Genomic DNA, 57277 nt, shown 5'->3' with positions numbered 1-57277 from the left:
ATGGCTGCTATCACGTCATTCCTGGCCGAGTTGGACGAAGCAGTTGCGAGAGGAAATCCCGAGAGTTGTCTGCGGGCGCTCTGGCATGCGGCGGACATCCTGATCGCCGGCACGTATTCCGAGGAGCAGATCTGGACGTTCGGTGAGGTCATCGGTCGTCTCGCGCAGGAGATTGAAACGAGCGCGCGGGCGAAGCTCGCAGGAAAGCTCGCATGCAGCTCAAACGCGCCCTATGCGTTGACCCGGCAGATGGCAAGCGACGACTGCATCGATGTCGCATGGCCGGTTCTCAGTCAGTCGGAGCGCCTTGACACCGAGACATTGATTGCGTGTGCCAAGAACAAGAGCCAGCAACATTTGCTTGCAATCTCCAAGCGACAAACGGTCCCCGAAGCGGTCACCGATGTCCTGGTGGTGCGGGGATCTCCCGAGGTCGTAACCTCGGTCGCTTCAAATGCCGGGGCGAACCTCTCCAAATCCGGATTTCTGCACCTGGTGCGGCGGTCGGAAGGGGATTCGATCCTCGCTGAATCGGTAGGACTTCGAAAGGATATTCCTCGACATCTCTTCCACCAGTTGATCGCCAAAGCCTCCGAAGAGGTGCGGCAAAAGCTGAAGAGGGAACGTCCGGATATCGAACATCAGGTCCATCGCGTCGTCGTCGATGTCACCGGGGCCATTCACGCCAGGTTTGGCCCGGCGTCGAAGGATTACTTCACGGCGAAACGCACGGTGGCCAAACTGCACGAGAGAGGCGAATTGACGGAAGACAAGGTCTTCGAACTTGCTCACTCTCTCAAGTTCAACGAGACCACCGTTGCCCTGTCGTTGCTCTGTGGGCTTCCAATAGACGTCGCGGAACGGGCATTGATCGAGAAGGATCGTGAGCCGGTGTTGATCCTGGCCAAGTCTCTCGATTTCTCATGGCCCACCACGATGGCGCTGCTGTTCCTGGGCGCGGCCAACTACCGGATAACCGTTGGCGAGCTGGATCAATTGAAGATCGATTTCCACCGGTTGAATGTCAAAGCGTGCCGGGAGGTCGTCACCATCTACCGAACGCGAAAGGAAGAGGTTTTCGGCGGCTCCTTTCAACAGCCTCGACGCATGATCTAGGACCGCAATCCCGACCTCAGACATCCGTGGATGTGGGGGCGGCTCACGCAATGGTGAGCGTGCCGATGTGCCGTTCGCGCAGCTGTGATTTTCCACTGCGTGTCTTTTCCCAAGCGCATACCTAGCTAATCCTTGTCAAAAAAATTCGCAGGAAACGCTTTCAACAGAGCAGCCGATTCTAGCCAGCGCGAACGCTCCGCACGAAAACAACAACCGTTCGGAGTACGATTATGATTGGATTCAGGACTTCCATTATTGCAGCGATGATGTCGATTGGCGCGATAAGCTCTGCAAGTGCCCAGTGCCCGACGTGGGCGACTCAAAATCCAGCTTCGTTTCAGGCGCAATATCCCAATAGGGATATATTGAACGACTGCGAGTTAACGCCAGCAGGCAGAATGGGCCTCGAACTCCCTGGCGGCGCGGCTCCCTGGTATGGGGCCAACAGGACTTATGGGGCAATGCCTGGCGTTGCTCAACACCACAGCTTTCAGCACCGATCGCGGTGAGTAGTGGCCGTTCTTTTCGGGACGGTTGCGTTGCAGGCCCAGAAATCGGGAGACAAGTCGATGACATCACGAACCGACGAGGCCGCGCAGTCCAGGCTTATGGCGGACATCCCGTACGATCAGCAGACGAAGATCACCATCGAGCGCAGAGGCCAAATTGTACTGATTGGCATCAATCGACCCTACATCGACAACCGGCTGGATCCGGATGCGACAGAAAGCTTGGCGAGAGCATACTACGAGTACGATCGGGATCCCTCGCTCCGTGCGGCGGTTCTGTTCGGCTATGGCGACCGCTTCTCCAGAGGTGTCGATGTCGATGCCTACAAGGCATTCGCTCAGTCTGGAAAAAAGATGATGGATGGGCCCGGCTTCATCGACCCTCTAGGGCGGACCAGGCCAGCGCTCACGAAGCCTCTGGTTGTCGCGGTGCATGGCGACACCTGGAATATGGCGCACGAGCTTTTCCTTGTAGCGGACATACGCGTAGCGTCGGAAGACACGGAGTTCGGTCAGGATGAGAACACGCACGGCCGTTTTCCCGGAGGCGGTGCAACGGTTCGTTTCCCCAGAGAAGCCGGATGGGGAAATGCCATGCGGTTCATTCTAACAGGCGATCATTGGGGTGCGAAGGAAGCCCTCCGGATGGGAACGGTTCAGGAAGTGGCCCCAAATCGAAATGCGGCTCTCGCGAAGGCTGTCGAGATCGCCAACAAAATCGCCGCATGCGGCCCTCTCGGCATTAAGACGTCCCTGGCCTCCTCCCATATGGCGCTCGAAGACTCTCAGACGGCGCTCGCTAAGCTCGGCGTCCAATATAGTGCGCTGCTCACGACCAGGGATTTCCAGGAAGGCCGTGATGCCGAGGCACAAAAGCGTCCACCCGTTTACGAGGGACGGTGACAACAAGCTCGCGAACGGTCGTGTTGCGTTCGCGTATCGCCAGCGTATTTCGTTCTACCAAGTCTCGCCGAAGGGCAGGCGCTCTTCGACTGTTTGGCGACGTGCCACGCCTCATTGGGATGGCGGCGGGCTGGATAAAGAAATCGTTGGGTGCATCGGGACGGCGAGCGCGCGTCCATTGGAGGTCAATCACCGCGTCGATCAGGACATAGGCGACGTGGACCCCTTTTGGCCCCAGATTCCCTGCGATCGACTCGGCACGATTACGGTGACAGTTTCATGAGCCATCGAACCCGCGAAAGCGGCCGGAGTCATTGAGTGCACTGTCACCGTAATCTCAGAATTGGTTGTTTCGCTGGTTGACGAAAGGGCGAAGCGGAAAGGGCGGGGCCAAGCGTCGCACGGTCCACTTCAGAGGGCTAAGCGGAATAGCGCCATAGAGCCGCCGAGGGCAGCCTTTGACCCATCTCGACCATCCCCCGGCGAATGCCGGTTGGGCAACGGGCTCGCTAAATTGCCGCACAGACCGCTGCAAGGTGCTAACCTCACCAGCCAATAGCGTGGCCCGTACAGGGGGGACGCATGCGACGGCGGGAGTTCATCGAATATCTCGGCGTTTTTGGCGCTGCAGCAGGATCGACATTGTTTGGTCAAGGCTCAAGAGCGCAGCCCGCGCGAAAACGTCCGCTCATCGCATGGGCAGGAGCTGCACCTCCGGAGGTGACGTTGCCCCAATTCATGGTGGACTTGGCGTTCGGCAATTTCGTTAAGGGGCTCTCGGAGTTCGGCTACGAGCAACGCCGTAACATCGATATCATTCGGCGAACGGACATCTTCCGGGACCGGGTACCATCGATTGAGGAGATGGTGGCTCTGCTCAAACCCGATATCATCGCTGTGCCAGCAACACTGGAAGCCGTCGCTGCCCGAAAGGCAACATCGACAATACCGATTGTCTGTCCCCGCTTGCCGATGCGGTCCATCTCGGCTTGATTGCCAGCGAAGCTCGCCCAGGAGGAAATGTAACGGGCATTGAGGCCTACATCGCGGGTTTGCCGACCAAGCAAATTGAACTCGCGCGAGAAATCGTGCCGAAGGCAAGGCGCGTCGGACTGCTCATCAACATGAACGATCCCAAGGGTCCGCCTCAAGTCGGGGATTTGAGGGCAGCTTGTGGGGCTTTGAGCCTCAGCGTGGTCGAAGCCGATGCCAGTACGGCGCAGGACATTCCGAATGCGCTCGCTGCGCTGGCGAACGAAGGGGTCGATGTCACCGTTGTCCTTCAGACGAACCTGCTGCTCAACATGAGCGAGCAGATCGGTGCTATCGCCCTTGAAAAGCTGCTGCCGACCGTCTTCGGATATCGCGAGCACGTTGTCCACGGCGGCCTTGTGAGCTATGGCGTTGACTTGCGCTGGTGCTATCGTCGCGCCGGCTATTTCGTGGACAAGATCCTTAGGGGGGCACACCCGGGCGATCTTCCCATCGAATTTCCAAGCAAGCTTTGGTTGGCAGTCAACCTCAAAACGGCAAAGGCTCTCGACGTGGCTGTACCGCCAGGGCTCCTCGCCCGCACCGACGAAGTGATCGAGTGAGGACGGCTTACTTCTACTGATGGCCCCAATGCGAAGTGCAAGCGAACGGCGAAGTGGTCCGCTTATCGGGGCGGACCGGAAGTGACCGGCCGACTTCCCAAGCGCCGTTTTTGACCCGTTGCGGACATTGCGTCGCACGGTTAGGGCGGGCTGCCAGCCCTTTTCTCGCTCGGCTCCCGGTTGAAAAATGCTAGGCTGTATGCCTCAGTCGGGCGCTTCAAACGAGTAACTCAATGAGGCGGCGCGAGTTCATCACGCTCGTCGGCGTTGCCGCGGTTATGGGCCCGAGCCCGGCGCGGGCGGAGCAGACGAGAAAGCTACCCATCATCGGATTCTTGGGCCCGGCCTGGTCGGCCCAGGATTTCGAGGATCGGTTGCGCGAACTCGGTTGGATCGCGGGGCGGACCGTTGCGATCGAGTATCGCTCTGCGGAGGGACATACCGAACGCTCCAAGGAAATTGCGACGGAGTTTGTCCGGCTCAAGGTGAATGTCATCGTCACGGTGGGGGGATCTCCGACTCTCGCGGTAAAACGCGCGACATCGCTCATCCCAATTGTCTCCATTTCTGGCGACCCTGTTGGCAGCGACCTCGTCGCAAGTTTGGCCCGACCGGACGGCAATGCGACCGGCCTGGCGCTCAACCCCATCAGTCTTGCCGGCAAGCGCCTCGAGCTGTTGCGCGAGGTTGTCCCAGGTTTCCGCCGCTTGTCCGTTATGGTCAATGCCAATAGCCCCGGTTTCAAAAACAGGATGGATGAGGTGCAAGCGGCGGCCTCCGCCCTCGGCCTCGAGGCGACGATATTGGAAATCCGGCGCGCAGAGGACGTTGCATCGGCTTTCGAGGCCCTCAGGGACCGTGCGGACGCACTCTATGCCGTCGGCGTCCCACTCACCTTCGCCATTGCGACCCGAGCGCTGACCGCGCGAATTCCAACGATGTTTGAATACCGAGAGTTCGTCGAGGCGGGCGGGCTGATGTCCTACGGCGTGGACGCAACCCACCTATGGCGGCTTGCCGCGACCTTTGTCGACAGGATTTTGCGCGGGGCGAAGCCCGCCGACTTGCCAGTCCAACAGCCGACCAAGTTCGACCTCGTCATCAATCTGAAGACCGCCAGGGCACTCGGTCTGAAAGTACCGGAGTCATTCCTGTTACGCGCCGACGAGGTGGTTGAATGAGCGCGGCTGCCGGGCAGCCAGCAAGGGACCGCGGCCCAGGAACTGGCTGGAACGTATGTCGGCCCGAGCTGCATGGTTTGAGACGAGAGCAAATATCGCTGCATTGGACAATAGGCCGAGATTTCGCGAGAGCGGCACGGCGGGCCTCCAGCTCTTATTTTGCGTTTGCGAATACATCCGCTGCGTAGATGAGCTTGCCACCCACGACCGTCAGCAGAGACGCCGTGGCGCCAATTTGCTCGACGGGGACGGACATGAAATCCCGGTCGAGAATCGCGAAGTCGGCGAGCTTGCCGTTTTCGAGCGTGCCGCGCCGCGTCTCGTCGAAGCTGAACCAGGCGCTTCCCACGGTGTAGAGGCGCAAGGCCTCTTCGCGGCTGGGTGTTTCGTCCGGGCCGCGCGTCGAGTGTCCACCGACGGTCTTGCCGTCGAGCATCCATTGCAGCGCCACGAACGGATTGTAGGATGCGACCCGATGCGCATCCGTGCCGGCCCCGACATGGACGCCCGTGCGCAATGCCGTGACGATGGGCGGCATCTGGCGCGCGGCTTCGCCGGCCTGCGCCACGATACGGTCGCCTCCGAGGTACATCGCGTCCTGCATGGTCCAGCCCACACCAAGGGCCTTCATCCGCGCCAGCGTTTCGGGCGAGGTGTTGTCGAGATGGGCGATGGACCAGCGCAGCGGCGCGATCGGCGTCTCCTTGTTGACCTCTTCATAGAGGTCGAGGAGCTGATGGACGGATTTGTCTTCCTGCCAATGGATGGTGACCGTCAGCCCTTGTTTTGCCGCCCAGCGAATGATCTCGAGGAACTTTTCCTTGGTGGCCGCGTCGGGCGCGTTGTTGTTGTACATGGCGCCGGTGATCCGCTCGCCGATTCCGTTGAATCGCAGCATGTCGTCGCCGAATCCCATCGGCAGGAACGGCGTGAGAGTCTTGTACTCCTCGAACTCAGCGCCGACATTCTGGGCGAACAGGCTGAAGGCGACCCGCACCGAAAGTGATTTTTCACGCCAGAGCTTCTGCAAGGCGGCGTAGTGGCTGGGATAAATGCTGAAGCCGCCGGGATCCACGATCCCGGTAATTCCGAGACGATTGAGCTCCGTGAAGAACTGCCGGGTTCCGGCGACATTCTCTTCGAAATTGGGCCTCGGCAGGCGATCGAACAGCGCGGAGATACTGACGATGGAGCCGTTGAACCAGCCCGTGGTTTCGCCCGATGTGGCACGCTCGGCCGTGATCCCGGCCGGCAACTGATCCGCGGAGATCCCGAGGGCTTGCTGCGCCTTCGGCGTCATCAGCAGCGCCGAATAGAACAGCTGGATGTAGGCCGGATTGTCGGGCACGGCCGACATCACCTCGGCGAGCGTCGGCCGCCGCTTCTCCGCAAATTGCAAGTCGCTCCAGCCACCGGCCACGATGATCCAGGACGCCGGGCGCGCTTTGGCCGCCTGGCGCAAGCGTTCCATGGCTTCGCCAATGGTCTTTGCGCCGATCCAGTTGACCTCGGTGGCGTAGGTGAGGCCGGCGCGCACGGCGTGAATATGGGAATCGATCAATCCCGGAATGATCGTGCGTCCGCCGGCGTCGACGCGGCGCGTCGCGGGCCCGATCAGGCCTTCCATGGCATCGTTGCCGCCAACTGCAACGATCTTGCCGTCGCGGACGGCGAGCGCCTGCGCGATCGTCGATGCAGGATCCAGCGTCACGATCTTTGCGTTCGTGACAATGAGGTCGGCCGTTTGTGCGTAAGCCGAAGTGGCCCAGCACGAGATCACCAAAATCGCCAGAAGCTTGCGCATGTTCAGTCCCGGAATGAGAGAGGCAGGAATGAGAGAGGCAGGAACGGCGCCACACATCCGCCGCTGGATGCGCTCGCGGGCATCGCGTGTCGCAACGGGGAGTGTCGCGATCTTGATCATGTCTGGCTCCAACAAAATCAGCCGGTCCACCGGAAAATTCGGTCAAGGCCCAAATCATTGATTTCGCAGCCCGCCTTCGCCCGTCGGGCTTCGGCGCGGCAGCCTTCGCCGCTTCGCTTGCCATTTGCGGCACCGGTTTGCCTAGCCGAAGCTCGCGAAGCGTGTCGGGACCAATCAAAAGCGAGTCGCTTAACCCATTGATTTATCGTGGCCTGCCAAAAATTCGCGAGTCGAGAAACCCAAGAATCATGAGTCGATTTTCACCAAAAGCCAAAACTCGTGAGTCGATAGGGGAAGCGCGCTCGATATTGAGTTCTGAGTTCGCGTTGCCCGCTAAATGTCGTAGGTCGAAGTCTCGTCAAAGGCAGCCTAGCGGGTCGCGACTCGTGAACTAGGCCGCGAATTCTGACAAAAGCTCGAGCCAACCACCTAGTCCTTGATGGATGGAACTCCGCCTGAACCAGGGGCTCGGCTCTTGATCCTAGCCACAACTCCGGCGGCGAACTCACTCTTGCTGCTCAGCCCTCTCAAGGCTGAAACAGGGGATCGATTCCCCTAGGGAGCGCCAGCAAGTGTTTTTCAGTCACTTACATCAACAAATAGCGGCGCTAGCGGCATTCGATAGCGGCAATTCGCGGGGCCGCCACGCTCGCCGGGCGAGTGCTTCGTGAAGTTGAATTTGGTTGGATATGGAAATCGACGAAAACCTGATCCGCCGCGACCTGACGTCGGCGCAACGGGCGAAGCTGATCTCCAAGCGAAAGGCGGCTTGACGGCCTTATGGACAGTTTCGCTAAGGACACGGCGGCAAAATCTGGCAAGTCCGAGCGATCGATTGAGCGCGACGTAACCCGCGCCAAAGCGCTAGGCTCCGACCTTGATCGCGTGGCCGGGACGTCGCTGGAGAAGGAGCGCTTAACTGGACGCGCGGGCGTGCTGCAGACCACAGTAGCGCTTGTTCCAGATTTAACCTTCCGCGACGACATCAAGCTTAATCCGCGTCTTCGATTGCACCCGAGCTGCGGAGCGCTAACCTCTCTGCACCGGACATTGCCCCGTCCGGGTTCACCATGGCGAGGTCGTCGCGCCAAGATACTCGGCGCGGCGGCTTCGTTTATCTACCGCAACGGTATGAGCTTCATTTGGCGAATAAGCCCGACGATGACCGGTTCGATCTCGTTGAGATGCGACGACAGATCACGAACTTACGCTCGCAACACTCTGACAATCTTCTCGTCACATCGCGATTGAACCGCTTCTTCGTGAAGATTGCATTTTTATCTGAGCCGAAGGATGCAGCACACGCGCAGCACCTGCGGTCCGAATTCGCGCGGACGCTGCAAGGTATTGAAACGATCGTCACCCGGAGGCCATCTGCGAAGCGATCTGGTATCGTTAAGCGGCCCAAGTAATGCTAACGCGGGTGCGCTCTTGCGCTCGCCGGGTCCGGGGCCGATGGTCGATGGAGTCGCGAAGTCGTCCTCGTTTCGCGTATCGAAGCCGCATCGCCGCGTTGGCGTTGATGCACCGCATTCCGAGCTTCGCAACATCGCCGGATTTCGTCGGGGAAGGTGGTCTACTCGCTTACGGTGCGTCGAGACGGCGTCTTTTTATTCGATCAGCTTACCACGTCAAAGGAATCCTTGAGGGTGCACGAGCCAGCGACTTGCCCGTCGAACAGCCGACACGGGTCGAGTTATGGATCAACGTTAGAACTGCAAAAGCGCTCAAGCTCGTAGTTCCGACGACACTACTCGCACAAGCTGACCAAATAATTGAGTAGACGCAAAGACGTCTATTGGCACGAGCCCGACCAGTCGCGTTGGTCTGGCAAATTCCGTTCACGCGAGTAGACCGGAAGTCACCGGCTCAAAGGTGGACCGGTGCGTACGACCCGGACCTTGGCACGGGACCTCTGTCCTGGGCTTTTCATTAGGACCACGGCGGCTCTTCGCTCGCCCCGATTGCCTCGTGGTGGATTGTGAAGCCCGCCGAACGTCAGCAACACAGTTCTTACAGAGGCAGGATCGAAACCAATATCCTTGGCGTTTGGTGGATGTGCCTCGCTGCCCTTCAATCGGAGCGTCAAGTGCAACTGCTCGCAAAGGTGCCGAACCACGAGATTGACCTGATCGTCAGTCATGATCTGCTTTTCCCGCTACCATCTTGCGGCCCAACTGGTAGCACATCTGATAGCCCTACACGCAACGACCCCGCCTCGCGAGTCGCGTGGTAGGGCCGCCTGCCGTCCGGACTTGGGCTGGATGAGTCGAGCCGGCCAACTCAATTTATTCCCGGTCAAAGTGAAGAGGTGACTGCGCAAAAGGAGCACTCCGTTGGGTATCCTAATGTGACAGATCGATTGTCCTAATTCGGACAGCTCCAGGCGGCTGGCCGCACGCTAAGGGTTCACTCGGGAGGGTCATTCCCCTTCGGCTCTTGTAAAAACTTTGGCGGATGAACTGACCCCTGAGCTGCGACCATCGATCTATCGGGCCTAGTGCGCGACCTCGGAGGTAAGCCGCTTCCCGACATCAGTAGTCACATCGTGACACGGTAACGAAGTCTCAACCCTACCTGGCTCGACCCTCATTTGTGTTTTGAGTTTCCTCGTTTGTATGCTTGAGCATCGCTTTGAGTTCTTCTTCGAGCGATCGCGGCGAAATTCCGAGTGAACCGAATCCCGGCCGGCTGCCCGAGACCATCGTGTCGATCTGCATAAGCTCAACCTGATTGCGCGTGAGCGGCGGGTGCGGCAGGATCTCAGCGAGGCCGGCGGCGGCATTCCAGAAAGCAAAGGGTACTCGCACCAGCATTGGCCGCAATCCGGCGGTGCGCGCAATGGTCCGCAACAGGTCGCCGTATGAGTAAACGCGCGGGCCGGCCAGTTCGTAGATTGGAAACGGTCTTTGTGTTTGCCGCAGGACCTGTGCGATCGCCGCGGCGACGTCGTCCACGTACACCGGCTGAAGCCTCGTCCTGCCGTCGCCGAATAGCGGATAAGCCGGCAGGGTCCGAAGCAGCCCAAGAATTGTCGTGAGAAAGGCGTCGTCCGGCGCGAACATTACCGCCGGGCGGATAACGACTGCGCCAGGGAATGCCGCTTGCACAGCCACCTCGCCCTCGCCGCGATTGCGAATATAGGGCGACGGCGATGTGGGGTCAGCGCCTATGCCTGATAGGTGCACAAACCGTTTGACCCCGGCCCGCCGTGCCACTCCAGCGATCCTGGCGGCAGCTTCGACGTGCACCGAATGAAATGTGTCGCCTCCATGCTCGGTGTAAAGGCTGATCGCGTTGACGACGCCGTCGGCACCCATAACGGCGGCCTCTACAGAGCGCTCGTCATGGGCATCAGCGATGACCTGTTCCGCGTTGTCGCCCTCGGCCCGCGCAGGATGCCGTGAGGCTATACGCACCGTAACGGTGGAGACGCTCAAATGGCGTACAACGCGACAACCAACGAAGCCGGTCCCCCCAAACACGGTCACGCGGTTCATTCCCCGGTCCATCCCACGATCCTGCGCAACGTTCTGTATTGACCCGCCGAGCGCCGCGCGCACTGCCTCAGTGGCCTCCGCCGGCGAACTGCCTTTGTTGAGATGATGTGAGATCACATCAATCAAAATGTGCGCTGCAGGGCCGACCGTTTGCCACTCTTTCCTAGCTTGATCGATTAGCGGCTGCGCCTCATTATAGAGCGTTTCCGCCTGTTCGATGATCGGATGTGCCTTACTGAGAAGATCGATCAGCGCCTTGGTCGCGGGCAATGACCGCTCAATTTGTTCAAGCTGCGCGTCGCTGAGACCGGAAACGTGACCAATGACTTCAATGAGCAAGTGTTTCAGCATAGCGCAACCTTGCTGGTAGCGACGCACTAACTCAGGGCAACCAAGCGAAAGTAGGCACGGGCTCGGGGGGCGTCAGTTGTTGTCTCAGCCGACAAGGGCCCGGCCGCCAAGCTCTCGGAGCTTGGAACAATCGCGCGCAATGGTGGATGATATTTGATCCACATCGATTATGTCCAGCATCTGGACCCAAATTTTCGTTAGCTGCCTTGGGCAAGGCCTTTGGGGAGTGCAAGGCTGACAAGTCTTGGAACGTCCTAGAAAACACGACGTCGGGCCACTCTGTTAGGACACATCCGGCGGGGCCGCCTTGCCGAAAGAGGCGCGGTATTGAGAACTGTCCTGATGGACGGTGATGGGCCTCAGTGCCCAAGTCGAACGGCTTGAAGCGGTGGAGACGGGTCGGCGGCACCGCTGGTCCGAGGACGTGCGTGTGGCCATTTCCCGGCGAAACCGGTACGACACTTTCATTCAGGGATTATTTTTCGGGTCGGCAGAACCTTTAGCGTTACCCAGCCGATCTTGTCGTGACCGCCAATCTTCCGCCAAGAAAAACGATTCTTGTATCGAATACTTGGAGAGCTGTGAAAGGCGATGAGCGGAGAGGTACGTGGGCAACCGCGTGCACTAGCCTATTCTCTGAACCTCAGAGACGCGCTGGCGCGCGGAAAAAAACGTCGCGAAACCCGATAGGGGGTGGTCAAATCTCTGCGCGGAGCGCAGCAATCTTGGAGCTAGATGCATGAGATTATCCGGCGGAGCGAAGCGAACATCAAGCCACCGCTCATACAGCTGCCGTCGCACGTAAATGCGCAACAATCCGACCATCGTGCAAAAATACGGCGGCGTCTGTCTAGAAACCCCGGAAAAAATTCGCGCGGTTGCGAGGAGCCTCGCCGATTTGCACAGCCGTGGTCATCGCGTCGTGGCGATCGTTTCAGCGATGGGTAAGACGACCGACGAATTAATTAAGGCGGCTTATCAAGTAAGCCCGCATCCCAACCGCCGCGAACTGGATATGTTGCTAACGACCGGTGAGCGCATCAGCATGTCGTTGATGAGCATGGCCCTGTCTGATCTCGGTGCGCCAGCCATTAGTTTTACCGGGAGTCAGGCCGGTGTAATGACAGACGAATCTCATTCTTCCGCGCGAATTTTAGATGTGCGGCCTGCGCGCGTGCTCGAAGAACTCGGTCGCGGACGCATCGTGGTTTTAGCGGGCTTTCAAGGCGTGAATCCGCGAACCAAAGAGATCACCACACTAGGCAGGGGCGGCAGCGACACCACTGCAGTCGCCATGGCTGCGGCGCTAAAGGCCGAGCGCTGTGAAATTATCAAAGAGGTCGACGGAATTTGCTCGGCCGATCCGCGCGTCGTGGCGAACGCAAAGCCATTGCGCCGGCTGGATTTTGCATCCTTATCCGAAATGTGTTTTTGGGGCGCCAAGGTTTTGCATTTTCGCAGCGTGGAGCTGGCACAAAGCCAAAATATCCCTTTGTTCTTACGAAAATGGGGCAATTCCGAACACAGCACGCGAGTGATGAAAGAGGTTATCGGAATGGAAAGCGGAAAAGTCTTGGCCGTCAACTCGATGGCTCGTATTGAGCATGTGGAGATCGCTTCGACGAATCTCAGTCACGGTTTTGAGAAATTTGCGCAGCATCTCAAGCAAAACGGCCTATCTTGGCCGCAAGTCCTCGTCTCGGCTTTCACGGCCGGAAAAACGCGCATCATGATGACTTGCGAGTCGGAAACGCTCGACACTCTGCTGCGCACGCTGGAAAGGAGCAAGGACTTGCGCAAAGGGCGTGAGACTTTGAGTTCGGTGAGCCTCACTTGCTTCGGCGGCGTTTCTTCAGACTTGCCATTTCAGGCGATGCAAATTCTGCAATCCCGTGGGTTTGTCGTTGAAAAGTACGTTCTATCACCACATTCGATAAATTTGTTCGTTCCTGTGGCGACCCGCGAGGCCGCGGTCACGGCCTTGCATTCGCTGATCTAACAACCTCTTCGAGAAGATATCACGAAATCGCGTATGGGGAGGGATGGTCAAGAGGGGCGGCTCGCCGGCTCGATGCGGCGACAACGAGAGTTCTTAATCTTGCTGATACGCGCCCGTCCGCCATCGTTGGTGTCAATTTTTTATAGTCGGGAGGCGTCGATCATGCCGGGCACCATTGGTTGGCTACTTCGCGAGGGCGAACGAATCATTGCTTGCAACACAGGTCTATTGGGTGACAAGCACCTTCTAATCGGCGCTACCCGCGTTCGTAACGAAGCGCTTATTCTCAGAGACACACTGGATTACGTGGGCAAGCAGGTCGATGCGATTGTCGCTTATGATGACGCGAGCACGGATCGTACGCTGGAGATTCTATGCGAACATCCGAAAGTCGCTCTGATTGTGACAAATCGGTCGTGGGAAGCTGACATCGAGGCGCGCCGGATTGCTGAGGGTCGGCATCGCGGCCTCTTGTTGCAGACGGCGCGCGAGCATTTGCAGTTCGACTGGATGTTTTGCTTCGATGCGGATGAGCGCGTTACCGGGGATTTACGCGGATTCATAGAAGGAACGCATTCTAGAGAATGCGACGGCGTGCGGGTTCAACTGTTCGACGCCTATATGACTCCTGGGGATCATGCACCCTATCAGGCCGATTGCGAACTGTTGGACTTTCGTCGTTTCTTCGGTCCGGAACGGCGAGACATTCTGATGTTGTGGCGAAACCGGTTGGAGGTCACCTTCGCAGAGCACCATGCGCGCGAGCCGGGTGGCGTTGAACGCGTGGCGACTGGCCTCTATTGCCAACACTACGGCAAATCGTTGTCGGTCGACCATTGGGAAGAGACCTGCGACTACTACATGCGACACTTTCCGTTCGATACCTACGGACGAAAATGGCGCGAGCGCAAAGGTCGAGCAATCCACACCCAATCGGACTTCATGCGGCCGTTGTACGAGTGGGGTGACAGGCTCTTTGCGAATGCGATCAAGATGTGATTGTCCGAAAACTGAGCCGCCCCCGTGCCAATGCGGCCGCTTCGAAGTCGGCTTCGTTGATCTGGACGCGTTTTGGTCTGCGTTCGGTCGTGTTCGTTGTGTTCCGGTGAGATCGTTTCTGGTGCGAAACTGGTGCGATAGATGGTCTGAGATTTTCGTGCCTGACGTGCTGTTTCGCAACGCCTCCCGAAGATTGTTCGTGACCAGCGCGCCAAACAAATCGCGCCCAACAAGCCTTGCCGCGCCGCGCGGTCGACGAACCTCGCTCCGGGGATGAAGCCGACTCTGACGGTTCCAAACTAGGAACCTGACAGGCGCTGAGCGCAAGAATCCCGGGAGGTGTGAGGCGGCTCACACCCCCACGTCAGGCTTCGCGCTAATCAGATCGCTGCGGGGATTTCTGGCGGACAGGAGATTTCGCATGAAGCCTTTGATCATTTGTTCTATCGCCGCTGTTGGTCTGCTTGCTGCTGTGACCGGCATCCCGCGATCACACTCGAACGCAACGGTCGGGCGCGCCGGAACATCAAGCACGTCGACATTGCAGGGCATGCAAAGCGGTCGAAGCGCAGACAAACTGCCGGTCGACGATTTTGACGATCGGTCATTGGTCTTTCCGCGGGATTCCAAGCGCTAAAGCATGATCCGGAAAAGTGCGCAGCGGTTTTCCGAAAAGATCATGCTCAAACAACAACCTAAAGCGCGATGACGATTCATCCCAATCTCATCGCGCTTTAGGCAGAAGGCCGCGCAGCAGACCGTTCAGCCAGGGCTCGCAAATAGATGCGCTTGAGCCTGCGAGGTCGAACGAAATCGTGGTCGAGAGGCGGGGCTACGGGCCCAGGAAAGCGGGCGGAATCGGGTAGTCGTTCCCCAAAAGGCCGAGCAATTCCAGTTCGCCTCGATGAGCGTCCAGTTCCAGAATGGCCAAGAGAAGCATCAGCACGGCCGCGGTATAGATGAGGAACGGTGACGTTTCAGCGGGCACATCGTCATGGTGTGGCGGTATCGCATTGCGAAGTGATCGCCACAACGAAATGAAATGCAGATACGTTTTAGGTCGTATTTGCATGACGTCGTCCTCGACGTGTCAGATCAAGCATAGGTTCAGGCTATGCCCGGTTCAAGCCGACAACAGCCGTTGCGGCATTGAGTAGCGGAGCCATGCCCGTCCTGCGGTGCAGCATGGAAACCGGATAACGGCTTCAATCATTGACGAGACCGAGCGAGTGCACGTACGCCGTGTCAACACCGACGACATGCCCGAACGACCTGTAAGCCGCAGATGAATTGGGTCCCACGTCTCAGCACCAGTCTCTGCATCGTTGCCGCTCTGCTGGCGATGCATTCAGCGCCGGCGCCAGCGCAATTGACAGGTCACGGTGGGCCCGTGCGGGCGATTGCGATTTCCAGTGATGGCAACAATGTTCTGTCGGGCAGCTTCGACACCGCCGCCATCCGATGGTCGCTCAAGACCGAAGCCGCCGAGCAGGTCCTTCGCTTTCACTCCGATGCGGTGAACGCGGTGGCCTTCCTGAAGGATGGGCGGATGGTGACTGCCGGAGCGGATGCGAAGGTAGCGATCTGGACGCCTGGCCGGCAGCAGCCGGATCAGGTTTTCGAGGGCCATGGTGCGCCGATCGCTTCACTTGCAGTCTCGCCGGATGGCGCAAGAGTGGCTTCTGCCTCCTGGGACCATACAGTTCGTATCTGGTCGCTCGGCGATGGCGCGCAGCAGGTGCTGGAGGGGCATGCGCAGAACGTCAACGGCGTCGCATTCACGTCGGATGGACGATCGCTGGTGAGCGTGGGTTACGATCGTGAACTGAGGATCTGGCCATTGGCGGGTGGCACCCCAAACGTCATCACGCTGGGCTCACCCCTTAATGCCGTGGCAGTCGCGCCTGACGGCGAGATCGTAACGGGTGGTGCTGATGGCAAGCTACGCTTTCTGATGTCGGAGGGCCGGGAAAGCGGCGAGGTGCAAGCTGGCCAGACGCCGATTGTCGCGTTGTCGATCTCTCCAGACGGCACGTCGGTCGCTGCTGCAGGAATTGGCGGTGTCGTGGCGGTCATCGACCGAAAGGCGCGAAGCATCGCGCGAAGCCTGGTCGATACAGGTTCGCCCGTGTGGTCGGTCGCTTTCCTGCCGGACAACGCAACATTGCTGACGGGCGGCGTCGACGGCAGGATCCGGCGCTGGAACGCGCTGACCGGCGCCCCCATCGGCTCATCGTTGCAAGCCACGCCGCGCGATCCGCTTGCAGCCTATACGGGAGATCACGGGGCCGAGGTGTTCAGGGCGTGCGTTGCCTGTCATACCCTGTCCGAGCAAGACGCGCAGCGCGCCGGCCCCACGCTTGCGGGCTTGTACGGCCGCAGGATCGCGTCGCTGCCTGGTTATCGCTTCTCCGACGCGCTCAAAGCGATGGACATCGTGTGGACGCCCGAGACCGTGTCAAAATTGTTCGAACTCGGTCCGAACGCCTATACGCCTGGCACAAAAATGCCGGAGCAGCGGATTGGATCCGCGAAGGATCGCAAGGCGCTTACGGATTTCCTGGCGCGCGCCACCGCCAAGTAGCTAACGCTTGGTCTCACGCTCACGGAGATAATCATCGGTCGTGCGAGGCGAAGCGCGTTCGGGCACGCCGGCGAACGGGTCGAACTGTTGTTCACTCATGGCGGTGACGCGGCAGTCCGCGCACATTCTGACCACGTCCAGCCGCTTGTCGCCCGCGGGATACATCCAGTGTCGGCCCTCGAGTTTCGCAGCGATCTTCTCGATCGTGCTCTTTACCCCAAAGGGTTTATTGCAGCGGATGCAAAGCGCCGGCTCTTCCTCCTTGATGATCCGTGCCGGAGCCCTTGAGGCCCGGAAATCGATCTGCGGCTTCAGAGTGATCACCTTTTCCGGGCAGGTGCTCTGGCATAATCCGCACTGCACGCACGCATCTTCGACGAATTTAAGCACGGGACGTTCGGGATCGTCGCGGAGAGCCCCGGTGGGACAGGCCGACACGCAGGCCAGGCACAAAGTGCATCCGTCCGTATTGACGGTAACCGTACCAAGCGGCGCGCCCTGGGACAGCGCAATGACGTCGGTCGGCACAGGCGCAACGCGGTGCAGTTCGTGAAGAGCGAAGCGAAGCAGGTCGCGCCGCTTGCCTACCGTCTTGAAGGTTGCGGGACGCTCCACGGCCGGCGCGGGTTCAATCGACCGCAGCACTTCGCCCAGCACGTCCGGGTCGTCCGTTTCGATAGTCGCAACCCGGCGCCCCGAAAAACCTAATCCGGAAACAATGGCATCAGCCATCGTTATGGTTTGAGAAAGCCCGGAGATGTCGTGCAGAGGTCTCGCGCGGAGGAGAAAGCGTATCCCCGCTGCGCCATAGGCGAAGGATGCCACGACCGCTTCCAATCCAACCTGTGTCACCTCGTTGACGGGGAACGGCAGCACATTGGCGGGAAGCCCGTCGCCGTGGCGGGCGAGCGCATCGATCAGCGTGCTGCCATGTTGGGTGTCGTGCAGCAGCACGACCGCACCGGAGCCGCCGGCTTCGCGGTAGGTCAAAAGCATTGCGCGCAATTTGTGCAGCAGCGCATCGGGCGGCGGAAGGGCATAGGTTGCTGCACCCGTCGGACAGGCCGCGGCGCACTGGCCGCATCCGGCGCAGACCTCAGCGTTGATCTTGACGTGATCGCCATGTGGCGTGATCGCTCCGGTCGGGCAGAGATCGAGACAGCGATGGCAACCCGTCAGCCTCGAGCGCGAATGGACGCAGATCTCTGCGGTGAAATTGACGTATTTCGGCTTGTCGAAGTTGCCGACGAGGTCGCGTGCCCTGAGCACCGCACGCAGCATCGCGGCCGGGTCCCGCGGATCCGCGCGGAGATAGCCGTCGCGCAAGTCATGCGCAGGAAAAAGCGGTTTCCCGCCGGAGAGATCAAGGACGATGTCGCAGCGCGAAGTCAGGCCGTCGCACGGAGCCTCGAAGACGAGCTTATCGCGCGAGGAGGGGCGGGGGGCCGCATAGTCGTCGACCGTCAACTCGAAGGCCCCCAAATGGCCCTTGGCGTTACGGATCGTTCCTTGGACGATCGGAAAGGATGTCGTCGCCGGCGGCATAATCTGTGACGGCTTTGTGATCATGATCGTCACGTCGAGATGATCGGCAAGCAATCGACCAGCTTCGACCGCAAGTTCGTCGCGGCCATAGATCAGGATCACCCCTTCGCTCGATAGGGTGACAAACGGAAAAGCAGGCGCAGCCTCGGACACAGCGGCGAGCAGTGCTGCCATTTTTGGGCCTGCCTTGGTTCCCTCCACCGACCAGCCGGCCGTCTCGCGAAGGTTGATGAAATCCAGTTTCCCCGAACGCCCCTTCGCCTCGTCGCCAAACAGTGGGGCCTCCTGGGTGCAGCCGACGATGAGCGGTCCTTCCGCCTTCGCCGCGTTGCGAAAATGATCGAGCTCGGCCCTGCAGAGCTGGCGGAACTCGGCGATTTCGCTTTTGCGGCATCCTCGCTTCACGGCGGCCGTATCGAGGCGCATCGTGTCTTCGCACGAGCAGATCAGGATCGTGTTCGGCGGATCAGGCATGCGCAGCCCTTCACCTCCTGAAGAGGTCCGGGAACGACGGCGAGCGGACTCGCGTCGCCCCTCCTGGTCGATTAAGTTATTCTCACAAGAGAAGAAAAGAAAGCTGGAGGTCCGCCTGACACCGACAGCCCCTGGGCACTCATCGGTCACGGAGCCAATCAATCTGCCTCCGCCATTCACGCTGGTGAGGCTGCGCGAAAGTCGTGACTCTTTCGCCCATGCCATGCATATCGCCGAAGAGAGTGGGGCAGGTACGCTGACCTACGTGGGGCGGTTCGATCTTGCCGAGTTCGCAGTCGTCCTTGAACCTGGCGAGCCGTTGCGTACCGCGCGCCGCGCTTTCTATGCGGGGATGGTGGCGCTGACCGACGCCTTGCGCGCGTATGCGCCGCCGAACAAGGAGATCGCGATCGACTGGCCGGACGCGATCCGTGTTGACGGCGGCCTCGTTGGTGGCGGGCGGCTCGGCTGGCCTTCGTCCGCAAAGGAGGACGAGCCGCCGCGCTGGCTGGTGTTCGGTGCCATGATCCGGACGGTTGCGATGAGCGACAGGGAAGCCGGCGTTTATCCGCTCGCTTCCGCCCTGGATCAGGAGGGTTTTGGTGAGGCCGGCGCGATTCAGGTGACGGAGAGCTTTGTGCGGCATCTGATGCGCGCTCTCGACGCCTGGCAAGCCGATGGATTCGACGGCATCGCACGCGAGTTTCTAAGTCGGTTGCCGTGTGCGCGGCAAACCACATATGTGATCGCTGACAACGGTGACCTTATTGCCCGCCGGATTGGGACAAACAGGACCGATCGGCACGACCTGAAGAAGGGCTTGCTATCGCCGTCATGGTTCGATTCAATACTCGGAGGACCGCGTCTGTGAAGCTCTTGCGCACCATCGCGCTCGATCCATCCGACACGTTCGTGTTCGACGTGCCGGCGCAGCCTGGCGATTGGGCGGTGTCGGGCGCCTTCCGCTTTTGTAATCGGGATGCAGCGAAGCTGAGCGGCAAGGACCGTTCGGCATTTCGAAGCGGTTTCCTCGGCGTGCAATCCTGGGGCTGGTCGACACTGGTGCAAATCGTCCCCGCGACTGAAGGCGATCGCCGGACGTTGGTGGAGCTCCTTGCGAAACAACTGGTCGAACGGTTCGGGGCGCCGGACCTTGCAACCGCGCGCCTTGCCGCTGAAGAGGAAGTCGCCTTTGCGCAATCACTCTGCACGCATCCCATCAGCGCGCTGATCGCGGTCCACCGCTCGGCGAGCAATGGCGAGGTCCGCGAGTCATTCCGCAGATTGCAACTGCGCGAGGGCCAGCGTCACGGCAAGGCGTTCTCGTTCATGGAAGTGGAGGATGACACCGAGCCCGACAAGGATCTCAATCTTGCGAATATGAGCGAGGAGCCGTCGCGCCGATGAGGGATTTCTGGATCGCCTGCGGCCACCATCTGCTCGATCACAATGCGAGCGGCGGGCTCGTGGTCACGGATGAGTTCCTGAAGGCCTACTTCGTGCGCCCCGAACTGATGCCGCCGGACGACGCCTGCGCGGTCGAACGCAGGTTGCACCAGGAGCTGCTCGCTGACCCGGGCCGGGCAGTCGCTGCGGAGGAGGTAGCTGCGATCGCCGATGCAGATGCGCGGGAGAACTGGCAATTCGTACTGGCATTTCGGAAGCTTCTGCTGCGCGAACCCACGTTGGAAGCGGCCTACCTTGCATTGGTTCGCTCACGTCACGTCAACCTGCCGCCGCTGTTTGTGAACCACCTTGTTCACGTGATCCTGCGAAATGCGCTTGACGGCTGCGAGGACCCGTTCGTGCTGCGCGCGGCCGAACTGTTCTTCCGGCCGCAGCGTATCGTGCCGCACGAACACTTGCTGCTGTTGGGCGACGAGGAAATCATTGGCGGGCCAAGCCAAACGCCCGTGTTGTCGCTGATGTCCATGTTGGGGGCAACAACCGGCGCGGAGGTCGACGTCCTCAGCGAGGGGAATGCCGACAGCTACTGGCAGCGCAGCGATCAGTTCGATCTTGCGCTCGATTTCACCGGCGGAACGCGGGGCCCCGCTGCGCTGGCAGAGGCCATGGGGCGCTGGATTACTCATTTGCTTGGATTTGCCGTCGGAATTGAGCCGCTCACCGCCCTGCGCGATGCGAAGCTCACCTGGTATGTTGGGCTCGATGCTGAAGCCACCCGGATGGGCGACCAGCTTTGGCATGGAGAGGCGCTGGACGACCGCACCGCAAGCCGTGTGCTGGCGCTGTTCCGGCTCGCTTTTCCAGATTCCAGCCTGGTCGTTGATGCGGTCGGGCGCGAGCCGGTCTACCTGATCCTTGCAACGACCTCCGATCAGCTGGTGCAGATGAAGCCGCAGAATCTGTTGACGGGGTTGCCGATCAAGCACCTGGAGGCTGCAACGTGAGCCCCGGCGCGCTGCCATTGTTGCGCATTCCGGTCGGCGTTGTCGTCGAGCGCCGCGAGGCGGATTCCCCATGGATTGATTTTGTCTGGCGCGGCATCGGCGTCTTGCCGGATGAGTCGGAGATGATGCCGTGGACTGTCCTACGGGCGCAGGAGGGATTGACGCTCTTTTATGCCGGGAACGCCATGGTCGATCTCTATCGCTCGGAAACCGAGCGCTACCGCGACAATCTTGCCACGGGCGCTCCCCGCATCTGGATCGTATTGACTCCCTCCGAGGGCGCCTGGCCCTATGCCGTTTCGGCCGTCACCGCAGATCCAGCGGAAGGCGAGGCATTCACGGAAGCAGGTGCCAATCTGGTCGAAGCGGTGCCAATGCCTGAGATACTGCATAAGGCGATTGAAAATTTCATCGCCGAGCACCACGTCGAGAGGGAATTCGTCAAGCGCGAGCGACGCCGCGCCGATCCTGAGGCGCTTGCGCGGCGTCACCACGACGGTGAGCACGAATGAGCGACGAGCAATTCCTGGCGCGCTGGGCGCGCCGCAAGCAAGAGGCGAAGGCCGGTCACGCTGAACCAGCCCCTGAAGAAGCCGCTGAGGCGCATGGGCCGGCGCTGTCCAACCGGGCCGCGGCAGAGCCGGCTCCCCCGGAGACGGAGCTGTCGAACTTGCCCCCGATTGAATCGATCGATGCTGCCACCGACATCACGGCTTTCCTGCGCAAAGGCATTCCGCAGGAGTTGAGCCGGGCGGCGCTCCGTCGCGCCTGGAGCGCCGATCCCACCATCCGCGATTTCGTGGGGTTGGCGGAAAACGCCTGGGACTTCAACGACCCGAACGCCATGGCTGGCTTCGGTCCGCTGGACTATTCGGCCGAGCAAATTGACGCTCTCGTCCGCCGCGTCGTCGGGGGCGTGGTAGAGGCCGCCGAGGGCCTCCCCGATCCGCGCGAGGCTGCCGAAAACGCCGCGCGATCGGCTCCCGCGGAGGCCGGTTTCGAGCAATCATCAAATCCGGTGAAGGCGATCAAGGAACCTCGACCGCTCGGCGAGTTCGCAGCCGCGGAATTGCCGTCGAATTCTACTGCATCGCAACCCGTAGCTGCGAGTGAAGAGACTCCCCTTCGGCACCGCACACATGGCGGGGCGTTGCCCCGGTAGACTGCGACTAAATGCGATAGCCTCAGGCTATGGCTATCAATTGACCGCTCCCGGACACGCGGCTAGTCTTTGTTACGCAAACGCAATCAAGCGCTTGGCCCCCTGGATGGGAGGTCGGCATGCGCGATGCGGGCCTTGAACGAGCCATCGATGCGGCGGGCGGCGTTGCCGAGCTTGCCCGAAAAATCGGTATTGCCCAGCCCTCGGTGTCGAACTGGAACAGGGTGCCCGCGCAACGTGTGATTGCGGTCGAAGGCGCGACGGGTGTGTCGCGCAAAGTGCTTCGTCCCGATCTCTATAGTGAGCCGGCCGCGCCGGACGACGCGGTTGATCCGACCGATGCCGCGCGCGCGCAGGAATACGCGCTGCTTGCAACCTTGCTCTCGTCCGCGCCGTCGGCCGCATTGCTCGAGCAGATCGCGCAACTGCATGGCGATGCGACGCCGCTTGGACGCGCCCACGCAACCCTTGCAGAAGCTGCATCGGTAGCGGCCGTATCCGAGGTCGAGCGCGAATATTTTGACCTCTTCGTCGGTCTGGGTCGCGGCGAGTTGCTGCCTTACGCATCCTATTACTTGACGGGCTTTCTCCACGAACGTCCGCTGTCGCGCCTGCGCGACGATCTCGCCGCGCTCGGCATTGAGCGGGTCGAGAGCAATTTTGAGCCCGAGGATCACGCGGCGACGCTGTGCGAGATCATGGCGGGCCTTGCGGTGGCACGCTTCCCGGTGCCAACGGAAGCACAGCGCACATTCTTCGAGAAGCATGTGTCCCGCTGGATGGGACGTTTGTTTGCCGACATGGAGAAGGCGGAAAACGCCAAATTCTACCGGTCGGTCGGAACACTTGGACGAAATTTTCTGGAAATCGAATCCGAGGCTTTCACGTTTGTCAACTGACCAGCGCCGCTGGTCCAGGAGAGATGCGATGAGGGACGAGCAGAGAACGACAGTCGGACGCCGCGATTTCCTTCGCAAGGTCGGCATCGGCACGGTCGGTGCGGGCGCGACGCTGGCAACGCCCTTGATCACGCCTGCTCAGGCGGACAGCGAGACCGACGATGAGAAACGCAAGGCGCGCTACAAGGAGACCGATCATGTGAAGGCGTACTACCGTGTCAATCGCTATCCGGGTTGAGAGGAGGCGGCCGTGCTGATCAGGAGAACACAACAGCGTTCCGAATCCGCTTCACGCGGATCAATCGCGGGAGGTTTGTCCGGGCAAACCAATGGTCTCGACCGCCGCACCTTCCTGCTCCGGTCTGGCCTTGGTGGCGGCGCTCTCGCTGCAGTGAGCACGCTGCCGGTCGGCGGCGTCCGCAAGGCGAAAGCAGCAGTGGCAGGTCCCCTCACATCGGGAGCAACCGTTCGCAAGAGCGTCTGCACGCATTGTTCGGTTGGATGCACCGTGACGGCGGAGGTGCTGAATGGGGTGTGGATCGGCCAGGAGCCGAGCTGGGAGTCCCCGATCAATCGCGGATCACATTGTGCCAAGGGCGCTTCTGTGCGCGAGCTCGTGCACAGCGAGCGGCGGCTGCGCTATCCGATGAAGCTCGTGGGCGGGCAGTGGACGCGTGTCTCCTGGGATACGGCGATCAACGAGATCGGCGACAAGCTCCTGGAAGTCCGCGAGAAATCTGGGCCCGATTCCATCTATTGGCTCGGCTCGGCCAAAATGACGAACGAAGGCGCCTATCTGTTCCGCAAGCTCGGCGCGTTCTGGGGAACCAACAACACGGATCATCAGGCGCGCATCTGCCATTCAACGACCGTTACCGGCGTGGCCAACACCTGGGGCTACGGCGCGATGACCAACAGCTTCAACGATATCCGCAATGCCAAGACCCAGGTCATCATGGGCGGCAATCCAGCCGAGGCGCACCCTGTATCGTTGCAGCATCTGCTCGAGGGCAAGGAGCTTCAAAAGGCCAACTTTGTCGTCATCGACCCGCGCCTGACGCGAACCGCGGCACACGCGACCGAATATGTTCGGATGCGGCCGGGCACCGACATCCCGGTGCTGTACGGCATGATGTGGCACATCCTCCAGAACGGGTGGGAAGACAAGGAGTTCATCCGACAGCGGGTCTATGGATTCGATGATCTCCGGAAAGAAGTGGAGAAGTGGAATCCGGCAGAAGTCGAGCGTGTCACCGGCATTCCCGGCGAGCAGCTCAAGCGCGTCGCCAAGATGTTTGCTACCGAGAAGCCGGCAACGCTGATCTGGGCCATGGGCCAGACCCAGAAGACCGTTGGCACCGCCAACGTGCGGGCCAGTTGCATCGCACTGCTGATGACCGGCAATGTCGGCGGAGCGGGCATGGGCGCCAACATCTTCCGTGGCCATGACAACGTGCAAGGCGCGACCGATGTCGGGCTCGATATCGTCACGCTGCCGTTCTACTACGGGCTCGCCGAAGGCGCGTGGAAGCACTGGTCGCGGGTTTGGGAAGTCGACCATGAGTTCCTGAAGTCGCGCTTCGACTCCAAGCAGATCATGGAAACGCCCGGCATCCCGCTGACCCGCTGGTTCGAAGCGGTCACGCTGCCGAAAGATCGGATCGCGCAGAGGGACAATGTGCGGGCCGTGTTCGTGCAGGGGCACGCCAGCAACAGCATCACCCGCATTCCTGAATCCCTTAATGGCCTGAAGGCGCTCGAGCTGCTCGTCATCGCCGACCCGCATCCGACGACCTGGGCCTCGCTCTCGGTCGAGGCGGGACGCAAGGATGGAGTCTACATTCTCCCGGTTGCCACGCAATTCGAGTGCAAGGGTTCGCGCGTTGCCTCGAACCGCTCGTTGCAATGGGGCGAGCAGGTCGTGAAGCCGATCTTCGAATCGAAGGACGACCTCGAGATCATCTATCTCCTGGCGAAGAAGTTCGGCTTCGCCGACAAGATGTTCAAGAACATCAAGGTCGAGAACAATCTGCCCGAGGCGGAGGATGTCCTGCGTGAGATGAACCGCGGCAGCTGGTCGACCGGCTATTGCGGGCAATCGCCCGAGCGCCTCAAGGCGCATATGAAGAACCAGGCGAAGTTCGACATGCTGACGATGCGGGCGCCCAAGGACGATCCCGAGGTCGGCGGCGACTATTACGGTCTGCCTTGGCCGTGCTGGGGATCACCTGAAGTCAAGCATCCGGGCACGCCGCTGCTCTACAACACCAATCTGCACGTGATGGACGGTGGCGGCACGTTCCGTCCGCGCTTTGGCGTCGAGCGCGAAGAGAAGCTGCCCGACGGCACCACGCGCAAGGTCAGCCTGCTCGCGGACGGCTCGTACTCGAAGGGTTCGGCGATCGAGGACGGCTATCCGGAATTCACGCTGGCGAGCCTGAAGAAGCTCGGCTGGGACACGGAGCTCACGGAAGCCGAAATGGCTGTGATCAACAAGATCAACCCGGCCAAGCCAGACGTGGTGTCGTGGTCGCTCGACCTGTCGGGCGGAATCCAGCGTGTCGCGCTCATGCATGGTTGCGTGCCCTATGGCAACGGCAAGGCGCGGATGAATGCGTTCGGCTTGCCCGACCCCATTCCGGTACACCGGGAGCCGATCTACACGCCGCGCGTCGACCTGGTCGCGAAATATCCGACGTTGCCCGACGCCGAGCAGTTCCGGGTGCCCAATATCGGCTTCTCGGTGCAAAAGGCGGCGGTCGAGAAGGGGATCGCGAAGCAATTTCCGCTCATCCTGTCGTCCGGCCGTCTGGTCGAATATGAGGGCGGCGGCGAGGAGACGCGCACCAACCCCTGGCTCGCCGAATTGCAGCAGGACATGTTCATCGAGATCAATCCAGCCGATGCCGCCGAGCGCGGCGTCACGGACGGTGGCTGGGTCTGGGTCACGGGCGCAGAGAACAATTCGAGGGCCAGGATGAAGGCGCTCGTCACCGAGCGTGTCGGCAAGGGCGTTGCCTGGATGCCTTTCCACTTCGGCGGTTGGCTCGCAGGCAAGGATCTTCGCAGCAACTACCCCAAGGGCACCGATCCGATCGTGCTCGGCGAAAGCGCGAACACGATCACCACCTACGGGTATGATCCCGCGACGAACATGCAGGAGACGAAAGTCACTCTCTGCCAGATCGCGGCGGCATAAGGAGCAACGACGATGGCACGTATGAAATTTCTCTGCGACGCCGACCGTTGCATCGAGTGCAACGCCTGCGTGACGGCCTGCAAGAACGAGCACGAGGTCCCCTGGGGCATCAACCGGCGTCGTGTCGTCACCATCAATGACGGCAAGCCGGGCGAACGCTCGGTCTCGATGGCCTGCATGCACTGCACCGATGCGCCCTGCGCTGCGGTGTGTCCGGTGAACTGCTTCTACACCACGGCCGACGGCGTGGTGCTGCACTCCAAGGACCTCTGCATCGGCTGCGGCTATTGCTTCTACGCCTGTCCGTTCGGCGCGCCGCAATATCCGAAGGTCGGCAATTTCGGCTCCCGCGGCAAGATGGACAAATGCACCTATTGCGCCGGCGGTCCCGAAGCCGACGGCAGCAAGGAGGAATACGAGAAATACGGCGCGAACCGGCTTGCCGAAGGCAAGCTGCCGCTCTGCGCCGAGATGTGCTCGACAAAATCGCTGCTCGCCGGCGATGGCGAGATCATCGCCCAGATCTACAGAGAGCGCGTACTGAAGCGCGGCTACGGCTCGGGCGCATGGGGCTGGAAAACCGCCTATCGCGAGACGATCGAGTCCTGAAGCAGGCCGCGGCCACGCGGCGCAGATGCCGAGGAGGAGTTCATGTCGTCATCCGGAAGGTTCATTCCAGTCACCATCGGCGCGTGGGCATTGCTTCTGTTGATCATTGCGGCGCCGGCACCGTCACTGGCCCAGCAGGTCAATCCGACAGCGAGCTCGGTTAACGAGCGGCAGCTGCTCCAGGAAATGGACCGGATCCAGGGGCGCGTCAGCATTCCCGACCAGCGCTCCAGCGTGCTCATGCAGCCGGCTGGCCGCGAGTGGCGTGAATTCCGCAACGTGGCGCTGCGCTGGATTGGCGGGGTTGCCATCCTCGGCATGCTGGCGGTTCTCGTGATCTTCTATTTGACGCGCGGCATGGTCCGTCTGGAAAGCGGACGATCCGGCCGCACAATCGTGCGCTTTTCCTTATTCGAGCGTTTCGTGCATTGGATGACTGCGACCTGCTTTGTCGTTCTGGCGATTTCCGGATTGAACATCACCTTCGGCCGTCCGTTGCTCCTGCCGCTGATTGGCCACGAGGCGTTTTCCGAATGGTCGCAGTGGGCGAAGTACGCGCACAACTACCTCAGCTTTCCGTTCACCATCGGAGTCGTGCTGATCTTCCTGATGTGGATCGCTGGCAACGTCCCGAACAAGGCGGATGTCGATTGGATCAAGCGCCGTGGCGGTATTGTGGGTCACGATCATCCACCGGCCTATCGTTTCAACGCCGGCCAGAAGGCAATCTATTGGATCGTGGTCATTGGCGGAGGCCTGGTGGCGGCCACCGGATATGTGCTGATGTTCCCGTTCTATCTGTCAGGTATCGAAGGGATGCAGTTCGCGCAGATCGTTCACTCCATCGTGGCGATGCTCTTCATCGCGGCGATGCTGGCGCACATCTATATCGGGACGATCGGTATGGAAGGCGCGTTCGAGGCAATGGGCAGCGGCACTGTCGATGTCAACTGGGCCAAGGAGCACCATGGGCTCTGGCTTGAAGAGCAGAATGCGCGCGCCGAAGCGAATGCACGGCCCCGGCCGGCGGCCACCGCGGCGGAGTAGGGATCGCGCGGCCCATAAATGTGCCAGGCGCTTGGTCAGAGCCGCACGCCCGTCGTCGCAAACGCTTGTTGGACGGGTTCCTGGATCTGGTCAAGGACGACAAAACCGGCCGCCGCGATCACAATTGCGGCTGCGCAGGCGAGCAAGAAGGCTTTCATGGCAAGGCTCCGCCGGAGATCGGGGGGTAGTTTATATGAGCGAGCAACCTGCGGACAACTGAATCAGCACGTGCCGAAATCCGATCGTTGGTTGGCCGGTTGGCACGATAGCGCCGCCGAATCTACCACAAGAACGGAGAGACCATAGTCAGCTGTCGAGCAGTAGTTTGACGAAACAACATAGGCAATCATCGCGACTCGTTGGCGCAATCGCAGAGCCGTCAGGAAGAAACTGTCCGCAGATCATTTAGGTCGCGCCGATGAACGGCACATCGCGTGCCTTTGAATTATGACAAATTTTCTGCTGGCGGCGGCCTTAACGGACCGGGCAGCTCGATCCGCGGGCTGGACGAGCACCCGGTCGTGCATGTGGCGTTCAACGACGCCGAGGCCTTTGCCAAGTGGGCAGGCAAGGAACTTCCGACCGAGGCCGAATGGGAATTCGCGGCGGACCTCGCCACTTTGCGCTGTTTCGCGATCCTGGCGACCCAGGTTCGAGCACCCGTGCCCCCGCCTTGAAGCGCTATTCCGACCGCGAAATCGAGCGGCGGGCGTCCCTCATTTCCGCTATGATCAAGCCATGACGATCGGGATCACCGGACCCGAACGGAAGGTACCAAGGCAGAGTGCCGTGGTCGGGCTCACTATTGCGGCCGCTGTCATTGGGGTTTGCCTGATCCTGCTTTGGCTCGCGAGCGACCTCCTCGTCGACTGGCTGTGGTTTTCCTCGATCAATTATCCGCAGGTTTTTTGGACGACAATCGGTGCGAAAACCGTCATCTTTCTTGCGGTCTGGACCGGAACCGCCATCATCCTTTGGCTGAACGGATGGTTCGCCCTGCGCTTTGCCCGACGGCGGTCGACACAGCTTGTCACCGCTTCGGTGTGGAACTTCGCGGTCAACGCGCCGCCAGATTTGCTTGCGCTTTTACGCGGTCGACTGCCGTGGTCCCGGTTGACCGTAGGTGGGGCAGCTTTGATCGCTCTGCTCGTCGCCGCCGCAGAAGTCGGCAACTGGGGTGTCTTCCTGCGGTTTGTCTATCAGGTGCCATATGGCGCAGACGATCCGCTCTACAACAAGGACATCGGCTTCTATCTCTTCTCGCTGCCCGCCTATATCCTCATCAAAAACTGGATCATGCTCGTGCTCGTTCTCAGCGCGCTTTTCGCCGCGGCGATCTACTGGGTGCACGGCGATATCGAATACGACCTTCATCGCCGATCAATGTCGTCGATGGCGATTGCCCACGGCTCGGTGCTGCTCGGTCTTTTCTTTGCAGTGAAGGCCTGGTCCTATGGTCTTGATCGCTATCTGCTGCTCTACGGCGACAACGGTGTGGTCGTCGGCGCAAGCTACACCGATGTCCACGTGAGGCTCCCGGCCTTGTGGTTGGTGATCGGACTTTCGGTCATCGCGGCGTTCGCCACGTGGGCAAATTTGCGGGTGCGCACCTACCGGCTTCCTGCCGCCGCGTTCCTGCTTGTCGTGATCGGGTCTTTCGTGCTGTCTAGCGTGATTCCCGTGCTGTTCCGGGAGTTCTTCGTCAAACCAAGCGAATTGGAGCTGGAAAGGCCCTATATCGAACGCAACATTGCGCTCACCCGGCAGGCATACAATCTCGATCAGATCGCAGCCAAGCCGTTTGCGGCGGAACAGAAGCTTAGCTTCAAGACGCTCGACGCCAACAAGGCGACAATCGACAATATCAGGCTGTGGGACTGGCTGCCCTTGTCGGACACCTACGCGCAGCTGCAAGAGATCCGCACTTACTACAAATTCCATGATCTTGATGTTGATCGCTACTGGCTCGATGGCTCCTACCAAAGCGTAATGCTCTCGGCTCGCGAATTGCGGCCCTCCCTGCTGCCGCCGAATGCCCAGACATGGGTCAACCGCCACGTGCTGTTTACTCACGGCAATGGCGCGGTGATGAGCCCGGTCACGCGCAAAAGCACCGAGGGGCTACCGCTGCTCTATTTGCGGGATATCCCTCCGGTTGCGGATGGAGGCCCCAATATCCACGAGCCGCGCCTCTACTACGGCGAACGGAGCGACAACTACGTCATCGTCAAGGGGAGCACGCCGGAGTTCGACTATCCGAAGGGAAAGGATAATGTCTACGCGGCTTATGACGGTACGGGCGGCGTTCCGATAGGGGCGATGGTGTGGAGAGGCCTGTTCGCTTACTACTTCAACGACCCGAACCTACTGCTCTCAAGCTACATCACGACCGACAGCCGTATCATGATCCGGCGCAATATCGGGGAAAGAGTACGAACGATCGCCCCGTTCCTCAGGCTCGATCACGATCCTTATCTGGTCATCAGCAATGGGCGGATGTTCTGGATGCAGGACGCCTACACGGTGAGTTCCTACTTCCCCTCCGCGCAGCCGGCGCAAGACGAGGATATCAACTACATTCGCAATTCAGTGAAGGTCATCGTCGATGCCTATAACGGGACCGTCGACTTTTACCTGATGGAGACCGGCGATCCGATTGCAGCGACCTATCGGCGTATCTTTCCGAGCCTGTTCAAGCCATTCTCGGCCATGCCGGCGGATATGCAGAGGCACATTCGCTATCCGGAGGACCTGTTCCTGATTCAGGCGCAGCTCTATCAGAGCTATCACATGGAGGCCGCTGACGTTTTCTATAACCGCGAGGATCTCTGGCAGTTCCCGCGCCAGCCGGGCGGCGGCGGCATTGCGACGATGGCCCCATATTACATCATCATGCGACTGCCCGGCGAGCCGCAGGCCGAGTTTTTCCTCATGCTTCCCATGGTGCCAAGCCGCCGCGACAATATGATCGCGTGGCTCGCCGCGCGTTGCGACGCACCCGACTACGGCAAGCTGATTGTCTACGAGTTTCCCAAGGAGAAGCTCGTCTACGGGCCGTTCCAGATCGAAGCGCGGATCAATCAGAGCACCGATATATCGCAGCAGATCACGCTGTGGAATCAGATGGGCTCGCGGGTGATACGCGGTGCGAACCTGCTTGTGATCCCAATCGAGAACTCGATCCTCTATGTAACGCCGCTCTATTTGCGAGCGGAGCACGGACACCTGCCGGAGCTGAAACGCGTGATCGCAGCCTATGGTGAACATGTGGTGATGAAGGAGACGCTCGACGAGGCCTTGTCAGCACTGTTTATCGAGCCTGGCGCGGTGCGGCCGGTCTCGAGCACGAAGGAGGAAATGCCTGTCGCACGCCCGTCGGCAAGTCAGGCACGGGAGGCGCTCGACCGCTACAATCATGCCGTTGAACGATTGAAGTCCGGCGACTGGAAAGGCTTTGGCACGCAGTTCGACGCAATGCGCGAGCTTCTGGAGGAAATGAACCGGCACGCCACGGGCCACTAGCGTCGCGGCTCCTTTGGCGCTCATTGGGGAACACAGGGGCTGCATAGTTCGGGCTGAACACGCAACGAAGAGAGGCCTTGAGCTTGATCCGATACAGGCGGTGTTTGCACTCGCGGTACGAATGCCGCTGAGAAGCGAGGTGGACCGCAAGCAGGTCGAGCTGGATCTCCCCTGTGAACCAACCGACAGGCCCACTGTCGCGCCTACTGCTGTAGCCACTGACTGAGTTCATCTTCAGTTACAACACGCTCGAAATTCTCGGTTTTGCTTTTGATGCGGTATCGAATGCGTCCGTCCGCCTCAATCGGGAGGCATGCAACAATAGTGTAGACGGTCCGTTCGCCATTGTCGGCGCGGCCCTGCGGTCGCTGGGCTTGATGATGAACGTCGTCGTTGATCGAGAAGATGTAGGGCATTGTGTTCCTTACAGCATTTGGGGCGCGTGCGCCTCACAGAGAAGCCCGCCGGCCCGCTGATTGCAATCAAGGTTTTGCGGGCCGTGAACAGTCCCTTCGAGAAGGCCGCGGAACCCGAGGCCAGCCGCGGCGCCCTCTCATCTCATTCCCGTGGCAACCCATGCCACCGGTGGTATGGTGAAGGGGTTCGACCTATTGAATGACTTGATGGCCGCGCCCCGAGGGGGCCTTTCCAAGACATCGCTGGATCGAATTTGCTCACACGGATTGTGGGTAGCGAACTCTTTCGTGGGTACTGTTGGAGACGGATAATGGCAACGGGTGTCGTGAAGTGGTTCAACGGCCAGAAGGGCTTTGGCTTTATTCAGCCGGACAATGGTGGGCCGGATGTATTTGTTCACATTAGCGCCGTCGAGCGTGCGGGCCTTCATGGACTAGCCGAAGGGCAGAAGGTCTCCTTCGAGGAGAAGACCGATCCGAGGCGCGGAAAGACGAGCGCTGAAAATCTGAAGACCCTATAACATCGGTCGACGCTTCGGTTTCACGGATGTACTGAGAAGCAGGCTACAGGGGTGATATCATCGCCGACCTGCGGCGGAGATGCCGCACGATTGTTCGTTAAGTTTTATCGTTCATCCGCTAGGTCGTGGAACTTAGCACCAGCGGCACCGTCCCCAGCGTGCGCAGCAGCCGCCGCAACCCCCGCAGCCACCGCAACCACGCACAGCTCGGCAACCACGGCAGCCACGGCAACCACCGCAACCTCGGCGAACAACAACGGCGGCTAGCTGCACGTCGCTTCCAGCATTTTCCTTATCGAAGAGATAGAACGTGGCGAGACTGACGTCGGCCATTTCCTCTTCGCCAAGAACGAAGCGCTGATTGGGCGAGATGTTGTCAGAATGCGGGATATGAGCAGTGGGTATCGTGTGCGCGGATGCGCTCCCCGCCAGCGAGAGACCCAGTCCGGCCGTACCGAGTGCCGTGACGGCGGCGGCTTTGGTTGCGCGTACGTGCTTCGCAGCTTGCTTCACCCGTGGCATGGTCGCCATCCTTTCGGAAGTTGTCGTGAAAGGGTCAGCTTGACGTAGCAAGTGTGCCTGTACGTCTAGAAATGCGACCTAGCGCATTCGGTTCCCCTTCGCGCGCGGGTCTTTTTGAGTTGCAACTGGTGGCGGACCCGACTGACCGTCTGACGATGTCCGTTAACAGGGGCAGAGCGGAAGTTGGATTTCGCGGCGGTCAATGCGGATTTTGACCCGAAGCCGACAGGTTCGAACAGCTGGCGCTTTCCGCAAGGCTCCAGCCAGCGAGGCGACTGCGCAAGTGCTGCTCAAGAATTAAACGTCGATTGGTTTCTAATCTGGTGAGCGCGTAAAGGGTACAAACCGCACGAGGCTGGCGGCGCGCGTTGTTGTCTTGCCCGGGCCGGTTTTTTCCACCACCGTGAGCTGCTGAGTGGTGTAGGCAGGTCCCACCGGCATCACCAGCCGGCCACCCAATTTGAGCTGCTCAATCAGCGGCGCCGGTACGTGCCCGAGCGCTGCGGTGACGATGATTGCTTCAAAAGGACCGCAATCGGGCCAGCCGGCATAGCCGTCGCCAAGCCGAACGCTCACATTGTCATACGCGAGGTCCTTGAGCGTTTTGGCTGCGGCTGCGGCCAACTGCGGGATGATCTCGATGGTGCAGACCTTTCGCGCCAGGTGCGCAAGGATGGCAGCCTGATAGCCCGAACCCGTACCGACTTCGAGCACAACATCATCGGGCGCGACGTAAGCCAGCTGAGTCATCAAGGCCACGATGAATGGCTGCGATATGGTCTGGCCGGCGCCGATCGGAAGCGGCATGTCTGCGTATGCGATGGAGCAAGATCGCTCAGGGATGAACAGATGGCGTTGTGTTTGCCCCATGGCCTCAAGGACTCTCCCCGACAGCCCCTGCTGTCCCAAAACACTGACGTGGGACCGGGCGTAGGACCGGATGGTTTCGACCATGGCGGCGCGTTCGAGGACGCATTGAGCGTCCTGTGCGGTCACTTCGCGCACGACGGTCACCATAGAAAGCACGAGCAGCAGCAAGGTCCTCATGAGCCGTCTCCCCGATCTCGGTGGCGCGGCGGCGACAAGGCCGGTTGCGACGCACCCGCAGCAACCAGTCATGCCGGCGCTTGGGTCACCATCTATCTATGACGCGCGGTTGAGAAAGATCGGCAACCCCTGCTTGTTGCCGTAGATGGGGCGATAGCGCTCCGTGTTGTAGCTGCTGGCGACGTCCAATTTGCGCGGGCCGAGCTTGGCGTCAGGGATGGGCACGAGGTCGTAGCAGCCCTCTACCAGCGCCGACATGAGGCCGGTCTTGCCTTCCAGGATGGCATCGTAGGCCATGTTGCCGAAAGTCAGGGCCACAAGCTTGTCGATGAAGTCCGGATCGCCCGATCGCAGGTCGTAGGTGAGGTCGGAGGTGATCGTCTCCTCGCCGGCGCGCCGCTTGATCTCGTCGGCAAGCGATTCCGCCACGTTGGCCTTCTTGCGGTGACCGTAGGCGTCAGGCTCGCCGTATTCCTGCAGGTTGAAGCCCTCCCACTCGGCACCCTCGCTGAGCACGATCAGCGCGTAGTTGCTTGGGTTCGCTCGCTTCTCCTCGAGGAGCAGCTGGATCAGTTTGTCGAGGTTGACCTTGTACTCCGGTATGACGCATCGTATCGAGGTCGCATACGCGGCGTAGAGCGCTGTGAATCCAGCATCGCGGCCAAAGACGCGGAAAATGCCAATTCGCTCATGCGAGCCGACAGTGGTGCGCTGTCGCTGGATGGCATCGCTGGCGCGGGTGATCGCGGTCGAGAAGCCGATGCAGTACTCGGTGTTGCGGACGTCGTTGTCCATCGTCTTCGGGATGGCGATGATCTTGACGCCGAGTTCGTTGAGCTTGGCCGCATAGCTGAGCGTGTCGTCGCCGCCGATGGCGATCAGGTGTTCGATTCCGAGCCCCGAAAGGTTCGCCAGCACCTGGCCGGTGAGGTCCCAGGTCTTGGTTACGATGCCGTCCTTGGTACTCAGGGAGACTGGAACGTCCCTGCCGACGAGATGATCGGGCAGCTTTTGTATTTTGGACGGATTGATGCGGCTCGAGTGCAGCACGGTGCCGCCGCGCCGGTCGATAGTGCGAGTGTTTTCACGGTTGAGCGGGATGACATAGTGAGACCTGCTGGTCGGGTCCTCGAGGTTCAAGTGCGTGAGGGCCTCCCAACCACGGCGGAGACCGACGACCTCGATGTCGTTCTCACTGCCGCGATAAGTCACGCTCTTGATGACTGCGTTGAGGCCGGCGACGTCGCCGCCGCCCGTGAGAATGCCGATGCGTCTTTTCGCCAAGCCAAACCTCCCAGCATTGGCAGGTCGTAATAATGCACAGCGCAGCTTCGCTACTCGGCCGCTTCCGGCTTGCGCTCCTCACGCAGCCGAAATCGCTTCACGAGTGCGGATACGGTGTCGCGGAAGCCGCCATATTCCAGCTCAGAATAGGGCAGCATCGCAGCGCCGGACCAGCCCTGGCTGCGCATCTCGATTGCCTTGCGTTGCGCGCGCCGGCGCACCTCGTCCCACGCCGGGTTGTCGAAGAAATCGGTATAGGACTCGGAAAAGCGGCCGTCCTTGTCGACCGAAAAGCCAGCGCAAGAAACGATCGGCAGGCAGTACATGCCAGTGACCGGTGTATTGAGCGGCACGGGCATCAGCGGCATCACATGCGAGCCGCGCGCATCGCCGCCCACGAAGTGTGCCTTGGCGAAGGGCGAGATAATTTCCTCGGGCGCCGGGAAAATTCCCTGGTTTCTGATGATTGCGACCGGATCGTCCTTGCCGGTGTACTTGCCTGCGATTGCGTGAAGACGTTGCGCCGACACGGCGGCGGCAACCTCGCCATATGTTTGAGAAACGATGCGATCAATGCCAAAGCGCTCGTTGTCGCGGAGCAGCGCGGCAATGTGGTAGTTGTCCTCGGGCGCGTCGAGTTCGATCACGCTGTCGCCCGCCGTGTGGTCCATGTCGATGACATGGAAACGGAATCCCTTGATCATCGGGGGTAGCATCAGCCCGGCGCAATACATGGGATCAGCGAAGGCGAGGTAGAGCGGCAGGTTATAGGCGCCGGGGCCGCATTTGTCGGCGGCAAACACCATGAATGATTCCGCGGGTCTCGGCCCCGAGAGGCTGTGGTCGAAGCTGAGCTCGGCGACGCCCGGGCCGGCACCGCGAATGTTTCCGGAAGGTGCGTCTGCGAGAAGATCCTGGCCGGCGCCGTAGAGACCGGAAGTCCTTGCAACCGAAGTGGCCGCAAGAAACGCCTTCCAGGCGAGTTGATGGATCTCGGAGCTCCCCTCGCCCCGAGTGTGCGTCATGATGATCGCAATGTCGTCGCCGGTGTGGCAGACAAAACCGTCGATCAACAGACCATTGCAGATCGCCTTCGCGACCTCGCCCTCGACAGCTGCCATCATGCGTGAAGATGGTTTCGTATGCCCGCCGACTGAGCCAACGTCAGCCTTGATGACCGAAAGAGTGAGTCTCATGAGCTTTCTCTCCGACCAGCACAGCGCGACGCCTCTGCGCAGGCTGCGCCGGGGCGACGGCGCTGCTCATACGCCGGAAGAACGTCTGATGTTACGTTAGGTTCCGCAGATGCCCTTCCTGCTCGGAAAATCCGCTTCCCGAGATATTCAACCACCTTAAGGATCATACCAGAACCGATAGGATAAGTAGATCATGCGCCATCATTTTCTACGGTGCACGAGTCCGGTTTTGGCCCGCGTGATACATGCCGGTGCAGTCTGACGATTTCCGTTCACAGGGGTAGACCGGAAGAGAGCGGCATTGTCCGCCGCTTGTGCCCGCACTGTAGGTAAGAAGGTGTCGAAACCACTGGAGAAGCGGCAGCCCAAAGAGCTCAGCAAGCGCCAGCTTTACGCCATACTAGCTGAGGCGGTCAGGAATACGGACTAAGAGCTAGCCCGCGAAGCGCGCCCGCCCTCCATAGTCCTGAAACGGGAAATGATATTGCCCGTCAGAATGCGGCGTCTATTGCAGATCGTGCCAAGACCGGGAAAGTTCGGCAATCTATGACGGCGTGTTCCGCCCGTGAATACACCGTATGGTTGGCCCAGAACAAAACGGGCCACGTTGTCATTTCAAACTAGGCCACTGTCGCCGGAAACAGGCCAGTGCCAAGACTTTGACAGTGGTCCGACCAGATCGACTTGCTTGAGGATGGGAGACCGCTTGGCCTATCACACAGCCCCTCAAAAGTGACCAACGGAAATTATTCGCATTTTCGCAGTGCCGTCATCATCTTCTCAGCCAGCAACAACAACGGCGACGGTCTCTACCTCGTCATCGCGATTGCAAGAACTGGTGCTACCGGTACTGGAAAGAAGGTAAGCCGCGCTGGCTCGGTCTAGGATCGCTCAAGGACGTGTCGCTAAAGGACGCGCGGCTTGTCCGCGACGCAGCGCGTCTTCGTGTCAAAGGCGATCGCAGCGCACCCGGCGTCGACATCGTGTGGAGAAGCGAGCGGCGCCTGAGGAAGCGAAAGCCGGAGAGACCAAGGTCACCCTGCCTACTTTCGAGCTGTGCGCCGAAATCTACATGCGCAAGCACTGGTCGATCTGGAGCACGAAGCATCGCGTTCAATGGCCGTCGTCGCTCAAACGGTACGCTTACCCGGCAATTGGAAACTCACGATCCCAGAGATCAAGCCTAGCCACGTCTACGAATTGTTGCGGGCGATCCGGGTTGAAAAGCGAGAGACGGCTACAACTTTCAGAACAATGCACCACCTAGCAGGACTTTGGGGCGATCCGAAACCGCCGGCCGTCTCCCTAAGGAGGGCAAGAGCGTCGCGCGTGCCGTGAGTGAGACGGGGGCATCCTATCGAGAAACATTCTGCGGGGTGGACTTGAGCATCGTAGCTCATTTGATCCTGCCGCTGCTGTGGGATCCGTTAGTGCTCCCAATCAGCATGATCCAAGGCATTAGAAAGCTGATGTAAAAGTTGCGACAATTGTTGTTTGTCGGCGGTTGGGAAATCTTTGAATAGCCGAGCCTCGCGCTTACGCGAAGCTTCGGCCATTCTCGTGGCGAAATCTCTACCTTCGCGGGTAAGCTTGGCGATGGCGGCTCTGCCACGGGAGCGAGTTTGCTCGATCGAGATCAGCCCTCGATCCGCCAGGACGGCGAGACTGCGACTTGCTGCAGCCTTGTCGATGTCGGCGGCGTCGGAAAGCTCACTGACATTGAGGGATTCGATGCTCTTGAGCGTCATGAGAAGACGCCATTCCACGATGCCGATGTTCCAGGCCGCGCGGTAATACGCGGTCGCACCTCTGTTGAGGCGCATGCCGAGGGTCGACACCAGCACGGCCACATGCTCACGAGCCAGCATTCCGGCACTCCGAGAACGTTCGTCCGAAGCTTTCTCCCTCTCGAATTTCTTGGTCGCCGGCATTTTCGAAGATCTCCAATGGACTTCGTTCCAAGTCCCGCATTTTGCAGCGCATTGATCCAGATCAAATTTCTTGACAAAACATTTATTGACATATCAACATAGAGCTCAATCTCCCAATTCCAAGAAAAAAGTGGCGAGAGTGACATGGAAGGAAACGGCTTGGTCGCCGGTCTTGATGAGGCGAGGACGTATGCCGGCGCAATCGATTGCGACCTTCACCCGGCGGTGCCCGGGATGGGCGTCCTCCTGCCCTATCTGGACGACTATTGGCGCGAGATGGTCTCCGTCCGCGCGCTCGATCGTCTCAATCTGAGCCTGACCAGCTATCCGCAGAATTCGCCGCTGTCCTGTCGTCCAGACTGGCTTCTCCCGGGCGGTGCGAAGGCTGGCTCCTCGCTCGAAGCGATGCAAGACCATGTGCTCGATCGGTTTCGACCACGCTATGGAATTCTGAACTGCCTCTACGGCGCGCAGGTCCTTCACAGTGAGGATATGGCGGCAGCGTTCTGCCGGGCGACCAACGACTGGATCAGAGATCACTGGCTCAACCGGGATCCGCGGCTCCGCGCCTCGATCGTGATCCCGTCGCACAACGCGGAACTCGCCGTGGCGGAAATCGACCGCCGCGCCGACGACTTCCGGTTCGTGCAGGTGCTTATGCTGGTGTCCGGTGAAACGACGCTAGGCCGGCGACATCTCTGGCCCATCTACGAACGCGCCGAGCGCCTCGGCCTGACGATCGGAATTCACGCAGGAAGCGCCTATCGATATGCGCCTACCGCGGTCGGGTGGCCGTCATACTATGTCGAGGACTATGTGGCGCAGTCCGCAGCATTCGAGAGCCAGCTTCAAAGCCTGATATCGGAGGGCGTGTTCGCGAAATTCCCCCGGCTCAAGATCGTTGCAATCGAATCCGGATTGACGTGGCTGAGCGGATTCATCTGGCGCGCCGACAAGACATGGAAAGGTGTGCGAGCCGAAGTTCCGTGGGTCACGCGCACGCCGTCGGAGATCATCCGCAACAATGTGCGTTTCACCGTCCAGCCGGTCGATGCGGCGGACGACGGCGAGGCCATCATGCGGCTCGCCGATCACATCAAGTCGGACGAGCTGTTCCTGTTCTCGACCGACTATCCGCATTGGCATTTCGACGGGGAGGCGGTCCTCTCCGGCCGGCTCCCTGATGCGCTTTTCCGCAAGATCGCCAGTGAAAATGCGCTCGCCACTTACTCGCGATTGGCCACGGCCGATCAGATCATGGAGGTTGTGCCATGAGCACCGTTGAGCTGGAGCGGCCACGGGCCTCGAACTACAAGCTGAAAGTCATCGATTGCGACATCCATCCGGCGATGACGTCCTGGACCGAGGTGCATCCTTATCTGGAAAGGCAATGGATCGAGCATCTCACGGTCTATGGCAGCCACCTGCGCCACGCCTTCTCCGAGGCACTGTCGCATCCGCGCATGTCGCCCGACGCTGCGCGGATCGATGCCTATCCGGAGGAGGGCGGGCCGCCGGGATCGAGCCTTGACCTGATGAAGAAGCAGCACCTCGATCCGAACGGGATCGAGGTGGGCATGTTGATACCCCTGCGCTGGAATCCGGGCAGTCAGAGAAATCTCGACCTTGGCGTCGCATTGACCCGCGCGATGAATACCTGGCAGGTCGAACGCTGGGTGAAGCAGGAGCCGCGTTTGAGGGCCTCGGTGCTGATCGCCCAGGAGGACACGGTTGCCTCCGTCGCCGAGATCGATGCCAGGGGAGGGGATCCCAACTTTACCCAAATCCTGATCCTGCCCAAAACGGACGAGCCGCTCGGACGCCGGCGCTACTGGCCGATCTATGAGGCGGCCGTGCGCAACAACCTGCCGATCACGATTCATGTCGGTGGCACCAACGGCCATCCGTCGACCGGCGGCGGATGGACATCCTATTACATGGAGGAACATCACTCGGTCGCCCAGACCATGCAGGCGGTCGTGGCCAGTCTCGTGTTTGAAGGCGTCCTGGAGCGCTTTCCCGAGTTGCGCGTCGTGATCATGGAGGGCGGGTTGGGCTGGGTGCCGTCGCTCAATGCGCGCATGGACAAGCACTGGGCACGCCTTCGGAGCGAGGTTCCTCACGTGAAGAAGCCGCCGTCGGAATACGTGTGCGAGCAGGTGTGGTTCAGCACGCAGCCGATGGAAGAGCCGGCGACGTCAGCCGAATTGATCGATCTGTTCGACAGGATCGGATGGGACCGGCTGCTGTTTTCCACCGACTACCCGCATTGGGATTTCGACGATCCGCGCTACGCGTTTCGCGCCAATCTCACGCAGGCCCAGCGCGAGCAGCTTCTCTACGAGAATGCGCGCAAGTTCTACAGGCTGGACTGATGGCGCGGCATGTGGTTGCGACCGTGGATCAGATCCCGCCGGGCCAGCGCCTGCTGGTCCAGGTCAATGGACGCGAGATCGGCATCTTCAATGTCGAGGGCGAGTATTTCGCCGTCGGCAATCGTTGCCCGCATGAGGGGGCGTCCCTGTGCAAGGGGCGCATCGTCGGGCTCGTCGAGGCGACGGGGCCCGGTGACTATCAATACAGCCGTCGCGGTGAGTTGTTGCGCTGCCCGTGGCATGGCTGGGAATTCGATCTGCGAACCGGGCGGTCATGGTGCGAGCCAGATCGCACCAAGGTCCGAAGCTATGAATTGAAAGTCGAGCCCGGAGGCGCGCTGATCGAAGGTGAGCTGCGCGCCGAAACGTTTCAGGTCACGATCGACAAGCAATATGTTGTCCTGGAAGTCTGAAGACCAGCGGATTGCCAAAGCAAAAAAGAGCATTGGGAGGAGTAAGTGTTGTTCAAGCTAGGGATGTCGGCGGCTGTCGCCTGTTTCGTGGGTCTGTTGAGCTCCGCGCACGCCGAGGACGGTTCTTGGGACAAGGTCGTCGAGGCCGCCAAGAAGGAAGGCAAGGTCGTGGTCTACAACATGGCCTTGGGCGCTCCCTACTTCACGGCTGTCCTCAAGTCGTTCGAAGCGAAGTACGGAATTCCGGTCGAGAGTCTCGACCTCCGTGCCAGTGAGCTCTCCGAGCGCATCCGCACCGAGCAGGCGGCCGGCCGCTTCCTGGGCGACGCGGAAATGGTCACGACGACCATGATCGAGGAGCAACTCAAGAACGGCGATTTCGTGCAGAAACTGCCGCCGATCCCGAATGCCGCCCATTTGCGACCGCCGTTCAAAGCCAATGAATACAGCGTGCCGGCCTTCATGCAGCCGATGGGCATCCTCATCAACACGCGGCTGGTCAAGGAGCAGGACATCCCGACGAGCTGGAACGATCTCAACGATCCCAAATGGAAGGGCAAGATCCTCTCGGACGACATGCGGCCGCTCGGCAGCGGGAATACCATGTTCGCCATCCTGGAAAAGACCATGGGCATCGACTTCAATCAGAAGCTCGCCGAGCAAAAGCCCGTGTTCAGCCGCGATATGCGAAACGACGCGCGGCGCGTCGCTCGCGGCGAGTACGCCATCTATATCCCGCAGATCTTTGCCTTCACGTCCGATCTGAAGGGGCTGCCGGTGAAAGTCGTGATTCCAAAGGAGGGTGCACCTTTCGCGGAGATGGATCTCGCGGTGCTCAAGAACGCGCCGCATCCCAACGCTGCGCGTTTGTTCATCGACCACTTCCTCAGCGTCGAGTCGCAATTGCTCTACGCGAACGCCTGGATGCTTCCGGTGAACGCCGCGGCCGCCGAGCGCGCCAATCCGGACGCGCAGCAGTTCGTGAATGCCAAGATCATTGGTCCCGCCAAGCTGGCTGAGCGCTCCTCGATGATGGATCTCGCCAAGAAGCTCTATCCCTGAGAGACCCATGAGCGTTTCAGCCGGAGAGGGAGTGAACAACCTCGTCGAGAGGCGTACGACCGGCCTGAGCGGGATCGGGCGGTGGCTGCAGGCGACTGCGGCAGGCCGCCTTGCGGCGCTCGCTCTGCTCGTCGTCGTTCTCGCCTTCCTTTCCGTCTATCCGCTGTCGATGCTGCTCTATGGAAGCCTGCATTCGACGCCGCCGGGAATGGCCGGCACTTACAATCTAGACGGATATCGCGACGTCATCACGCTGCAAAGCGCGGTGACACTCCTCAACACCGTCGGCATATCCCTGGCCAAGACCATCCCTTCGGTAATCCTGGCCGTCCTGCTCGCCTGGATACTGGCGCGAACCGACACGCCATTCCGGGCGGCTCTGGAAGTCCTGATCACGCTGCCATTCTTCATTCCCCCCATCCTGACCGCAATGGCGTGGGGCATGCTCGGCAATCCGCAGGTCGGATTGCTCAATCAGCTCTATCAGTGGGTCACGGGATCGGAGACAGCGCCGATCAACGTCTATTCATATGGCGGCGTAGTCTGGCACATGATGCAGTATTCCGTGCCGTTCCTGTTTCTTCTTATCGTGGACGCCTTCCGAGCGATGGATCCGAGTCTCGAGGAGGCGGCGACCATGTGCGGCGCATCACGCCTGCGAACTTTTCGCTCTGTCACGCTGCAGCTTATGCTGCCCGCGCTGACCGGTGCGGCCATCCTGAGCTTCATTCGCGGCATCGAGAATTTCGAGTCGCCGCTCTTCTTCGGCTCACCGGCGGGAATTCGGGTCATCACGACGGACATCTACGACTCGATCAACCAGCGGTCGCCGCCGCAATATCAGTATGCAACCGCGATCAGCTTCGTCATCATGGCGCTATTGTTCCTGATCGTTCTTCTGCAGCGGCGGATGCTGCGCGGCCGAAGTTTTCAGACCATCACTGGCAAGGGCTATTCGCCTTCGGTGATGAAACTCGGTGCATGGCGATGGGCAACCTTTGCCTTTTGCGTTCTGTTCTTTGTGGTGACGGTGGTTCTCCCGGTCGGACAACTCGTCATCGGCTCGTTCTTCAAGTTCTTCGGGTTCTACCAGTGGGACATGCTGACCCTCGAGCACTATCAGGCGGTATTCGGCAGCAGCGAGTTCTGGCGCGGGTTCAGCAACACGATGTTCCTGGGCCTCGTCGGCGCCACGCTGACGATGTTGCTCGGCGCAACCGTCGCCTATGTCTCGGTCCGAACGAAGTGGCGAGGCCGGTTGCTGATCGATTCGATGGCTTGGCTGCCGTGGATGATGCCCGGTATCGTCCTTGGTGTCGGGTTTCTCTGGGGGTTTGCTCTGCTGCCTCACGCGATTCCGATCTACGGCACGATCTGGGCGCTGCTGCTGGCCTATATTTCGCTTGGGACGCCGCTTTCGGTGCGCGCCATGTCGAGCGCATATGCGCAGCTTTCGTTCGACCTCGAGGAGTGCTCCCGGGTGCATGGCGCAAGCTGGCTGCAAACCATGAGGCGCATCGTCCTTGCCCTGGCCTGGCCTTCCTTCGCCGTCGGATGGGTGCTGGTGTTCTTCGGCATCATGCGCGAGCTGAGCGCATCCGTTCTGCTCTATTCTGTCGGCTCCGAGGTGTTGTCTGTCGTGCTGCTGAAGCTGTGGGCGAACGGCAATGCGGAGCAGGTCAGCGTGATCGGGCTCATCATGATGGTTCTCGTGATCGTCTTCCGGTGGGTTCAACTCAAGTTCATCAGCAGCCGTATCGGTGGAATGTGACCAGGCTTGGATCGTGCCATGTCGAATGTCGTTCTTGAGAAAGTAAGCCGGAGCTTCGGTAATTTCGTCGCGGTCGACGGCGTCGACCTGCGGGTCAGCGAGGGTGAATTCGTCACCCTGCTGGGGCCGTCGGGGTGCGGCAAGACCACGACGTTGCGGATGGTCGCGGGCCTCGAGCAAAATTCCGGCGGCCGCATCAGCATCGGCAACGAGGTCGTCAGCGATGCGGCTCGCGGCGTCTTTGTTCCGTCGGAGCGCCGGCGGCTCGGCATGGTCTTCCAGTCATACGCGATCTGGCCGCACATGACCGTCTTCGAGAACGTCGCCTATCCGCTGCGGGTGCGCCGCAAATCCGCGGCCGAGATACGCGATCTCGTCGCCAGGGCACTTCGCCTCGTCGAGATGCAGGATTTTGCCGAGCGGCCGGCACCGGCGCTGTCCGGCGGCCAGCAGCAGCGGGTCGCGATCGCGCGGGCCCTCGTCTTCGAACCCAAGGTGCTGCTGCTCGACGAGCCGCTCAGCAATCTCGACGCAAAGCTCCGTCTGCAGATGGGCGACGAGTTCCGTTCGATCCAGAGACGGCTTGGGATGACGAGCCTGTACGTGACACATGATCAGGCCGAAGCGATGGCGTTGTCCGACCGTGTGGTCGTGATGGATCGCGGTCGAATCCAGCAGATCGGAGCGCCCGAGGAGATTTATCGCTATCCCGCAAACCGGATCGTGGCAGCCTTCTTCGGAACACCGAACCTGCTGGAGGCCAGTGTGGAGGCCTGCACGCGGATCGACGATCGCCGGGTGCGGCTCAACGTCGTCGGCAAGGGCTGGCGTGGAGCGTGCCAGTCGGCAAGCGAGATCCGGCCCGGGCGGCCCGTGACCGTCATGGTTCGTCCCGAGGACGCCCGTATCGCGGCCCCAGATGCGGCTCACAGTGACCACGAACTTCGATGGTCCGGACAGATTGCGCATACGATCTTCCGCGGTCCGATCCGGTCCGTCGTGGTGCAGACGGACGATAGCCGCCTCAATGTCGATGCGCCGCCGTTCGGTGGCTTCTCCGTCGGAGACAATGTGACCGTCGTCGTTCCGCAGCAGTCGGCTTGGGCTGTGCCGGAGCAGGCCGGCGCAGCCCCTTAAGCCGGGAATGCCTCTCAGCGATAGATCTGCTGAGCCAAAGACAGCATCTCGTTCATGCGTTCTGGATCCGTGGTGCCGAGAAGCTTCGTTGTTTCGATTTGTGCCACCGCGGGATCGACACCGGTCAGCGCGTCCGCCGTGGTCGGCAGCAGCCCGAGCCTCGCAAGGTTCTGCTGCATCGTCTTGCCCAGATAGTATTCCATCAGCAGCCGCGCCGCGTTGGGGTGGGGTGCATTCTTCAGCAGCGCGAGATCGTAGCCGACATAGGGCAGCCCCTCCTTCGGCGCGATGAACTTGACCGGGAGGCCCTTAAGTTCGAGCAGCGACGTCAGGCTGTCGGGGATGTAGAGCGGGTATTCGCCGCGCGCTACGCGGCGCTCATTTGCGGGTATCTCCCGGCTGAACTTCAGGTCCTGCTGGGCAAGCTTCTCGTGGAAGGCGCGCCCGTAGAGGTCCTGCAGGACCGAGAAGAGCACGCCGCCGCCGCCGAGCGTCCGCGGATCGTCGCTGAGGATTTTTCCTTTCCAGCGCGGATCCGTCAGGTCGAGCCAGCTTTTCGGCTCGTCCGCCGGCTTGACCAGCATGGTGTTCGCCAGGATGCCGTATACGATGGCAAAGACAGGGAGCCGCATGCCGTCGCTTGGGAAGTCCGTCTTGAGACGGCCGAGGCTGGGGAGGGGGCCGTGCGGTTCGAAGACACGCTCCTCCTTGATCTGCAGCGTGGTCGTGGTCCGCCCGTTCTCGGAGACGTCGGCTGCGTTGCGGCCCGCAGCCTGCTCGATGCGGATGCGCTCCCGGACTTCGCTCGCGCGTGCTTCGAGAATGTCCACGGTGATTCCGTAGGCGGACTCGAAGTCCTTCTTGAGCTCCTTGTGCGCGGCAAGGCCGACGAACGCGCTGTAGAGCACCACGCGGCCTTCCTTCTTTGCGGCGGCGACCAGCGAGGACCATTCACCCTCCGCTCTCGACGGAGCCATGATCGACGGCAGGATCGAAGAGGCCGTCAGTCCAAACACCGTAGCGCGGCGCGTGATGCGCGCGCGCGTTTCCCGGTCCGGCGTGGCCATTGTCGCTACTCCGCGGCTTGCGGGCTCGGGGCACGCCAGCGAATGGCGGTCTTCAACTTGTCCTGATAGGCCTCGAGCCAGTCGATCTTCGCGTCAGCGTAGTAGGAGCCTGCGCGCGCGTTCCAGAACACCTCGGCATCGTCGACGCCGGGCGGCACGGTGCCGCTGTTGGCGAATGCCCGTGCAGCGTTGAGCAGGCGCCGCCTCGTCCGCGCGATCATCACGTCGCTCGGTGCGAGATGTTCCTTGGTGTGATCGACGATCGGCCCCATGCTTTCCGTGACGGCTTGGTCCTGCATCACGATGTTGCGGATGCCGGTGTAGATCTTGTTGGTGCGCTGAGCTTCGCGATCGATCTGCCAGTCGTTGCCGATGTTCTGGACCGCACGCCAGCGCCCATACCAGTCCGTGGTGTTGGGTAGATAATCGAGACCGTCGGCCCCGGGGATGCCACCACCGGATTTCAGCTTGGAACTCGAGTAAGTCGCCCCTTTGGCGCGGCCGCCATAGATCGAGATCAGCATCGTGTGAGTGTCGTCCATGGGCACCCACGCCTTGGCGACCACGTGGTCGGCAAAGTCGGCGTTCGGGGTCTGGGTCCAGAACGGCAGTGAGAAATGCGCCATGCGCCAGTGCATTCGATCGTCCGCTTCCGGCCGAAACGCGCCGTACATCGTGCCCCAGTCGGTCTCGGTGACCTTGTACTCCGGCGCTCGGTTGGAAACCGTGTGACGGGCCGGGTGGCCTTCCTCGAAATCATCAGGGTTGATGTGTCCGGCATGCAGGAAGCCGAAATGCGACGTGTCGATATCGCCTTCGAGGCCCTGGAGCCAGTTGGCTTCGCGTTGGAGGATGGTGACGGTCAGATCCTGCTCCGGAACGAACAGCGCTTCGTGCATCGGCATCGGCGGCGCCTCGGCCCGCGCGCCCATGTAAACCCATATGAGGCCCGCGCACTCGCGAACCCTGTAGCTTTTTGCGCGGACCTTTTCCTTGAAATCCTGCGGAGGGGGGACGTTCGGCATTTCGAGGCAGCGGCCGTCAACGTCGAACTTCCAGCCGTGATAGACGCAACGGATACCGTCCTGCTCGTTACGGCCGAGGAACAGCGAGGCACAACGGTGCGGACATTGATGATCCAGCACGCCAACCCGGCCCGAGCTGTCACGGAAGGCAATGAGCTGCTCACCGAGCAGCATCAGGCGCATTGGATCGCCGTCGACTGATAGTTCCGAAGAGAGAGCGGCGGGTATCCAGTATTGCCGCATCATCTCGCCCATGACCGTACCCGGGCCAACCAGCGTCAGATCCTGGCCGTCAGTCGATTTCGACATGGTGATCCTCCTTGGTTCTTTTGAATGCTTATTATTTGCATTATGCAAGTAATTCGCCCCTGCGTCAATGACGCGATCGTCCGGAAAGCGAGCGGTTGAGCGGTGCAGTGCAACTCGTTATGGTTCTGCTCCCTTCACCGCGAGCAAATTGTCTTGATGAACAAGGTCAGCACGATCCTCCCGCTCGAGAACTGGACCGGGTACCGGTTCGGTCTCATCGCTTCGCGGCTGGGCAGCTTCATCTCCCCCATGTACGAAGATCGTTACGAGCTGACGATGCCGGCCTGGCGAAGCCTTGCGGTCATTGCCAGGCATCAGCCGCTGACGGCCACGCAACTTGCGACATTGACCTCGTCCGACGCGTTCAAGGTCGCGCGCTCCATCGAATTGCTGGTGCGTCGAGGGCTGATTCATCGTGACGTGGATAAGGCAGACCGCCGCCGCGCCAGCCTGAGCCTCACGACCGATGGCCGCAAGGTCTACAAGGATATCGAGAAATTCGTGGTTCGGGTCGAGCGCAAGCTCATGGCCGCGCTCGATCCGCACGAAGTCGAGGTTTTGAGGCGAAGCCTAGACAAGCTCGATCAGCAACTGGAGACCGAGATCAAAGCGCAGGGCCGCGAGAAATTCCTGTAACGGTCTTCAACACTACTCATTTGTCTGCTCGGCGCGCCGGGAATTTCGTTGGCCGCGGACGCCAAGGGGGACGTGGAGAAGGCTTACGCCGCTTGGGATGCCGCATTTAATAAGCACGACGAGAAAGCCATCGGCGCCTCCTATGTCGCGACGGCAAAATTGATGCCGCCCACACATCAGGTCGCGTCGGCGCCGGCCGAGATCGAGAAGTTCTTTGCCGGACTCTTCGCGAGCGGTGTGACGGATCACAAGTTGGAGATGATCGATGCCGGCGGAGACGACAAGGTAGTCTTCGGCGCAGCCAAGTGGAGCGCTACGGGTAAGGACAAGGAGGGCAAGCCGTCTCCCTTCAGTGGTTTGGCGACGCACGTCTTCGAACGCCAAGCCGACGGATCGCTCAAATTGAGGCTGCAAACATTCAACTAAAGCGGTCGAACCTTAATCGGTCCGGCGAGGCGGCGGCCTTACCGGACGCCCAAAGGGCTACTTGTCTCCGGTGCAAGATATGTCTGGGTTGGGTCAAACTGCGACTTAACGGGGAGGGCAGTTCTTGGCGAAACGTGGACATTTGCCCTGATCGGCACGTCTCCGAAGAGCCAAGATCAGAGTGATCGTCGCATTCGGTCGCGGCGTGGACTTGCTACGATGACGTGAGGATTCCGCAGCTATCCTCTCATACAACGCCACCTCTACGCGCTAGTGCGGCAGAAGAGCTATCTGCTGGGGTCATTTGGAGCAACGGCCTCCTCGAACAGCTCAACCTTACCGCGCGTGTTGTCTGTTAGCGCAAAAACCTCGTAAAAATCGATCTGCGGCTTCATGCCGTAGCGCTGGATGATGCCCTCGAGCCACGGCCCGGTGTAGAACGCCGTAGCGTCCTCGATACGCTCCCACTGGTACACGCCGCCCGCCCAGCCGCTTTCGGACCAGATGAAGTGCTTGCTGATCAGCCCCGTCACCCCGCGGAAGTTGGGGGCGATCATGTGAAAGTGCTCGCGACACGCGGCGTGGTCGATCTGCGGCGGCAGTGTGTATCGTACAACGGCGGTAATCATGCGACCTCCTTGTAAGTATGCCCCGGCGCAACATTGATGCCATTCCCGGGATCAAGCTAGCGAAGCGGGAAGCCGACCATTCCAAAGCATGCTGAACTTAGCGTCGAAGTTCAGCCTATCCTGCATGATCTCGGTCCGGGCGTTGCTCAATTCGCGCAACGCAGGCTCCATGCATGCTGGTGCGTGTCGACTCAGATATTGACCATCTACTCGCGCCGATCGCGATCAAATGCGACAGACGCCGCCGTGAGTAGGTCAACACGATTGACAAGAGCCTTAATCGCCGCGCGGCTATCTCCTTCCAATTTTTTGCGTTAATGTGAAGCTCTTCACACCTGTGTAGCAGACGGGCTCGGATGATGCCCAAAGAGAGGTGAGCTAAGGCCCCGCAAAGCGCCGCCCAGTTCTATTCCATTCACACGCGAGTTTGGGAGTGACACATGGAAAAGCGCGAAATTGGCAACAGCTTGACGAAAGGTCTGTCCGAAGCGAAGCGGGGCGCCTTCTCCCGCCGCTCGGTGTTGACGTTGGTTTGCACCCTCGGCGCCACGGCGCCGCTTGGAATGTTTGGAGCGGCTCGCGCGCTGACGGCATCCGGGACTGGATCGCTGTCTTATATTCCCGGCGAGCCTCTTATTTGTCGCGCCGCAGCGAGCAGTGAAGAGCTGCAGGGCCCACCCCGCCAACTCAAACTCGCCTGGAATGCGAACGCGGCGTGCACCGTCGCTGCGGCAGTCGCAAAGGAGCGGGGTATCTTCGCCAAGCACAACCTCGATGTCGAATTCGTCAATTTCGGCGGTTCGACCGACCAGTTGTTGGAGGCGATTGCAACTGGCAAGGCGGATGCCGGTTTGGGATTGGCCCTGCGCTGGCTCAAACCGCTGGAGCAAGGTTTCGACGTTCGGATCACCGCCGGTGTGCACGGCGGCTGCATCCGGCTCCTCGGCTCCAAGGCTGCGAATATTGACAGCCTGGAATCCCTGCGCGGCAAGGCCATCGGGATTAGCGATCAATCGAGCCCAGCGAAGAACTTCTTTTCGATCTACCTCGCCAAAAAGGGCATCGATCCGGCCCAAGAGGTAGAGTGGCGCCAGTACCCGGCCAATCTGCTCGCGCTTGCCGTCGACAAGGGCGAAGTGCAGGCGCTGGCCGAGATAGATCCGCTGCCCTACCTCTGGCTCAAGGAAGGCAAACTCAACGAGATCGCGACGAACTTGACGGGTGAATTCGCCGACCGCACCTGCTGCGTTCTCGCGATACGTGGCAGCCTCACCCGAAGCGAAATGCCGGTGGCGGCCGCTCTGACCCGATCGATACTGGAGGGGGCAGACCTAGTTGCCAGCGATCCCGCCGATGCCGCAGCAATCTATTCGGGCTACGGCGGGAGAGGATCCGTAGAGGATCTCGCCACCATGTATCGTAGCCATACTCACCACAATCACCCGGTCGGGGCCACGCTCAAGAAGCAGCTTCTACTCTACACCGACGAACTCAAGGCAGTGAACGTCATGAAGCGAAGCACTGACCCGGCCAAGTTCGCCGAGCGGATTTATCTTGACGTTCTAAGCTGAGCCGATTGGGAAGATCCGCAGTGAGCTCGGTCATCGATGAAGTGCCGAGGCCATCAGAGAAATCGGGTTTCGGCTTTTTTGAAAGTTCGACCACTCGGTCGTTGATCGGCGGACTGTCTGTTGCCGCCGCATGGTCTATGGTCGCCGTGCTCACTGCGCTCTGGCCGGATAAGCCCGAGAGCGATTGGGCCTACACGGGCGGCTTCGCGATTGCCTGCGGCGCGTTGGCCCTTGCGCTCGCCCTGGCAGCCTTTGCCGGCGTTCGTTTTGTTGCTTTTCAGCGTCTCCAGCGGCTCTCCCCGTGGCTGTTTGCGCTCGCGCTGTTTTTTGCTGCCTGGGAGGCCGTCACAGCAAAGCTTGGATTGCTGCCGTTGCCGTTCTTTCCGCCGCCGCAGGCCATTGTCGAAGTCGTAATCGATGATTGGGGGCGGCTGGCTGAAGGCATCTTCGCCTCAGCGCGTCTGCTCGCGACCGGTTACTTTCTCGGTGCGGCGGTGGGGTTCGTAACCGGCGTGGCGATCGGCTGGTCGCGGCTCGCCGGTTATTGGATCCACCCAGTTTTGCGGTTCATCGGGCCGCTGCCCGCGACAGCTTGGCTGCCGCTCGCATTTTTCGTTTTCCCGTCGAGCTTCAGCGCCAGCATTTTCCTGATTGCGCTCGCCACCGGGTTTCCGGTCACCGTGCTGACCTGGTCGGGCGTCGCCTGCGTGAAGAGCGCCTATTACGATATTGCGCGGACATTGGGAGCAACCCAGCGCTTCCTCGTGCTCAAGGTTGCCATTCCGGCGGCAATGCCACATGTCTTTGTTGGCCTGTTCATGGGTCTCGGCAACTCGTTTGCGGTTCTTGTCGTAGCCGAGATGCTGGGCGTGAAGGCGGGGCTCGGCTGGTACCTGCAATGGGCGCAAGGTTGGGCGGCCTATGCCAATATGTACGCCGCGCTGCTGCTCATGGCGTTCTTGTGCTCAGGGCTGATCACGCTGCTGTTCCGCTTGCGGGACCGCCTGCTATCCTGGCAGAAAGGTCTGGTGCGATGGTAGCGGCGATCGCAAGCGATCACGCGGTCCGTGGATCGACGCTAACGCTCCGCGAAGTGAGCCACAGCTTCGATCTCGAAGGGCAGCCCCTGCCGGTATTGGACCGCATCAGCCTTCAGGTCGGCCGCGGCGAATTTGTCGCTCTCCTGGGGCCGAGTGGGTGCGGAAAATCGACCCTGCTGCGGCTGGTCGCGGGGCTCGACACTCCAACAGCCGGCTCCCTGCTAGCGGAGGGAAGAGAGATCGAAGCACCCGATCCGTCGCGTGTCGTCGTTTTTCAAGACCCAACGCTCTATCCATGGCGGACGGTACGGAGCAACGTTGCGCTCGGTCTGGAAGCCCGCGGGTTGCTACGCACTCATGGCGGGCGTATCGAAGACGCCTTGCGCCTGGTGGGGCTCACGGGCTTCGCCAATGCCTACCCGCACCAGCTTTCCGGTGGCATGGCGCAACGCGCGGCTCTGGCGCGTGCGCTTGTCAACGACCCAAAGCTGCTCATTCTCGACGAACCTTTGGGCCAGCTCGACTCGCTGACTCGCATCGCGATGCAGGCGGAACTCGTATCACTTTGGCAGCGCTCGCGCTTCACGGCGCTGATGGTCACGCACGATGTCGAGGAGGCGCTATTGCTTGCTGGCCGTGTCATCGTGCTGAGCGACCGGCCTGCACGGGTCAAGGCTGAAGTCGTCAACAGCCAGCCCTATCCTCGCCACCGGGGCGATCCGCACTTCGTTGAGCTTCGTCGCGAGGTGTTTGGGCAACTCGGCCTCGATGAGGCATGGTAGCCCTCAAAAGGAGCTCGCCGTGACGGATCTTCTCATACGCATCCACAGAGCAAGCAGCACGGCGTTCTCGCTGCGATCGCAATGCGATTGCGTTAGCGGCTGTGCAGCCACCTCCTGGAGATCTAAAAATCTGGGAAGCACACGGAGACTTCGATGACCTCAGAATTCAACGTCCACAGCGCCGCGGGCTATGAGCAGCTCATGGGCCGCTGGAGCCGAAGACTCGCGCGGAAATTCATCGACTTCACAGGGATTTCCGACGGCGAAAGGATTCTCGAGATCGGCTGCGGCACCGGTAGCTTGACCTTCACGCTCGCCAAAGCTGCCGACCTCGCCGAGATTACCGCGGTCGACTATTCGCCAATCTTTGTCGAGGAGGTAATCCGGCGCAACACAAACCCGCGAATAAAAGTCCGACAGGCGGATGCCTGCGCCCTGCCCTTCGAGGGCGGCACGTTCGATCGCGCTTTGGCGCTTCTCGTGCTCCAGTTCGTTCCCGAAGCCGGTAAGGCAGTAGCCGAGATGCGCCGCGTCGTTCGGCCGGGCGGCGTGGTCGCGGCAGCGGTGTGGGATCATCTCGGCGGGATGCCCGGCATGCGCATGATGGTCGACACGGTGGCGGCACTCGGTGAAAGCGGGCGCCAGCTGCGCAGTCGCTATTGCTTTCAACCAATGATGCAGCCGGGCGAACTGAGACGGACTTTTGCCGAACAGGGTCTCGTGAGCATTGCGGAAGTAGAGCTGATGATCCGCATGGACTACAAAAGCTTTGCCGACTATTGGACGCCGATTGCCGCTGGCGAAGGGCCGCTCGGCAAGTATGTGGCAGCGCTCGATGCTGCGGAGCGAGCGCGCACCGACGCCGCCGTGCGCGATGCCTACGAGGCCGGCCGGCCCGATGGCCCGAGGTCCTTTGCAAACGTCGCGTGGGCGTGCCGAGGCATCGTTCCCTAACTCGACGGCCAGAGCGGTCTCTTCCGAGGTCCTGGCTATCTGAGTGCCCGGGTGGAAAGTCGATGAACGTCTGGGCTTAACCAGGACGAGCAGGCTTGCTGCTCTGCTACGCGGACACGAGAAGATTGGCGAAGTGGAAACTTTTCATTTTCTGCTTGAAGTCAGGTGAGTGAGCGTCTATGCGTTTGCCAGCGTTGCCCGTCTGTCGGGCGCTCTCTTTGGCCTAGATGCCAAGGGAAGCATGCACGCTCTTGATGCTCCTCACCTTGTTGAGTGACACAACAGTCGACATAAGTCGATTGGAGTTCATTCATCGTCGGTGAGGGTGTCGGGAACCCTTCCACTCTGGAAGGTTGGGGCCACCTGGTCCCGGGCTGTTTGACAAGTGAAGATGAAGAAAGAGAAACGTGGACGGCGGAGTCCTTGCGCCTCTCGGACACTGAAGAGCTTCGGCTTTTGAGTTCTGAGAGGGGACGAAAGACTTCGGCGGTACACGTTTTAAAGGAAACACCATCGCTGCCAGCGATGTGAATCGCGGGCAGCTCGACGACTTCGGTTGTCGAAATAATGGTGGGACCTCGTCAAACGTTGTGATCAGCCGGTTCAAAGTTCAAGTCCAACTTGAGAGTTTGATCCTGGCTCAGAGCGAACGCTGGCGGCAGGCTTAACACATGCAAGTCGAGCGGGCGTAGCAATACGTCAGCGGCAGACGGGTGAGTAACGCGTGGGAACGTACCTTTTGGTTCGGAACAACACAGGGAAACTTGTGCTAATACCGGATAAGCCCTTACGGGGAAGGATTTATCGCCGAAAGATCGGCCCGCGTCTGATTAGCTAGTTGGTGAGGTAATGGCTCACCAAGGCGACGATCAGTAGCTGGTCTGAGAGGATGATCAGCCACATTGGGACTGAGACACGGCCCAAACTCCTACGGGAGGCAGCAGTGGGGAATATTGGACAATGGGGGCAACCCTGATCCAGCCATGCCGCGTGAGTGATGAAGGCCCTAGGGTTGTAAAGCTCTTTTGTGCGGGAAGATAATGACGGTACCGCAAGAATAAGCCCCGGCTAACTTCGTGCCAGCAGCCGCGGTAATACGAAGGGGGCTAGCGTTGCTCGGAATCACTGGGCGTAAAGGGTGCGTAGGCGGGTCTTTAAGTCAGGGGTGAAATCCTGGAGCTCAACTCCAGAACTGCCTTTGATACTGAAGATCTTGAGTTCGGGAGAGGTGAGTGGAACTGCGAGTGTAGAGGTGAAATTCGTAGATATTCGCAAGAACACCAGTGGCGAAGGCGGCTCACTGGCCCGATACTGACGCTGAGGCACGAAAGCGTGGGGAGCAAACAGGATTAGATACCCTGGTAGTCCACGCCGTAAACGATGAATGCCAGCCGTTAGTGGGTTTACTCACTAGTGGCGCAGCTAACGCTTTAAGCATTCCGCCTGGGGAGTACGGTCGCAAGATTAAAACTCAAAGGAATTGACGGGGGCCCGCACAAGCGGTGGAGCATGTGGTTTAATTCGACGCAACGCGCAGAACCTTACCAGCCCTTGACATGTCCAGGACCGGTCGCAGAGATGTGACCTTCTCTTCGGAGCCTGGAACACAGGTGCTGCATGGCTGTCGTCAGCTCGTGTCGTGAGATGTTGGGTTAAGTCCCGCAACGAGCGCAACCCCCGTCCTTAGTTGCTACCATTTAGTTGAGCACTCTAAGGAGACTGCCGGTGATAAGCCGCGAGGAAGGTGGGGATGACGTCAAGTCCTCATGGCCCTTACGGGCTGGGCTACACACGTGCTACAATGGCGGTGACAATGGGACGCTAAGGGGCAACCCTTCGCAAATCTCAAAAAGCCGTCTCAGTTCGGATTGGGCTCTGCAACTCGAGCCCATGAAGTTGGAATCGCTAGTAATCGTGGATCAGCACGCCACGGTGAATACGTTCCCGGGCCTTGTACACACCGCCCGTCACACCATGGGAGTTGGTTTTACCTGAAGACGGTGCGCTAACCCGCAAGGGAGGCAGCCGGCCACGGTAGGGTCAGCGACTGGGGTGAAGTCGTAACAAGGTAGCCGTAGGGGAACCTGCGGCTGGATCACCTCCTTTCTAAGGATGGTTCTTCAGAAGCTTGCTTCTATCGAACCGTTTTAGAAACATCAGTGGCCAACGATCGTCAGGATTGTTGAGCTGCATTGGCGGGATTTCGCCGTCTTCGTTTCTCTTTCTTCGCGGACGAACACGCGCTGGGGCTGCAAGCTTGCAGAATCCCTGGTCCTTGACTGGATATGCGTTAGGGGCTTGTAGCTCAGTTGGTTAGAGCGCGCGCTTGATAAGCGTGAGGTCGGAAGTTCAAGTCTTCCCAGGCCCACCACACTCATCGAGTGAGCATTCGTCTTCTGGTTACGGGGCCATAGCTCAGCTGGGAGAGCGCGTGCTTTGCAAGCATGAGGTCGTCGGTTCGATCCCGTCTGGCTCCACCAGATGGTTTGATCATCGACTGATCGTGCACCTAAATCGTCCGCGAAACATCACTTCGCACTTACTAGTCCGGATGGACAGTAAGCTGCGTGATTTCTGACATCGTAAAGAGGAGATCGATCCGAGTTGGATCGGGCAACAAGCAATTGTTGCGCGATACTTCATTATCTCCGGATCATTTCGGCGCTCGTGCGCCTTTCAATGTAGCTCACAAGGCTGCGTCTGAGAGGAATGCGAGTTGTAAATGATCCTTTTAGCGAAGCTTGACCGCCTCGCTATCGGAACGATCTTACGAAGCAAGCTGGTCTTTCTAATCATTGTCCGGCTGCAGATAGCGTTCATCGAGGGCGCGTGCCGCAAGGTAATTCTGCAGACAACATTCTGCCGAGTGTGTGGACATTGATAATGAGAGCAATCAAGTGCCTTAAGGGTGTTCGGTGGATGCCTTGGCGCTGAGAGGCGATGAAGGACGTGCTACGCTGCGATAAGCCGTGGGGAGCTGCGAAGAAGCTTTGATCCATGGATTTCCGAATGGGGAAACCCACCTTCGATAGCCGGAACTCCAAGACCTTTGTCGAAAGACATTGGTGTGGGGTTCGATCAGAAATGAGAGATGCCTAGGCCTTTAGATTTCGATCGAAGAGGTTTTGGATTTCCGGTTATCAAGAGAAGGTATGAGACTTCTGAATACATAGGAGGTTTCAAGCAAACCCAGGGAACTGAAACATCTAAGTACCTGGAGGAAAGGACATCAACAGAGACTCCGTTAGTAGTGGCGAGCGAACGCGGACCAGGCCAGTGATACATCAAAGACAATCGGAACCGGTCAGGAAAGCCGGGCCTTAGAGGGTGATAGCCCCGTACGAGTAATGCGATGATGTATCCACGAGTAAGGCGGGACACGTGAAATCCTGTCTGAACGCGGGGGGACCACCCTCCAAGCCTAAGTACTCCTCAGCGACCGATAGTGAACCAGTACCGTGAGGGAAAGGTGAAAAGCACCCCGACGAGGGGAGTGAAATAGACCTGAAACCGGACACCTACAAACAGATGGAGCCCAAGATACGTTCTGGGTGACATCGTACCTTTTGTATTATGGGCCAGCGACTTAATTTAACGAGCAAGCTTAAGCCGATAGGCGAAGGCGTAGCGAAAG

At 60.1% G+C, this 57277-nt stretch carries 49 protein-coding genes, 3 tRNA genes, 2 rRNA genes and 1 pseudogene (1 of these 55 cut by a window edge); 42 read left to right on the top strand and 13 right to left on the bottom strand.

Annotated features, from left to right (window positions below):
* From AB7531_RS35995 to AB7531_RS35975, 5 genes are all read left to right on the top strand, one after another.
* Entirely contained in the window at nt 1-1116 is a 1116-nt protein-coding gene (locus AB7531_RS35995) for a DUF2336 domain-containing protein (protein WP_063985320.1), read from the top strand.
* 569 nt (nt 1117-1685) lie between these two features.
* Nucleotides 1686-2528 (top strand): enoyl-CoA hydratase-related protein, encoded by an 843-nt coding sequence (locus tag AB7531_RS35990; protein WP_231144269.1) that lies wholly within the window; start codon nt 1686-1688, stop codon nt 2526-2528.
* A 582-nt stretch (nt 2529-3110) separates the two neighbouring features.
* Nucleotides 3111-3521: a hypothetical protein gene (locus tag AB7531_RS35985; RefSeq protein ID WP_231144270.1), complete on the top strand. Its 411-nt coding sequence runs from the start codon at nt 3111-3113 to the stop codon at nt 3519-3521.
* On the top strand, nt 3518-4123 hold the full coding sequence (locus tag AB7531_RS35980) for an ABC transporter substrate-binding protein (RefSeq protein ID WP_231144271.1): 606 nt from the start codon (nt 3518-3520) through the stop codon (nt 4121-4123). Before AB7531_RS35985 ends, AB7531_RS35980 begins: the two co-directional genes overlap by 4 nt.
* A gap of 233 nt (nt 4124-4356) precedes the next feature.
* Nucleotides 4357-5304: an ABC transporter substrate-binding protein gene (locus AB7531_RS35975; RefSeq protein ID WP_063985317.1), complete on the top strand. Its 948-nt coding sequence runs from the start codon at nt 4357-4359 to the stop codon at nt 5302-5304.
* Between the two features lie 154 nt (nt 5305-5458).
* Here AB7531_RS35975 and AB7531_RS35970 read toward each other — a convergent pair whose 3' ends face one another.
* Complete coding sequence (locus tag AB7531_RS35970) at nt 5459-7228, bottom strand: amidohydrolase (protein WP_231144272.1); 1770 nt, start codon at nt 7226-7228, stop codon at nt 5459-5461.
* A gap of 483 nt (nt 7229-7711) precedes the next feature.
* Between AB7531_RS35970 and AB7531_RS35965 the strand changes: the two genes are divergently transcribed.
* From AB7531_RS35965 to AB7531_RS35955, 3 genes are all read left to right on the top strand, one after another.
* Nucleotides 7712-7796: transfer RNA gene (locus tag AB7531_RS35965), tRNA-Glu, on the top strand.
* Nucleotides 7797-8008: 212 nt separating this feature from the next.
* Nucleotides 8009-8479, top strand: a complete 471-nt coding sequence (locus AB7531_RS35960) for a hypothetical protein (protein ID WP_167768314.1) — start codon at nt 8009-8011, stop codon at nt 8477-8479.
* 160 nt (nt 8480-8639) lie between these two features.
* Nucleotides 8640-9011 carry an ABC transporter substrate binding protein gene (locus tag AB7531_RS35955; RefSeq protein WP_084795292.1) on the top strand — a complete coding sequence of 124 codons (372 nt, stop codon included), beginning with the start codon at nt 8640-8642 and terminating at the stop codon, nt 9009-9011.
* 790 nt (nt 9012-9801) lie between these two features.
* On the opposite strand, the gene AB7531_RS35950 is transcribed toward AB7531_RS35955, so the two are convergent.
* Nucleotides 9802-11079 (bottom strand): complex I NDUFA9 subunit family protein, encoded by a 1278-nt coding sequence (locus tag AB7531_RS35950; protein WP_231144273.1) that lies wholly within the window; start codon nt 11077-11079, stop codon nt 9802-9804.
* A gap of 805 nt (nt 11080-11884) precedes the next feature.
* Between AB7531_RS35950 and AB7531_RS35945 the strand changes: the two genes are divergently transcribed.
* The 3 genes from AB7531_RS35945 to AB7531_RS35935 all read left to right on the top strand — a co-directional run bounded on the left by AB7531_RS35945 (nt 11885) and on the right by AB7531_RS35935 (nt 14714).
* Nucleotides 11885-13078, top strand: coding sequence for an aspartate kinase (locus AB7531_RS35945; protein WP_441280244.1), 1194 nt, complete (start codon nt 11885-11887; stop codon nt 13076-13078).
* Nucleotides 13079-13240: 162 nt separating this feature from the next.
* Nucleotides 13241-14077 (top strand): glycosyltransferase family 2 protein, encoded by an 837-nt coding sequence (locus AB7531_RS35940; protein ID WP_063986658.1) that lies wholly within the window; start codon nt 13241-13243, stop codon nt 14075-14077.
* 421 nt (nt 14078-14498) lie between these two features.
* Nucleotides 14499-14714, top strand: a complete 216-nt coding sequence (locus AB7531_RS35935; RefSeq protein ID WP_085403297.1) for a hypothetical protein — start codon at nt 14499-14501, stop codon at nt 14712-14714.
* A 195-nt stretch (nt 14715-14909) separates the two neighbouring features.
* Here the strand turns inward: AB7531_RS35935 and AB7531_RS35930 are convergent, their stop codons facing one another.
* Complete coding sequence (locus tag AB7531_RS35930) at nt 14910-15149, bottom strand: hypothetical protein (protein ID WP_063985314.1); 240 nt, start codon at nt 15147-15149, stop codon at nt 14910-14912.
* Nucleotides 15150-15362: 213 nt separating this feature from the next.
* On the opposite strand from AB7531_RS35930, the gene AB7531_RS35925 reads away from it, so the two are divergent.
* Nucleotides 15363-16661, top strand: coding sequence for a c-type cytochrome (locus tag AB7531_RS35925; RefSeq protein WP_063985313.1), 1299 nt, complete (start codon nt 15363-15365; stop codon nt 16659-16661).
* On the opposite strand, the gene AB7531_RS35920 is transcribed toward AB7531_RS35925, so the two are convergent.
* Entirely contained in the window at nt 16662-18632 is a 1971-nt protein-coding gene (locus AB7531_RS35920) for a 4Fe-4S binding protein (RefSeq protein ID WP_063986657.1), read from the bottom strand. It lies immediately after the preceding gene.
* A 211-nt stretch (nt 18633-18843) separates the two neighbouring features.
* Here AB7531_RS35920 and AB7531_RS35915 point away from each other — a divergent pair, with 211 nt between their 5' ends.
* The 10 genes from AB7531_RS35915 (at nt 18844) to AB7531_RS35870 (ending at nt 28007) form a co-directional block, all read left to right on the top strand.
* Nucleotides 18844-19551, top strand: a complete 708-nt coding sequence (locus tag AB7531_RS35915; RefSeq protein WP_063986656.1) for a biotin/lipoate--protein ligase family protein — start codon at nt 18844-18846, stop codon at nt 19549-19551.
* Nucleotides 19548-20087, top strand: coding sequence for a DUF6505 family protein (locus tag AB7531_RS35910; RefSeq protein ID WP_063985312.1), 540 nt, complete (start codon nt 19548-19550; stop codon nt 20085-20087). Before AB7531_RS35915 ends, AB7531_RS35910 begins: the two co-directional genes overlap by 4 nt.
* Nucleotides 20084-21091, top strand: coding sequence for a DUF6352 family protein (locus AB7531_RS35905; RefSeq protein ID WP_063985311.1), 1008 nt, complete (start codon nt 20084-20086; stop codon nt 21089-21091). The genes AB7531_RS35910 and AB7531_RS35905 overlap by 4 nt, the downstream gene beginning before the upstream one ends.
* Nucleotides 21088-21603 (top strand): DUF3305 domain-containing protein, encoded by a 516-nt coding sequence (locus AB7531_RS35900; RefSeq protein WP_063985310.1) that lies wholly within the window; start codon nt 21088-21090, stop codon nt 21601-21603. The genes AB7531_RS35905 and AB7531_RS35900 overlap by 4 nt, the downstream gene beginning before the upstream one ends.
* Nucleotides 21600-22253 (top strand): DUF3306 domain-containing protein, encoded by a 654-nt coding sequence (locus tag AB7531_RS35895; protein ID WP_063985309.1) that lies wholly within the window; start codon nt 21600-21602, stop codon nt 22251-22253. Before AB7531_RS35900 ends, AB7531_RS35895 begins: the two co-directional genes overlap by 4 nt.
* Nucleotides 22254-22372: 119 nt before the next feature.
* Nucleotides 22373-23152, top strand: a complete 780-nt coding sequence (locus tag AB7531_RS35890; protein WP_063985308.1) for a molecular chaperone TorD family protein — start codon at nt 22373-22375, stop codon at nt 23150-23152.
* 28 nt (nt 23153-23180) lie between these two features.
* Nucleotides 23181-23390, top strand: a complete 210-nt coding sequence (locus tag AB7531_RS35885) for a twin-arginine translocation signal domain-containing protein (RefSeq protein ID WP_063985307.1) — start codon at nt 23181-23183, stop codon at nt 23388-23390.
* Between the two features lie 12 nt (nt 23391-23402).
* Nucleotides 23403-26351: a formate dehydrogenase subunit alpha gene (locus AB7531_RS35880; protein WP_063985306.1), complete on the top strand. Its 2949-nt coding sequence runs from the start codon at nt 23403-23405 to the stop codon at nt 26349-26351.
* A gap of 12 nt (nt 26352-26363) precedes the next feature.
* The gene (gene fdh3B, locus AB7531_RS35875; RefSeq protein ID WP_063985305.1) at nt 26364-26960 is read left to right on the top strand and encodes a formate dehydrogenase FDH3 subunit beta; all 597 of its coding nucleotides are present in this window, start codon (nt 26364-26366) and stop codon (nt 26958-26960) included.
* Nucleotides 26961-27002: 42 nt separating this feature from the next.
* The gene (locus tag AB7531_RS35870) at nt 27003-28007 is read left to right on the top strand and encodes a formate dehydrogenase subunit gamma (protein ID WP_063985304.1); all 1005 of its coding nucleotides are present in this window, start codon (nt 27003-27005) and stop codon (nt 28005-28007) included.
* A gap of 35 nt (nt 28008-28042) precedes the next feature.
* Here AB7531_RS35870 and AB7531_RS35865 read toward each other — a convergent pair whose 3' ends face one another.
* Nucleotides 28043-28165, bottom strand: coding sequence for a hypothetical protein (locus AB7531_RS35865; protein WP_256376430.1), 123 nt, complete (start codon nt 28163-28165; stop codon nt 28043-28045).
* Nucleotides 28166-28486: 321 nt separating this feature from the next.
* Between AB7531_RS35865 and AB7531_RS35860 the strand changes: the two are divergent.
* Together AB7531_RS35860 and AB7531_RS35855 are read left to right on the top strand one after the other, a co-directional pair.
* Nucleotides 28487-28615, top strand: a pseudogene (locus tag AB7531_RS35860) (formylglycine-generating enzyme family protein); the annotation flags it as partial.
* A gap of 130 nt (nt 28616-28745) precedes the next feature.
* A complete protein-coding gene (locus AB7531_RS35855) occupies nt 28746-31529 on the top strand; it encodes a UPF0182 family membrane protein (RefSeq protein ID WP_063985302.1) in 2784 nt (927 codons plus the stop codon).
* 203 nt (nt 31530-31732) lie between these two features.
* On the opposite strand, the gene AB7531_RS35850 is transcribed toward AB7531_RS35855, so the two are convergent.
* The gene (locus tag AB7531_RS35850; RefSeq protein WP_063985301.1) at nt 31733-31945 is read right to left on the bottom strand and encodes a hypothetical protein; all 213 of its coding nucleotides are present in this window, start codon (nt 31943-31945) and stop codon (nt 31733-31735) included.
* A gap of 311 nt (nt 31946-32256) precedes the next feature.
* Here AB7531_RS35850 and AB7531_RS35845 point away from each other — a divergent pair, with 311 nt between their 5' ends.
* Entirely contained in the window at nt 32257-32466 is a 210-nt protein-coding gene (locus AB7531_RS35845) for a cold-shock protein (protein ID WP_038945713.1), read from the top strand.
* A gap of 837 nt (nt 32467-33303) precedes the next feature.
* Here AB7531_RS35845 and AB7531_RS35840 read toward each other — a convergent pair.
* The 3 genes from AB7531_RS35840 to AB7531_RS35830 all read right to left on the bottom strand — a co-directional run bounded on the left by AB7531_RS35840 (nt 33304) and on the right by AB7531_RS35830 (nt 36515).
* The gene (locus AB7531_RS35840) at nt 33304-34035 is read right to left on the bottom strand and encodes a protein-L-isoaspartate(D-aspartate) O-methyltransferase (RefSeq protein WP_084795290.1); all 732 of its coding nucleotides are present in this window, start codon (nt 34033-34035) and stop codon (nt 33304-33306) included.
* A 96-nt stretch (nt 34036-34131) separates the two neighbouring features.
* Nucleotides 34132-35319, bottom strand: coding sequence for a 6-phosphofructokinase (locus AB7531_RS35835; protein WP_063985300.1), 1188 nt, complete (start codon nt 35317-35319; stop codon nt 34132-34134).
* Between the two features lie 50 nt (nt 35320-35369).
* Complete coding sequence (locus AB7531_RS35830; RefSeq protein WP_063985299.1) at nt 35370-36515, bottom strand: fructose-1,6-bisphosphatase; 1146 nt, start codon at nt 36513-36515, stop codon at nt 35370-35372.
* 713 nt (nt 36516-37228) lie between these two features.
* Here AB7531_RS35830 and AB7531_RS35825 point away from each other — a divergent pair.
* The gene (locus AB7531_RS35825) at nt 37229-37702 is read left to right on the top strand and encodes an Arm DNA-binding domain-containing protein (protein WP_346283416.1); all 474 of its coding nucleotides are present in this window, start codon (nt 37229-37231) and stop codon (nt 37700-37702) included.
* A gap of 240 nt (nt 37703-37942) precedes the next feature.
* Here the strand turns inward: AB7531_RS35825 and AB7531_RS35820 are convergent, their stop codons facing one another.
* A complete protein-coding gene (locus AB7531_RS35820; RefSeq protein ID WP_063985298.1) occupies nt 37943-38446 on the bottom strand; it encodes a MarR family transcriptional regulator in 504 nt (167 codons plus the stop codon).
* A 144-nt stretch (nt 38447-38590) separates the two neighbouring features.
* On the opposite strand from AB7531_RS35820, the gene AB7531_RS35815 reads away from it, so the two are divergent.
* Genes AB7531_RS35815 through AB7531_RS35790 form a run of 6 tightly spaced genes read left to right on the top strand, consistent with a single transcriptional unit; the run spans nt 38591 to nt 45204 of the window.
* Nucleotides 38591-39721, top strand: coding sequence for an amidohydrolase family protein (locus tag AB7531_RS35815; RefSeq protein ID WP_063985297.1), 1131 nt, complete (start codon nt 38591-38593; stop codon nt 39719-39721).
* On the top strand, nt 39718-40821 hold the full coding sequence (locus tag AB7531_RS35810; RefSeq protein WP_063985296.1) for an amidohydrolase family protein: 1104 nt from the start codon (nt 39718-39720) through the stop codon (nt 40819-40821). Before AB7531_RS35815 ends, AB7531_RS35810 begins: the two co-directional genes overlap by 4 nt.
* On the top strand, nt 40821-41234 hold the full coding sequence (locus tag AB7531_RS35805; protein ID WP_063985295.1) for a Rieske (2Fe-2S) protein: 414 nt from the start codon (nt 40821-40823) through the stop codon (nt 41232-41234). The genes AB7531_RS35810 and AB7531_RS35805 overlap by 1 nt, the downstream gene beginning before the upstream one ends.
* Before the next feature lie 45 nt (nt 41235-41279).
* A complete protein-coding gene (locus AB7531_RS35800; protein WP_231144277.1) occupies nt 41280-42296 on the top strand; it encodes an ABC transporter substrate-binding protein in 1017 nt (338 codons plus the stop codon).
* A 7-nt stretch (nt 42297-42303) separates the two neighbouring features.
* A complete protein-coding gene (locus AB7531_RS35795) occupies nt 42304-44067 on the top strand; it encodes an ABC transporter permease (protein ID WP_063985293.1) in 1764 nt (587 codons plus the stop codon).
* 18 nt (nt 44068-44085) lie between these two features.
* Nucleotides 44086-45204, top strand: a complete 1119-nt coding sequence (locus AB7531_RS35790; RefSeq protein WP_063985292.1) for an ABC transporter ATP-binding protein — start codon at nt 44086-44088, stop codon at nt 45202-45204.
* Nucleotides 45205-45218: 14 nt separating this feature from the next.
* Here AB7531_RS35790 and AB7531_RS35785 read toward each other — a convergent pair whose 3' ends face one another.
* Nucleotides 45219-46271: an ABC transporter substrate-binding protein gene (locus tag AB7531_RS35785; protein WP_231144279.1), complete on the bottom strand. Its 1053-nt coding sequence runs from the start codon at nt 46269-46271 to the stop codon at nt 45219-45221.
* A 5-nt stretch (nt 46272-46276) separates the two neighbouring features.
* On the bottom strand, nt 46277-47605 hold the full coding sequence (locus AB7531_RS35780; protein ID WP_063985290.1) for a Rieske 2Fe-2S domain-containing protein: 1329 nt from the start codon (nt 47603-47605) through the stop codon (nt 46277-46279).
* 156 nt (nt 47606-47761) lie between these two features.
* On the opposite strand from AB7531_RS35780, the gene AB7531_RS35775 reads away from it, so the two are divergent.
* Nucleotides 47762-48241: a MarR family winged helix-turn-helix transcriptional regulator gene (locus AB7531_RS35775; RefSeq protein WP_063985289.1), complete on the top strand. Its 480-nt coding sequence runs from the start codon at nt 47762-47764 to the stop codon at nt 48239-48241.
* Between the two features lie 48 nt (nt 48242-48289).
* Nucleotides 48290-48667, top strand: coding sequence for a YybH family protein (locus AB7531_RS35770; protein WP_231144281.1), 378 nt, complete (start codon nt 48290-48292; stop codon nt 48665-48667).
* Nucleotides 48668-48954: 287 nt separating this feature from the next.
* Here AB7531_RS35770 and AB7531_RS35765 read toward each other — a convergent pair whose 3' ends face one another.
* Nucleotides 48955-49296 carry a hypothetical protein gene (locus AB7531_RS35765; protein ID WP_063985288.1) on the bottom strand — a complete coding sequence of 114 codons (342 nt, stop codon included), beginning with the start codon at nt 49294-49296 and terminating at the stop codon, nt 48955-48957.
* A gap of 440 nt (nt 49297-49736) precedes the next feature.
* Here AB7531_RS35765 and AB7531_RS35760 point away from each other — a divergent pair, with 440 nt between their 5' ends.
* The 8 genes from AB7531_RS35760 to AB7531_RS35725 all read left to right on the top strand — a co-directional run.
* Nucleotides 49737-50867 (top strand): ABC transporter substrate-binding protein, encoded by a 1131-nt coding sequence (locus AB7531_RS35760; protein WP_081369351.1) that lies wholly within the window; start codon nt 49737-49739, stop codon nt 50865-50867.
* A gap of 101 nt (nt 50868-50968) precedes the next feature.
* On the top strand, nt 50969-51907 hold the full coding sequence (locus AB7531_RS35755) for an ABC transporter permease (protein WP_224517721.1): 939 nt from the start codon (nt 50969-50971) through the stop codon (nt 51905-51907).
* Nucleotides 51901-52689 carry an ABC transporter ATP-binding protein gene (locus AB7531_RS35750; protein ID WP_063985287.1) on the top strand — a complete coding sequence of 263 codons (789 nt, stop codon included), beginning with the start codon at nt 51901-51903 and terminating at the stop codon, nt 52687-52689. Before AB7531_RS35755 ends, AB7531_RS35750 begins: the two co-directional genes overlap by 7 nt.
* Nucleotides 52690-52842: 153 nt before the next feature.
* Nucleotides 52843-53643 carry a class I SAM-dependent methyltransferase gene (locus AB7531_RS35745; RefSeq protein WP_063985286.1) on the top strand — a complete coding sequence of 267 codons (801 nt, stop codon included), beginning with the start codon at nt 52843-52845 and terminating at the stop codon, nt 53641-53643.
* Between the two features lie 617 nt (nt 53644-54260).
* Nucleotides 54261-55749 (top strand): 16S ribosomal RNA (locus AB7531_RS35740).
* A gap of 188 nt (nt 55750-55937) precedes the next feature.
* Nucleotides 55938-56014 (top strand) — tRNA-Ile (locus AB7531_RS35735).
* A 33-nt stretch (nt 56015-56047) separates the two neighbouring features.
* Nucleotides 56048-56123 (top strand) — tRNA-Ala (locus AB7531_RS35730).
* Between the two features lie 411 nt (nt 56124-56534).
* A 23S ribosomal RNA gene (locus AB7531_RS35725) occupies nt 56535-57277 on the top strand (it continues 2130 nt past the right edge of the window).
* Together the 16S and 23S rRNA genes with 2 tRNA genes alongside form the textbook arrangement of a ribosomal RNA operon.

The organism is Bradyrhizobium sp. 63_E2_N1_3 (assembly GCF_052076005.1).
GTDB lineage: Bacteria > Pseudomonadota > Alphaproteobacteria > Rhizobiales > Xanthobacteraceae > Bradyrhizobium > Bradyrhizobium barranii.
The sequence above is the reverse complement of the archived record's forward strand: the minus strand, read 5'-3'. Positions and strand labels throughout refer to the sequence as shown.

What these genes read in the sequence shown, in the direction of transcription:
- AB7531_RS35995 (WP_063985320.1), top strand. Translation starts at nt 1, where the DNA reads ATGGCTGCTATCACGTCATTCCTGGCCGAGTTGGACGAAGCAGTTGCG.
- AB7531_RS35990 (WP_231144269.1), top strand. Translation starts at nt 1,686, where the DNA reads ATGACATCACGAACCGACGAGGCCGCGCAGTCCAGGCTTATGGCGGAC.
- AB7531_RS35985 (WP_231144270.1), top strand. Translation starts at nt 3,111, where the DNA reads ATGCGACGGCGGGAGTTCATCGAATATCTCGGCGTTTTTGGCGCTGCA.
- AB7531_RS35975 (WP_063985317.1), top strand. Translation starts at nt 4,357, where the DNA reads ATGAGGCGGCGCGAGTTCATCACGCTCGTCGGCGTTGCCGCGGTTATG.
- AB7531_RS35970 (WP_231144272.1), bottom strand. Translation starts at nt 7,228, where the DNA reads ATGATCAAGATCGCGACACTCCCCGTTGCGACACGCGATGCCCGCGAG.
- AB7531_RS35960 (WP_167768314.1), top strand. Translation starts at nt 8,009, where the DNA reads ATGGACAGTTTCGCTAAGGACACGGCGGCAAAATCTGGCAAGTCCGAG.
- AB7531_RS35955 (WP_084795292.1), top strand. Translation starts at nt 8,640, where the DNA reads ATGCTAACGCGGGTGCGCTCTTGCGCTCGCCGGGTCCGGGGCCGATGG.
- AB7531_RS35950 (WP_231144273.1), bottom strand. Translation starts at nt 11,079, where the DNA reads ATGCTGAAACACTTGCTCATTGAAGTCATTGGTCACGTTTCCGGTCTC.
- AB7531_RS35945 (WP_441280244.1), top strand. Translation starts at nt 11,885, where the DNA reads ATGCGCAACAATCCGACCATCGTGCAAAAATACGGCGGCGTCTGTCTA.
- AB7531_RS35940 (WP_063986658.1), top strand. Translation starts at nt 13,241, where the DNA reads ATGCCGGGCACCATTGGTTGGCTACTTCGCGAGGGCGAACGAATCATT.
- AB7531_RS35935 (WP_085403297.1), top strand. Translation starts at nt 14,499, where the DNA reads ATGAAGCCTTTGATCATTTGTTCTATCGCCGCTGTTGGTCTGCTTGCT.
- AB7531_RS35930 (WP_063985314.1), bottom strand. Translation starts at nt 15,149, where the DNA reads ATGCAAATACGACCTAAAACGTATCTGCATTTCATTTCGTTGTGGCGA.
- AB7531_RS35925 (WP_063985313.1), top strand. Translation starts at nt 15,363, where the DNA reads ATGAATTGGGTCCCACGTCTCAGCACCAGTCTCTGCATCGTTGCCGCT.
- AB7531_RS35920 (WP_063986657.1), bottom strand. Translation starts at nt 18,632, where the DNA reads ATGCGCCTCGATACGGCCGCCGTGAAGCGAGGATGCCGCAAAAGCGAA.
- AB7531_RS35905 (WP_063985311.1), top strand. Translation starts at nt 20,084, where the DNA reads ATGAGGGATTTCTGGATCGCCTGCGGCCACCATCTGCTCGATCACAAT.
- AB7531_RS35895 (WP_063985309.1), top strand. Translation starts at nt 21,600, where the DNA reads ATGAGCGACGAGCAATTCCTGGCGCGCTGGGCGCGCCGCAAGCAAGAG.
- AB7531_RS35890 (WP_063985308.1), top strand. Translation starts at nt 22,373, where the DNA reads ATGCGCGATGCGGGCCTTGAACGAGCCATCGATGCGGCGGGCGGCGTT.
- AB7531_RS35885 (WP_063985307.1), top strand. Translation starts at nt 23,181, where the DNA reads ATGAGGGACGAGCAGAGAACGACAGTCGGACGCCGCGATTTCCTTCGC.
- fdh3B (WP_063985305.1), top strand. Translation starts at nt 26,364, where the DNA reads ATGGCACGTATGAAATTTCTCTGCGACGCCGACCGTTGCATCGAGTGC.
- AB7531_RS35870 (WP_063985304.1), top strand. Translation starts at nt 27,003, where the DNA reads ATGTCGTCATCCGGAAGGTTCATTCCAGTCACCATCGGCGCGTGGGCA.
- AB7531_RS35865 (WP_256376430.1), bottom strand. Translation starts at nt 28,165, where the DNA reads ATGAAAGCCTTCTTGCTCGCCTGCGCAGCCGCAATTGTGATCGCGGCG.
- AB7531_RS35855 (WP_063985302.1), top strand. Translation starts at nt 28,746, where the DNA reads ATGACGATCGGGATCACCGGACCCGAACGGAAGGTACCAAGGCAGAGT.
- AB7531_RS35850 (WP_063985301.1), bottom strand. Translation starts at nt 31,945, where the DNA reads ATGCCCTACATCTTCTCGATCAACGACGACGTTCATCATCAAGCCCAG.
- AB7531_RS35845 (WP_038945713.1), top strand. Translation starts at nt 32,257, where the DNA reads ATGGCAACGGGTGTCGTGAAGTGGTTCAACGGCCAGAAGGGCTTTGGC.
- AB7531_RS35840 (WP_084795290.1), bottom strand. Translation starts at nt 34,035, where the DNA reads ATGAGGACCTTGCTGCTGCTCGTGCTTTCTATGGTGACCGTCGTGCGC.
- AB7531_RS35830 (WP_063985299.1), bottom strand. Translation starts at nt 36,515, where the DNA reads ATGAGACTCACTCTTTCGGTCATCAAGGCTGACGTTGGCTCAGTCGGC.
- AB7531_RS35820 (WP_063985298.1), bottom strand. Translation starts at nt 38,446, where the DNA reads ATGCCGGCGACCAAGAAATTCGAGAGGGAGAAAGCTTCGGACGAACGT.
- AB7531_RS35815 (WP_063985297.1), top strand. Translation starts at nt 38,591, where the DNA reads ATGGAAGGAAACGGCTTGGTCGCCGGTCTTGATGAGGCGAGGACGTAT.
- AB7531_RS35810 (WP_063985296.1), top strand. Translation starts at nt 39,718, where the DNA reads ATGAGCACCGTTGAGCTGGAGCGGCCACGGGCCTCGAACTACAAGCTG.
- AB7531_RS35805 (WP_063985295.1), top strand. Translation starts at nt 40,821, where the DNA reads ATGGCGCGGCATGTGGTTGCGACCGTGGATCAGATCCCGCCGGGCCAG.
- AB7531_RS35795 (WP_063985293.1), top strand. Translation starts at nt 42,304, where the DNA reads ATGAGCGTTTCAGCCGGAGAGGGAGTGAACAACCTCGTCGAGAGGCGT.
- AB7531_RS35790 (WP_063985292.1), top strand. Translation starts at nt 44,086, where the DNA reads ATGTCGAATGTCGTTCTTGAGAAAGTAAGCCGGAGCTTCGGTAATTTC.
- AB7531_RS35785 (WP_231144279.1), bottom strand. Translation starts at nt 46,271, where the DNA reads ATGGCCACGCCGGACCGGGAAACGCGCGCGCGCATCACGCGCCGCGCT.
- AB7531_RS35780 (WP_063985290.1), bottom strand. Translation starts at nt 47,605, where the DNA reads ATGTCGAAATCGACTGACGGCCAGGATCTGACGCTGGTTGGCCCGGGT.
- AB7531_RS35775 (WP_063985289.1), top strand. Translation starts at nt 47,762, where the DNA reads ATGAACAAGGTCAGCACGATCCTCCCGCTCGAGAACTGGACCGGGTAC.
- AB7531_RS35765 (WP_063985288.1), bottom strand. Translation starts at nt 49,296, where the DNA reads ATGATTACCGCCGTTGTACGATACACACTGCCGCCGCAGATCGACCAC.
- AB7531_RS35760 (WP_081369351.1), top strand. Translation starts at nt 49,737, where the DNA reads ATGGAAAAGCGCGAAATTGGCAACAGCTTGACGAAAGGTCTGTCCGAA.
- AB7531_RS35750 (WP_063985287.1), top strand. Translation starts at nt 51,901, where the DNA reads ATGGTAGCGGCGATCGCAAGCGATCACGCGGTCCGTGGATCGACGCTA.
- AB7531_RS35745 (WP_063985286.1), top strand. Translation starts at nt 52,843, where the DNA reads ATGACCTCAGAATTCAACGTCCACAGCGCCGCGGGCTATGAGCAGCTC.